Here is a 56,179-nt window from a genome sequence, read left to right on the forward strand (position 1 = left end):
GCGTCAAATCGATGAATGACGTCCGAGCGCGGGGTCAGGTGAATACGATCCCCGTGCCGGAACCCGACCTCGCCATCTGCGCGGACGGTGATCGTTTCGGCCAGCCCGGTTTCGTGGATATGGAAGAACGTGTCCGATCCAAGATGTTCGGATACGCCCACAACACCAGACCATGTACCGCCGCTCTCGGACACAGTGATATGCTCGGGCCGGATACCAATCGTCTGCGCATCATGTTTTGCGGCCTCTTCGCCTTCGATAAAGTTCATCTTTGGCGAGCCGATGAAGCCTGCCACAAACAAGTTTCGCGGGGTACGATAGAGCTCCAGAGGCGAGCCCACCTGTTCGATCACACCGGCCTGAAGGACAACGATCTTGTCTGCCATGGTCATGGCTTCGACCTGATCGTGGGTCACGTAGATCATGGTGGTCGCCAGACGTTCGTGCAGCTCACTGATCTCTAGCCGCATACCGACGCGCAGTGCCGCGTCAAGGTTCGATAGAGGTTCGTCGAACAAGAACGCCGCCGGCTCGCGCACGATAGCGCGCCCAATGGCAACACGCTGGCGTTGTCCGCCGGAGAGCTGTCCGGGACGGCGGTCCAGATAATCGGTCAGGTTCAGGACGCTGGCGGCGCCTTCGACTCGCTTGTCGATCTCGGCCTGATCCAACTTGGCCATACGCAACGGGAACGCGATGTTCTTGCGCACTGTCATATGCGGATAAAGCGCATAGGACTGGAACACCATCGCCAGCCCTCGCTTCGCAGGCGGAACATCTGTTGCGTCAGATCCGTCAATGTCGATAGAGCCCGAGGTGATATCCTCCAACCCCGCGATCAGACGCAGCAGGGTAGATTTACCGCAACCCGAGGGGCCGACAAAGACGGTGAACTCGCCATCTTCGATGGTCAGGTCCAACGGGGGAATGACCTCAACGTCGCCGAAGCTTTTGGTCACGGACTTGAGTTGAATGCGTCCCATGTGTCGTGTTCCTTATTTCACAGCGCCAAAGGTCAGGCCGCGGACGAGTTGTTTCTGGCTGAACCAGCCAAGGATCAGGATTGGCGCAATCGCCATGGTCGAGGCCGCGCTGAGCTTGGCAAAGAACAGACCTTCAGGGCTGGAATAGCTGGCGATGAACGCCGTCAGAGGCGCCGCATCGACGGCGGTTAGGTTGAGGGTCCAGAACGCCTCGTTCCAAGCCAGGATGAAGTTCAGCAAAACAGTTGAGGCGATACCCGGGATGGCCATGGGGGTCAGGACGTAGAGGATTTCCTCTTTCAACGTCGCCCCGTCCATCCGCGCAGCTTCCAGAATCTCACCGGGGATTTCGCGGAAATAGGTGTAGAGCATCCAGACGATGATCGGCAAATTGATGAGCATCAGGACGACGACCAAACCTCCGCGCGTATCCAGCAGGCCCAGCCGAATGAACAGCAGGTAGATCGGGTAGAGAACACCGACCGCTGGCAGCATCTTGGTGGACAGCATCCACAGCAGGATGTCCTTGGTGCGCTTAGACGGCACAAAGGCCATCGCCCAAGCGGCAGGCACCGCGATAATCACACCCAGAATGGTCGAGCCACCCGCGATGATCACCGAATTCCACAGGAACCGCATATAATCCGAGCGTTCCTGCACGATGGCGTAGTTCTCCAGCGTCCAGTTGAAGTTCAGGAACAGCGGCGGGCTGGCGATCGCCTGCGCCTCGGTCTTGAAGCTGGTCAGAATGGTCCAGAGGATCGGGAAAAAGATCAACAATCCAACGGCCCAAGCGAGGGCGGTATTCAGCGATTTGCGGCGGGTTGTGACAGCGCGGGCCATGATCTTACCTCCTCACGCGTCCAGGTTCTTGCCGACGATGCGCATCAGGAAGATCGCAACGATATTGGCTAAGATGATTGCGTAGACACCTCCGGCTGATCCGAGGCCAACATTCTGGCTTTCCAGCACGCGCTGGAAGATCAGGTAGGTGAGTGTACGGGTGCCGAATGCGCCGCCGGTGGTCACGAAGATCTCGGCGAAGATCGACAACAAAAAGATTGTTTGGATCAGGATCACGATCGTAATCGCGCGGCTGAGATGCGGCAAGATGATGTGGTAGAAGCGCTTTAGGACTGGCGCGCCATCCATCTCAGCCGCTTCCAACTGCTCACTATCTAGCGACTGGATTGCGGTCAGCAGGATCAGCGTCGCAAAGGGCAACCACTGCCAAGATACGATCATGATGATCGAGGTCATCGACGCCTCAGACAGCCAAGAGATCGGTTCAGCCCCAAAAAAGCGCCACAGATGGGCAAGCAGGCCGTTGACCGGATCCATGAACATGTTCTTCCAGACCAGTGCAGACACGGTGGGCATAACAAAGAAGGGCGCGATCACGAGGATGCGGACAACCCCTTGGCCCCACATCGGTTGATCCAGAAGCATCGCCAGAAGGATGCCTAGGACAACGGTGATGACCAGAACCCCTCCGACGATCATCAGCGTTGCCTGAACCGCGGGCCAGAAGGAGCTAGATGATACGAACCGAACGTAGTTGTCGAAGCCGACCCAGCCCAGATCACCACCGCGCAGGGGCAGATATTTCTTGAAGGAAAAATACAGCGTCATCGTCAAGGGTACGAGCATCCAGCCAAGCAGCAGGACCACTGCGGGTGCCATCATCAGCCGGGCAACGGATCGGGAATGTTGGGTCGCCATGATGCAAGACCTCTCTGTTCAGGCACTCGGTTAGCCTGCGAGAAAAACACAAATTGAGAAAGAGGGGAGCGGGGGACAGATCGCCTGTCCCCCACGGGAGGGAAGCCTTAGTAGCCTGCAGCTTCCATTTCTTCGGCTGTGAAGGCCTGCGCTTTGGCAAGCGCCTCGTCCACCGATTGTTGTCCGGCATATACCGCCGAGAATTCCTGGCTGACTTGCGTGGCGATGCCCGCAAACTCAGGAATGGCGACAAACTGAATGCCGGTATAAGGCGTCGGCTGGGCGCAGCAGTTCTGCGGATCAGCGGCAAGGATCGACTTTAGCGTCATCTGCGCAAAAGGGATGTCCTTGTAGTTGTCGTTTTCATACAATGAGGTTCGCGCACCGGGCGGGACATTGGCCCAGCCTTCGTTCTCGGCCACAAGCTCAATGTAGTCTTTCGAGGTCGCCCATTCGATGAACTGCTTTGCGGCATCCTCTTGTTGAGTACCGGCAGGGATGGCCAGCGCCCAGGCCCAGAGCCAATTGGCGCGCTTGTCCACGCCTTCCGCATTTGGTGCCAGTGCAAAGCCGACCTTATCCGCCACAGTTGAATCGTTGGGGTTGGTGACAAATGACGCCGCAACTGTCGCGTCGATCCACATGCCGCACTTGCCTTGCTGGAACAGCGACAGGTTTTCGTTGAACCCGTTGGTCGCATAACCCGCTGGGCCCGATTCATTCATCATATCGACAAAGAAAGTCAGCGCCTCTTTCCATTCAGGCTGATCGAACTGGGGTTTCCAGTCTTCATCAAACCAGCGTGCGCCGAACGAGTTTGCGGTCACGGTGATGAAAGCGCCGCCTTCACCCCAACCGGCTTTGCCACGCAGGCAGATGCCGTTGATGTCGTTTTCACGATCCGTCATGGCCGCCGCCGCTTCGCGGATGAACTGCCATGTGGGCCCCTCGGGCATTTCCAATCCGGCCTTTTCCATCAGGTCGGTGCGGTACATGATCATCGAGCTTTCGCCGTAAAACGGCGCCGCATAGAGCGTGCCGTCATTGCTCAGGCCACCGGCCATCGCGGGAAGCAGGTCCCCAACATCATAGTCAGCGGACATTCCGTCCAGCGGCACCAACCAACCATTGGCACCCCAGATCGGGGTTTCGTACATGCCGATGGTCATGATGTCGAACTGACCGCCCTTGGTGGTGATATCGGTAGTCACGCGCTGACGCAGCACGTTTTCTTCCAGCGTCACCCATTCCACATCAATGCCGGTCGCTTCGGTGAAATTGTCGGTATAGCCCTGCATCCGGATCATGTCGCCGTTGTTGACGGTGGCGATCGTTATGGTTTGTGCATGGGCCGCTGCCGTAGCGACGAATGTCAGTGCAGTCGCCGCACGAAGTGCGTTCTTCAGATACATCCCTGTCCTCCCTGAGCTTGGATGTCGTACAGAGAGGGTAGTTCCAAAATTGTCGCGGCGTCAATAAAAACTTTACGCGCGTTAAGTTTATTGACTCACGCAGATTCTCTTAGCACCAGCCGCGCAGGGAACAAAGTTTCGGTCCTCTTGCCAGAATTTCCCGCATTTTCAATGAGTTCAAACAAGGCCTCGACGCTGCGCGCAGCCACGTTGTCATAGTCATGTGCAGCAGTTGTCAGGGACGGACAGGTAAACTTGGCAAAGGGATGATCGTCATTTGATGCAACGCGAAGCGCGCAATCCGGACGCCGCCCAACGCGAATCCCCTGCTCGTAACATGCCGCCAGAAAGCCAATGGCAAGGCGGTCATTGCTGCACAGGACTGAGTCCGTGTGCAGCAGACCTTGATCCAGAACCTTCAAAGCCCCCTGATGGCCGATCTCTTCGAAAGCCCAGCCTTCACCATCGATCTTGATGACATGGGGCTCGAACCCCAAACGATCCATCACCTCGACATACGCCTTACGGCGTTTGTTGGCGTTTGGGTTGGCAGGGGTCCGCATCTCGAAGAATGACGGCGGCTCACCCGTTCGTGTCATGTATTCCACCGTCTGAGAGACAAAGCTGAAATTGTCCGAACCAATAAATGCAGCACCCAAACCTTCGAGATTACTGTCAAACAGCACGGTCGGGACATTGGCGCAGAACTTTTCGATCTGAGACCGATCCGATGCGCGTCCCAAGGGGGCCAGCAGCACGCCCGCCGGCTTCAGCGACCGCAAACTGTCGAGAATCTCATTCTCCAATTTCTGTTCGCCATGCGAGCTGAACAAGGACGGTCGATACCCCGCAGCGATACAGCTTTGTTCCAGATACCTCGCGATCTCGGCAAAAAACGGGTCAGCGAGATAAGGCACCACGATGCCGATATTCTTGGTCAGCTTACGGTTCTGGTTCACCGCATAGATGTTGGGACGATAATCAAACTGCTCCAGCGCTTCTTCGATCCGTGCCCGCGTCGAGGGCCGAACGCTCTCGGGGTCGTGGAAGTATTTCGAAACCGTCGGCCTTGAGATACCGCTCAGCGCCGCGAATTCTTCCATGTTCTTGATTTTCGTCATGCCTACCGCTTGCGGACCCTTGCTGCCTGTATCTTGTCACAGCTTTTCATTTTCTTTACGCGCGGTAAAAAATCAATAGCGGCGCGTGCCGCTATTTCTGTCCTGTTGGCTAAACGGTGTTGAGTGCTGTTTATTGCTCGCGTCAGGAAGCCCCCTGCTCGGACACGATCTCGCCAAACCGTGTGAAGAATTTTCCTGACAGTTTCTTGGCTGTTCCGGCGATCAAACGGCTGCCCAGCTGTGCGATTTTGCCGCCGATATCCACCTTCGCGGTATAGGCAAGCACTGTCTCATCTCCGTCCTGGGTCAGGGTCACGTCGGCCCCGCCCTTGGCAAACCCGGCAGCCCCGCCTTTGCCTTCGCCAGTAAGCGAAAATCCATCCGGCGCCTTGGCCGTATCTAGCGTCACTTGACCAGCAAACTTGGCTTTGACCGGACCAATCTTCAGAACCACCTTAGCTTCAAGCTCCTCGGGTGCGGTTTGTGTCAACTCTTCACAGCCAGGGATACATTCCCGCAAAATCTCCGGATTGTTCAGGGCCTTGTACACCACGTCACGCGGGGCCGAGATACGTATTTCGTCGCTCAATTCCATTCAGATCTTTCCTTTTTCAACAGCATCTCGGGAAGACGATCAGCGCCAGCTCTTCTTTTTCCTTCAGGCTAAGATCAGGGCGCTTCGGCCACGTCGCGCGGCACAGCTTAAGCAAGCCTTTCATCATGCGAAACCTCCTGTGCGGTATCACTGTTCCGCCAAAGCACGATCTCAGCCAGGATCGACAGGGCGATCTCGTGCGGGTCAATTGCATGAATATCCAACCCTGCTGGGGATTTAAGGCGCGCGGCGCGCACTGGGTCCATGCCCTGACCAATGAGTTTCGCCAACAGCGTATCAGCCTTGCGGCGGCTGGCGACCATCGAAACACGATCGGCAGAACTATTCAGCGCAGCCCGAAGTGCAGCACCATCATTGCGACCTTGAGAGGCGACAACCACAAAGTCGCGCCCCTCAATCCCCAAATCTTCGACCTGATCGAGTGAGAACCGGTCATAGTCGTCTGAGGCAACAGCGCCATCCTCAAGATAAATACGCAGCCCTGCCAATGCGCCATGGGCGGCCAAGGCCGAAGCAATGGGCGAGTCACCGAAGATCACCAATCGCGGGGCCTGCTGGTAGGGTTCGACCAAAAGATCAACGGTGCCGCCAGATGGGCACCCGCTTTTGAAGGTTTGCACATCATCCGGGTCCGTCATGCTCACCACCTTTTCCGCAGGTTTCACGCGAATCATCTGCGGTACACCACTTGCCAGCGCTTCTTGCGCCGATGTGCGAACAGCCCGCTGTACACAGGCACCGCCCAGATGGCCCAATATCTCTCCATCGCAATTGATCACTGCCTTGCCCCCCGCCTTGGCCGAAGTCGCATCCGCCGTTCGCAGAACTGTCGCTACGCAGAAAGGCTGACCGCTCTGTCGCAACTGCTCAATTCTGTCAAAGATGTCGAAATTCGCCATATTAGAGCCTTTCAAAGCTTGCGGAACTCGGGTTCAAGTGCCGCCAAAGCGTCGAGCGTATTGGCGGGTAGATGCGCATCCAGATGAGGTTCTGCCGCCTGCATAGCAGTCGCGATAGGCTGATAGTCTTTCCATCCTTTGAGAGGGTTTAGCCAAACAATGCGCCGCGCTTTGTGTCGGATACGTGCAAGGGCATGGCCCAGCGCCTCGGAATCTCGGCTGCAATAGCCATCTGACAGGATCAGCACGATCGTCCGCCCATTTAGGGCACGCGCGCCATACCCGTTCAGAAAGGTTTCGAGGCTGCCAGAGATATCGGTGCCGCCACCAAATCCCTCGGCCATAAGCGATAACCGCCCAGCGGCCCGCAGCGTGTCATGATCCCGCAAAGCGTCGGTGACTCGCATCAGCCGTGTGTGAAACAGATACGCGTCGGCTTCAGTCCCGCTACCGATTAGGCCTTTTAGAAAGGCAAGGAACACGCGAGAGTACACGGTCATCGAACCGCTCACATCACACAACGCAACGATCCGCATCGGGCGCGGTGGCCGGGCGCGGCGATACAGGTCCAATGGCTCTCCACCCCGCGCAAGGCTTGCCCGCTGAATACGTCGCATGTCTAGCGCAGGTCCTCTCAGCGCCTGTTTTCGCCTGCGAGAGCGTCGATCCCGTATGGCACGCGCAAGCCTCAAAGCAGCTGTTTCCGCCTGTTTTAGGCTCTCTTCATCCATCAACTCACGCAGATCGCGGCGGGATAGGTTTGTCGTCTGGGTTGCAATCAGCTGCCCATCGATCCCTTCAGCCTCACCCGCGCCCGTTTCCGGTACAGCAGCTTCTGCATCCGCTTCAGCCTGAGGCTCTTCTGCCCCTGTGTTTTGGCTTTGCCAGATCATGGGCTTCGCCGATTGTACCCTGACATGTGTGGTTTTGGACAAACCCGAGCGCTGTTTGCCGGCGTTGAACCAGTAGGCGTCAAACAGGTCGTCGAACCGAAGCCAATCTTCTGCATCTCCCGCCAAAAGTGCGCACAAAGCCTGACGTGCCTGTTCGGAATCTGTTGCCTCAACGGCGGACAAAGCTGCGATCGCATCACCAGTTTCCCGCGGCCCCACATGAAGGCCGTTCATGCGCAGATGTGCAATGAAGCCCGACATTCGGTCTGCAAGCCCTGCGGCGCGCGAGGGGAACCGAGTGACTTGCATCACGCCACCTTCCCAATCAGCCGGTCCATCACCTCTGGCGGGGCAGCATCATAGTCAGCAGCTGTCTTGAGCAAACACACCAATGTTGCCTGCACCTCATCCCGGGATTTCGCCAGATCATTGACCCCAAGACCGGACAAGGCCGCCGCCCAATCCAGCATCTCGGCAATACCTGGTGTTTTTTCCAGTTCTTCTTTGCGCAACGCTTGCACGACCCCGATGATCTGCCGTGCCAGGATCCCTTCGATCTCTGGCATTCGTGCGCGCAGGATCGCCATTTCAGTTTCCTTCGACGGGTAGCTGAGGAAACTGTACAAACACCGTCTTCGCAACGCGTCAGACAAGTCTCGCGTTCCGTTGGCCGTCAAGATCACGGTTGGCCGTGATCGGGCTGTAATGGTCCCTAACTCCGGAATCGTGATCTGAAAATCCGACAGTATCTCCAGCAGATACGCCTCAAACTCCTCGTCCGCCCGATCAATCTCATCAATCAACAAGACCGGCGGCGTTTCTTCAGATATAGCCTCTAACAAGGGTCTTTTTAGCAGGTATGCATCCGAAAACAGCTCTGCCTCACCCACCCCACCTTTTGCTTCACTCGCTCGGATAGCTAAAAGTTGACGCTGATAGTTCCACTCATAGATGGCGTGGCTCGCATCCAACCCTTCATAGCATTGCAAGCGGATCAAACGCGCCGCACGCCACGCAGCCATTGCCTTAGCCACCTCGGTCTTCCCGACGCCAGCAGGACCTTCCAGCAACAAAGGCCGTCCCAAGGCTTGCGCCAGATGCAGCGCCATCGCCAACCGATCATCGGCGACGTAGCCCTGCGCGGCCAACCCGTTCTGCACATCCGCTAAAGTCAAAACCAGGATCCATTCTTCATCTGGCTAAAAATATCCCGGGGGTCCAAGGGGGCAGAGCCTCCTTGCCTCGGTCGGATCGGTCAAGCCGATCCGAACCCAATCACCCGTGCATCCCCAACCCGTTGGCAATCTTCCAGATCCGCCAATGGTCATGTGGCATATGGCTCTGGACAAGGCCAAAAGGCCGGAAGGCATCATGAACCGCGTTCGAAAACGCGGGTACACCGCCAACATTCGGGCTTTCTCCCACACCCTTTGCACCAATGGGATGGTGCGGAGAGGGCGTGACAGTATGATCGGTCGTATAGTTCGGTGTCTCCCACGCGGTCGGCAGGAAAAAGTCCATTAACGTACCGGTCTTCACATTACCCATCTCATCATAGGCAATTTCCTGCCCCATCGCGATGGCCAGCGCTTCGGTCACACCACCATGAACCTGCCCCTCGATGATCATCGGGTTGATCCGGGTGCCGCAATCATCCAGCGCATAGAACTGCCGAACGTCCCATTCGCCGGTATCCACGTCGATCTCCATGACACAGATATATGCCCCGAACGGATAGGTCATGTTCGGCGGGTCGTAATAGCTGACAGCTTCTAGGCCAGGTTCAAGCCCTGGGATAGCCTGATTATAGGCAGCGAAGGCGATTTCTTTCATCGTCTTGAACCGCTCGGGCGCACCTTTCACAGCGAACCGATCCACATCCCATTCGACATCATCGTCATGGACCTCAAGCAGATAAGCCGCGATCATCTGCGCCTTGGCGCGAATTTTGCGGGCAGCCATTGCCGTTGCCGCACCCGCCACAGGCGTTGACCGGGACCCATATGTCCCCAGCCCGTAAGGCGCTGTGTCGGTGTCGCCTTCCTCCAGCGTGATGTCATCGGCGGGCAGACCGATCTCACTGGCGATAATCTGAGCAAAAGTCGTGGCATGGCCCTGACCCTGAGAGATCGTCCCCAACCGCGCGATGGCTGAACCCGTAGGGTGGATGCGGATTTCGCAGCTATCGAACATGCCAAGCCCGAGGATGTCACAGTTCTTCACCGGTCCAGCCCCGACAATTTCGGTGAAATGCGTCAGACCAATACCCAGCAGTTTGCGGGTCTTTCCGGCCTTGAAATCCTCAACCCGCTGCGCCTGTTCCGCCCGCAAACCATCATAGTCCACGGCTTTTAGCGCCTTGTCCCAAGCGGTGTGATAATCGCCCGAGTCATACTCCCAGCCCAGCGCGGACTGATACGGGAACTGATCGGCCTTGATAAAGTTGATCCGGCGTAGTTCAGCCGCGTCCATGTTCAGCTTGATGGCCAAAACCTCGATCATGCGTTCGATGAAATACGCCGCCTCGGTCACACGGAACGAACAGCGATAGGCCACCCCGCCCGGAGCCTTATTTGTATAGACCCCATCCACAGCCAGATAGGCAGTCGGGATGTCATAGGACCCGGTGCAGATATTCATGAACCCAGCCGGGAATTTAGTCGGGTCCGCACAGGCGTCAAAGCCACCATGATCCGCCGTCGTATGACACCATAGGCCGGTGATTTTACCGTCTTTAGTGGCGGCGATCTTGCCCTGCATCCAGTAGTCGCGGGCAAACGCGGTGGACATCAGGTTCTCCATCCGGTTTTCGACCCATTTCACTGGCTGGCCGGTGACAATGGAGGCCACGACCGAGCAGACATAGCCCGCGTAAGCGCCCACCTTGTTGCCAAATCCACCGCCAATATCGGGGCTGATCACGCGAATGTTGTGCTCGGCCAGACCAGAAATCAGCGACACGACGGTGCGGATCGCGTGCGGAGCCTGGAAGGTACCGTATAGCGTCAGCTTGCCGGTCACTTTGTCCATTGAGGCAACACAACCGCAGGTCTCCAGCGGACAAGGATGGGTGCGGTGGTAGTAAACCATTTCTTCGGCGACCACATCGGCCTCACCAAGAACGGCCTCAGTCGCGTCTTTGTCGCCCTGTTCCCAGGTGAATATATGATTGTGATGCTTGCGCGGCCCATGGGCACCCTCGGTCTGACCTTCCAGGTCTTCACGTAGGACCACATCTGATTTCAACGCCTCGAACGGGTCGGTCAGGACGGGTAGTTCTTCGTACTCAACCTCGACCAGCTCTGCCGCATCTGCTGCGATATACCGGTTTTCAGCAACGACATAGGCAACCTCCTGGCCCTGGAACAGCACTTTGCCATCTGCCAGAACCATCTGCTTGTCACCCGCCAGTGTCGGCATCCAATGCAGGCCCAAAGGCGCGAGATCTTCGGCGGTCAACACGGCAACAACACCAGGCACGGCCAGTGCGGCCTCTTTGTTCACACTGACTACGCGGGCGTGAGCATAGGGCGAGCGGACGAATGCGCCGAACAGCATCCCGTCCAGCTTGATGTCATCGACATAGTTGCCCTTGCCTTGAGTAAAGCGCACATCCTCGACGCGCTTACGGGCGCAGCCCATGCCTTTGAGGTTGGCGGCGCGTTCTTCGGGGGTCAGGGTCTGGTCGTTCATTCCGCAGCCTCCTTCTGTGCATTGAGCAAATCAGCCGAGGCTGAGATCGCCTTGACGATGTTCTGATAGCCGGTGCAGCGGCAGAGGTTACCGGCCATGCCAAAACGGATATCCTCTTCGGTCGGGTTCGGGTTTTCCTGCAGTAACCTATGCGCACGGGTGATCATGCCCGGCGTGCAGAAACCGCATTGCAGCCCGTGATGTTCGCGGAACATCTCCTGCAATACGCCTAGGCTGCCATCGTCATTGGTGAGGCCTTCGACGGTGGTGACATCGGCCCCGTTCACTTGCGCCACAAAGGTGGTGCAGGATTTGACGGATTTGCCATCGATATCCACGGTGCAGGCCCCGCAATGGCTGGTTTCGCAACCGATATGAGGGCCGGTGATTTTCAAATCTTCCCGCAAGAAGTGGATCAGCAGCGTGCGCGGCTCGGCCAGTCCTTCGACCTCTTTGCCGTTCACAGTGAGTTTTACGTGCATTTTCGACATGGTTTCCTCCCTTCAACCCGCGCGATTCTGCGCACGGTCGATGGCGCGGCGCAGCATCACGGCGGCCACATGTTTCTTGAATTCGACGGGGCCGCGGTTGTCGGCCACCGGGTCGATCGCATCGAGCATTGCCGTAACGCAGCCATTTACATCGCCATCGGCCAACGCATTGCTTGCGCTTTCTGACCAGATGGGCGTATCGGCCAGATTGGTCATTGCGACCGAGGCTGTGCCATTGCCAACCATCACCGCTGCAGCCGCAGTCGCATAATCGCCGATCTTGCGCTTTTGCTTCTCGTAGGCCTGACCGACACCCGCACCCGGCACGGGAATGGAGATGCGGGTCAGAATTTCCTCATCTTCGCGCGCTGTGAAATAGGCCGCCTCGTAAAATTCACGCGCAGCGACGTCGCGCGCTCCGTCCGGACCCGATAGATGAAAGGTCGCGTTAAGGCATTGCATCAGACCCGGCATGTCATTGCCCGGATCGCCATTGGCCACATTGCCGCCAACAGTGCCCATGTAACGCACTTGCGGATCAGCGATCTGCAACGCCGCTTCGCGGATCAGAGGGATCGCCGAGGCCAGGCCCTCATGCGTGATCAGCTCATGCTGTGTGACCATGGCACCCAAAGCCACGGTATCGGACCCGACCTCGATACCCTTCAGCTCATCAATCGCCTGAAGATCGATCAGATGGCCCATCTCTGCCATGCGCAGCTTCATCATTGGGATCAGGCTGTGCCCGCCCGCGATCACGCGCGCCTCGTCTCCATGTTCTTGCAGAATGCCAATGGCCGAGGCGATATCGCCTGGCCGGTGATACTCAAAACCGGCTGGTATCATATTTTCCTCCCTGGGTCCGAGCGGTATGCCTTGGGGGACCTGAGGAAAGAAAAGAGGACCCGGCGCTATCGCCGCCAGTGGCGTAAAACAGGGCGCGCCGGATGTTTCACGAATTGCGAATAAGCTGCACGAGTTGCGATCATAGGCCCAGCGCGTCGCGGATTGCCGTCAGTCGAGATCGACTGACCGGAACCTTAGGCAAGGCATCAACACCGTCGAAATAGCAGGTGCCGTTGTCCTTGTGTCGTTCAAAACTCGACACATGTTTCGGGTTCACCAGATAGCTGCGATGCGCCCGCAAGAACCCGTCGGGTTTCAGGCGCGTTTCGGCCTCGGTAATGGACCAGGGACAAAAGAGTTTCTCGCCCCCCATGTAAAGCACCGTATAATGCCCTTCGGCCCGGATTGCTGCCACGCTGCCGGCGTCTGTAAAGAAGGTCTGTCCTTCGCGCTCGAACGGAACACCTGCGCGCAACGCCGTTGGCTGAGGTTCAGGCGCGAGGTCTGGCATCGGAGTTACATCAGCGGGCTGAGGCCCGATGAAGGTGATTCCGGTCAACAGGAAAGCCCCACAAATCAGGAAAACCGAGACGGTCACACCCATCGCCAGCACCTGATTGTTCAGCGCAGGCCCTGCTCCGCCCGTATTGTCGCTGGCAACAAAATCGGTCAGACCAGTGGCCACGAAATGCATCGTGAAGACGGCGAGACCAAAACACACAGTGCCCAGCAAAATGTTGCGCTGGGTACGGTTGTCATAGGCCACCCAGATCGCGAGCACCGACAGAACCACCGAAGCCACGGTCGAAATCGCAATGTCCCAGAAGGTATAGACGGGGCGGCATAGCTCCATCCCGGCCATGCCGACATAATGCATCACCACAATGCCAAGGCCGACGATCACACCTGCCGTCACCATAGTCTGCATCGTGCGAGGTCGGAAATGCAGTAGCAGCAACGCAAGTCCCACCATCAGGATCGCCACAAGGGCTGAGATCAATGTGATCAACGCGTCATAATAAAACAGGATCGGCAGTTGCAGGCCCAGCATCGCAACAAAATGCATCGACCAAATACCGCCGCCCAAAATAACCGCGGCCAGCGCGACCACGAATTTGCGCTTTTGATCATCCAGTTTCGATGCGCCATGCGTCAGGTACAGCCCGGTAAACCCGGCCATCAACGCCACAGCCAGTGACGCAGCCACCAGCCAGGGGTTATGCGAATAGTCCAACATTCAGATTTGGGTGCCCTCCCCGACACGAGGGCGACGTTAGCAAACGGAATTGGCTGGGACAATCATCTGCCCACCAGGAGTGTCAGGCCTGTTTCTCGACCTTCTCGTCGACCGTTTCGACATCCAATTCGATCACATCCGCTGTTTCTGCTTCGCCAGCGTTGGTCTCGTCCTCGTTCTTAGAGTTTTCTTCCAGCGCGCCGACGATCAGCGGCAACATGTGAACACCGGTTGCGCTGGTGATCTCGGGTGTTTGCGGAACCTTCCAACTAAGCGTGTCAAAGCTGCCGCAATTATCACAGACCGGGGTCCACTCCGCCTGAATATGCTGACAATTGTCGCAGACCCATTGCGGCCCTCGTGGTGCGGTCAGGGCCTTTGCAAGCCAGCCCTGTACCACAGAGTCCGACGCACCTTCGCCCCGTTCAATCGCCGCCATCAAAGTGTAGCCACGCGCATCCGCCTGCTGTTTAACCACGTCCCCCAGCGCGCGGCGCGCCTCGGGGAAGTCTTCGGCAACGATGTTCAACTCGGCCAGGATCAGGCGAGTTTCAGGATGTTCAGGATGAATGCGGGTCAACGCCGCAAAGCGTTTGATCCGGTCCTGAGCAGACTCATCCGGAGCGATCTCGGCAAACGCATGGGCGAGGTCTGGATGCGGCTGAGCCTCCCAGGCTTTTTTGATGATCTTCGTCGCAGCACGGGGTTTACCCTTTTCGATATAGGCCCGCGCGGCCATTGCAGCGGCAGGCACCAGATCGGGCGACATACGATTGGCCTCGATCGCGCGTTCCTGCTGTTCCACACTGGCGTCTTCGTTCAGGATATCCTTGGCCTCGGACAGGGCCAGAACCGCATCGCGCCGCTTAAACACATCGCGCGGCAGATACCCGGCCTTGAGCTTTGAGTTCAAAGTGGACCGCGCACCAGCCCAATCCTGCGCCTTGGTCTGAAGGTTCAACAATACGTCCTGCGTTTCCTCGTGGCGCGGTTTGATCGCCAGGGCTTTCTCAGCCAGCTTCCGCGCGGTGTCCTGATCCCCTTCGGCCAGCTTCTGCTTCATGATGCCCCGCACGCCAACAAACCGGGTCGCGCTGTTGGTCACCAGTTTCTTGTAGGTCTCGGACGCTTTCTTGGTGTCGCCGGTCATTTCAGCCGCTTGGGCAACCAGCAGGTTGGTCAGCTCCGGCTTGTTCAGCAATCTCTCGGCCTTGTTCGCCTTGGTCATCGCCACGCGCCCCTCGCCCGAAGCCAACGCCATCAGACCGTCAGACAGCGCCTGATAGCCGCGCTGTTCGCGGCTGCGGTCGAAATAACGCGACAAGGCGGTTTCATCGCCGTTGAGGAATTTCAGTGTCGCAATCAGAAGGCTGAGCAGTTTGAAGAACAGCCACACCGCAAAAACCAGCACGCCCAGCGCGATGACCGATTGCAGCGGGCCCAGCGTATATTCAGTTCCCGCGACGGTGATCTGCACGCCTCCGCTGGTCTGCATCAAGAACTGGGCACCTAGGGCTAACAGTCCGATAATCGCAACGAATACAAGGATTTTAAACAATGACCACAGCATGGCAGGTCCCTCAGTTCGAATTCAGGCTGGACGCGAGCGTATTCGCGGCCTCTACGGCAGAGACCCGCGTCTGTGCCGCCTGCTCCCACTCGGCCACTGCGGTCTGCGCCGCTTCGGGCAGTGATTTCAATTCCGTCAACGCCCCGTTCAGATCGCCCGAGGCCAGGGCGGCTTGCGCACGCGACAGAATGGCATCCGGGTCGTCCCCATCCTGAGGCGTCACCGACCGCGCACCGGTCTGGCGCTGCAGGAAGGCGACGAAGCCTGTGCCTTTATCCGCGCCCCGGGCATCGGCCAACGCTGTTCGCGCAACCGGATCAAAAGACGCCCGCAATGACGAAAGTGTTTCAACACCGCTTTCTGCCGGGCCAGCCAAGGCATCCGGAATATCCACACCACCTGCTTTCAGTTCAGTCACAAGGTCTTGATACGGCTCGCCCGCCTGCATCTGACCACGCAGGCGCGACAGGATCGCGGCATTGGTCGCCGCGCGCGCCTCAGCCGAGGCTTTGGCCTCAAGCGCTTGCGCATCTGCAACCATCTTTTCAACCTCAGCCCGCTGCGCTGCCAATGAGTCTTGCAGCTTGGACAATTCGGCCTCAAATGCGGCGGTTGCTTCGGGCGACGCGTTTGAGGTGACCGGGTTCGCTTCGAGCGCATTCAACCGATCCGATAACGGTCCGACTTGTGCACTCAGCGCTTCAACGCTGGATTTCACTGCGCCCAAGTCGGTTTCGACCGGGCTTAGCTTGTCGGACAAGGCTTTGATTTGATCCGTAAGGCCCGAGGTTTCAGAAGTCTGGGCAAGTTTCGCAATCTGATCGGATTGATCTGCCAATTTGGCTTCCAGCGCCGCAATGGCCTGGGCCGGGTCGGCTTCGCCCGACGGGATCAGGTCGGCACGTCCCGCGATGAACCCGATGGCTGCGGCAACGATGCCTCCGATCAGCGCGGGCACAAACCCGCCGCGCTTTTCAACCACGCGTTCGTCAGTTTTTTCCGGCGCAGAATGTGTTTCCTCCACCGGCGCTTCGGCTTCGGCTTCGGCTTCGGCTTCGGCTTCGGCTTCGGCTTCGGCTTCGGCTTCGGCTTCGGCTTCGGCTTCGGCTTCGGCTTCGGCTTCGGAAGTCAGGTCTTCGCCAGGGGCGTCTTGGTCAAGCGGTACATCATCCAAAGGCTCAGCCATTTCGATGACACCTTCGTCCACCAGATCGTCCGATTTCGGGGTTTCCGCCGGTTTCTGATCGGTTTTCTTTTTGCCCGCCACCGTCACATTCCCCTTATCGATTCTAAGATCACCAGAACTACAGACTGGTCCAAGTTAATCTGCACCCGGCTCGCCCTCAACCCGCATCGCGTGTTTCACAAGCTTTTTAACGGCTTTACGCATGTGCTTGGGTGTGGGTTCTTTGGCAATCTTCAATCGCTGGAACCCCAAGGTTTTAAGGGGCTCTGCGGTCGCCTCGCTGATTGCGGCCAGCCACAAAGGGGCAGTTCCGGCCCAAATATCGGCAAATTGTCGCGCGGTCCGAGGCGAAAACAAGGGCGCGATGACCGGCCTTTCACCGATTGAGGCTGCTGCGGCCTCGTCGCTCAGCGGCAACAAAAGCTGCTGATAGACGGGCTGTTCTCGGGTGGTCAGACCCAGCGCTGTCAACCGATCGGCCACGTTGCCCCGGCTATGTTCTCCTCGCAGATGCAACAATGGGCTTGTTGGCCGGACACGCAACAGCGTCGCCACTAGCTCCTCGGCGGTGGCCCCCATCATCTGGGCGTCCCATCCGGCACCCTTTGCTGTGCCGGTGGTCGTCGGACCCACGCAGAAGGCCGGCAGATCGCGCCTGACCCCCAACGAAGCCGCCGCGTTCACCGCATTCGCGGAGGAAAAAACCAACCCCTGGATATCGTCGGTCTGCACCTGAGCGGGCAGCGGCTTAATTTCAAGAATAGGGGAATAAATGACCTCGACCCGTGATCTGGTGCGGGTTGGTAGCTGCGCCACAAACCTCTCCGAGGCAGCACGCGGGCGGGTCATCAACAAATACAACGATCTGCGCCTTTGGCCATGGGATTGTTTGCATCCGCGCAGGGTGATACCCCGCATGCCAATCATGATGCAACGGAACGGGCCAATGGTGCAAACACTAACCATCCTTGGGTTAGAAAGCAGCTGTGATGACACAGCCGCAGCCGTGGTGCGGCAAACTGACGGTACACCGGCTGAAGTCCTGTCGTCGGTTGTGCATGGTCAAACCGATTTGCACAGCGCGTATGGCGGTATCGTGCCCGAGATTGCGGCGCGCGCTCATGCTGAGAAGCTGGATATCTGCGTGATGCAGGCGCTGGAAGCCGCTGGTTTGAGCCTGAGCAACATGGACGCCATCGCAGTGACCGCCGGGCCGGGTCTGATCGGCGGTGTCATGTCGGGCGTGATGTGCGCCAAAGGGATCAGCGCCGCGACCGGGCTGCCTTTGATCGGCGTCAACCATCTGGCAGGTCACGCCCTGACACCGCGCCTGACCGATGGAATCGCGTTTCCCTATCTGATGCTGCTCGTCTCGGGCGGTCACTGCCAATACCTGATTGCCCATGGTTCCGATACCTTCACCCGCCTTGGCGGCACAATCGATGACGCGCCGGGCGAGGCCTTTGACAAAACCGCCCGTTTGCTGGGCCTGCCCCAACCCGGCGGGCCTTCGGTTGAGGCCGAGGCTCGGTCAGGCGATCCCAAGCGGTTCCGGTTTCCCCGTCCGTTGCTGGATCGACCCGGCTGCGATCTGTCCTTCTCCGGTTTGAAAACAGCCCTGATGCGCATGCGGGATCAAATCGTAGCCGAAAACGGCGGGCTGACCCGCCAGGACCGCGCCGACCTTTGCGCCGGATTTCAACAAGCGGTCGTAGACACGCTGGCTGCAAAAACACGCCGCGCCATTGGCCTGTACCTTGAACAAACCCCTGCAGAGCCGGTGATCGCCGTGGCGGGCGGTGTTGCTGCAAACTCGGCCATTCGTGCTTCATTAGAGTCTGTTTCCGATGAAATGGGTGCCAGGTTTATTGCCCCTCCCCTGGCCCTTTGCACTGACAACGCGGCCATGATTGCCTATGCCGGATTGGAACGCTTTCGCGCCGGTGCGCGGGACGGTCTGGACCTGACGGCCCGCCCTCGCTGGCCTTTGGATCAAACTAGCCCTGCTATGTTGGGCAGCGGCAAGAAAGGGGCCAAGGCATGAGTGTTTCTGTTCTGGGTTCCGGCGCATTTGGAACCGCCTTGGCCATATCACTGGCCGGTAACGGGCCGGTGACCCTTTGGTCCCGCGATGCGGCGAAGGCGAGAGCGATGCAAGAAACGGCCGAAAACGCGCAGCGCCTGCCCGGCGTGGCGTTGCCGCCCCAGATTAGCGTGACAGCGCAAATCGATCGGGCGTGTCAAACCGATGTGCTGCTGGTCTCGGTGCCCATGCAACAGCTGCGCACGGCTTTGGAGCAGCACAAATCGGCCTTGGCAGGCAAAACCCTTGTCGCCTGCTGCAAAGGGATTGAGCTGTCCAACGGCCTTGGCCCCGTGGCGGTGATCCGCGAAACTATCCCGGACGCGCAACCTGCGCTGCTAACCGGGCCCAGCTTTGCGGACGACATCGCACGCGGTCTGCCGACTGCGCTGACCCTGGCCTGCGCCGAAGCGGCTTTGGGCAAAGACCTGCAGGCGAGACTAACCACCGCCAACCTGCGCCTTTATCGCACAACCGATACCACCGGCGCCGAACTGGGCGGTGCGTTGAAAAACGTGATGGCGATTGGATGCGGGGCCGCCATCGGCGCGGGTTTGGGTGACAGCGCACGGGCTGCCCTGATTACGCGCGGCTTTGCCGAAATGCAGCGTTTTGCCACCCAGCGCGGTGCGCAGGCAGAGACCTTGATGGGCTTGTCCGGGCTGGGGGATCTGGTCCTGACCTGCTCGTCTGATCTGTCCCGAAACTATCGTTTTGGACAAAGTTTGGGTCTAGATCGGCCTTTTGACACAGGCACCACAGTCGAAGGTGTCGCTACTGCACGCGCTGTGGCGAAGATTGCCAAAGCCGAAGGGCTGGAGATGCCCATTAGCACAACGGTGGCAGAACTCAGCGACGGTGCCTACAGTGTGGCACAAGCGATTCAGTCATTGCTGGGTCGACCCCTGAAGGAGGAATAGAATGCTCATCGCCCTGATCGCCAAAGACAAAGACGGCGCCTTGCAAACGCGGTTGGACAATCGATCAGCCCATCTGGCCTATATCGAGGAAACAGGCGTCGTCTCACAGGCCGGTCCCCTTTTGGACGGGGACGCCATGATTGGATCACTGGTCATTCTGGATGTCGAAGATGTCACCGCCGCGCAGGCTTGGGCGGACAATGACCCTTATACCAAAGCCGGGCTGTTTGCTACGGTCGAGTTGATCCCCTGGAAACGGGTGATTGGCTGATGGCATATTGGCTGTTCAAATCGGAACCTTCGACCTGGAGTTGGGATCAGCAAGTCGCCAAGGGCGACGCAGGCGAAGAATGGGATGGCGTGCGTAACTATCAGGCCCGGAATTTCATGCGGCAGATGGCCATCGGCGATCGCGGCTTTTTCTATCACTCACAAAAAGACAAAGCGATTGTCGGGATTGTCGAGGTCTGCGCCGAGGCCCATCCAGACAGCACCACCAATGACGCGCGCTGGGAATGCGTAGACATCAAAGCAGTGCGCCCGTTTTCGCAGGCGGTTACATTAGATCAGATCAAAGCTGATGAGCGATTGGCAGAGATGGTGTTGGTACGAAACTCGCGCCTGTCCGTTCAACCCGTCAGCGATGCCGAATGGGATTTGATCTGCGCATTGGGGAATACGCAGGCCGATTAGGAACAAATAAAAGGGAAGGCCCTGAACGATGCAGAACCTTCCCTACCCCACGTGCTCCCTACTCACCACACGCATCTGGAAATATCTGGTTCTGACCGTCCTGGTCACTGAACTATCTATAGACCGGTCAAGACCCCGGTTTCAAACGGCAAGTCCTTAAACTCTGTCTCAAATGCAAAACGCCCGCCATGAGGACAGGCGGGCGCTTGTATCTTTGGCTGGATCGGATCAGCCGTAAACGGATTCTTTTCCGAAATGCTTGGTCAGCATGTAATACACGACAGCGCGGTATTTGTTACGCTCGGACATGCCATAGGTTTCCAGGGCTTTGTTGATCGCTTCCATCAGTTCCGGACCATCGGACAGGCCCAGCTTTTTGATCAGGAAGTTGTTTTTGACAGTCTCAATTTCACCGTCCTGGCTGGCGGCAACAGTCGATGCATCCGCATCATAAATCGCAGGGCCACAACCGATTGTGACCTTGGTCAGCAGGTCCATATCCGGATCCATGCCACATTTGTTCTTTAGGTCATCGGCATATTTGGCGATCAAGTCGTCGCGTTTTCCCATTAAACAGTCTCCCTATCAGCAGTCCTGGCTGCGGTTACTCAAATCCTTGAAACAGGTGCGGGAAGGTTAATCACAAGTGTTTTCAACACAAAGGGAAAAATTCCAAGCTTTCCCCCTAAGCGGAGAGACGCTTTCGCGAAGCCGCACGAAACGCTTGATCCGCTAAGTCAGAGAAAGCCCGAACCTTGCGGCCGGGCGTGTTACTGCCTGCGTGAACGAATGAAATCGGAGCTGCGGGAGATTTCAGTAGTCCTGGCAGCGCTTCAACCAGCGCACCCTCTTCCAATTCCCGCTGAACGGCCAACCGTGATTTGACCGCAAGACCCAAGCCCTGCACAGCGGCATCGGTCAGCATATCTGAATTCGACACCGCAATGCGCCGGGCTACAGATAGCTGTCCCTCATAGGTGTCGAAACGGGTTTGCCAAGGCAAACAAGCCCAGCGCGTTTGACGTAAATCCTCGACAGATGTCGGGGTGCCATGACGGACAAAAAATTCTGGGGAAGCGCAGATTATTCGGTCATTTTCGCATAGCTTGCGCGCCCTCAGGTTACTGTCGGACAGTTTTCCGACACGAATGGCGCAATCTATGCCTTCATCCACCAATGATACATAGCGGTCCACTGCCAGAAACTCGATCGTCAGGTCGGGATGCTCGGTCTGGAACTCGTCTAACAAAGGCATGATAAAGCGGGATAAAATCCACGGGGATAGGGTGACACGCAGGTGCCCGCGAAGGGCACCTTTGCCGCTCCCGGCCTCCAGCTCGGCCTCGCGCAGATCCGACAGGAGGGGTTCGATCCGGTCCAGAAAGATCAACCCCTCATTGGTTAACTGAACCCGGCGGCTGTTGCGGTGAAAGAGTTTAAGGTTCAGAACCTCCTCCAGCTTCGCAATTCTGTGGCTGACAGTCGCCGCTGAGATACCCAGCGCCTGCGCCGCTGACCCAACGCCACCGGTTTTGGCGACCGAGACGAAAGTCAGCAGATCATTCACATGGTACATTCGAAATTTCCAAACGCTGGTTTCATAATTCAGTCAGTTATCGAAGAAAAAATCAAATGATATCTGCTCTGTCACAATCAGAGGAGGTCCCGATGAAATCACTTTATGCAGCGGTCTGCGCGATGACGCTGGCAACTCCGACCCTGTCGAACGGGTTGGAGACGTATCTGGAATTCGACAAATCGATCCCACCCGGAAATCTGGCCATCGGGCCGGATGGGCGGATGTTCATGTCGGTGCATGAATTCTACGGGCCTGAACTGCGTATTGTCGAAGTGATGCCCGATGGGTCGACCAAACCCTACCCGACAGAAACATGGGCCCGCGCACCGCAGGATGATGCGGACGGGCTGAACGGCGTTCTGGGTCTGCGGGCAGATCGGGAGGGCATTCTTTGGATGCTGGATGGTCAGGGCGAGAACCAGACCGGTCGAATCGTGGGATGGGATACCAAAACCGAAACCTTGCATGCGATCCATTACATCGGTGCGCCAGTGGCGCGGCCAACCTCGTTCCTGAACGATCTGGCCGTGGATCGAGATCATGAGGCGATCTATATCTCAGACACGGGCGACGGCCAGAACTCGGCCATTATCGTGGTCGATCTGGAAACCGGTCGAGCGCGGCGCGTGCTTGAAGGATCGAAATACACGATCCCCGAAGATACGCCGATGGTGATCGACGGGCGTGAGATCACGCTGGGCGGCAACCCTGCGAAAATCGGCATCAACCCGATCACGGTCGATCCGACCAACACCTGGGTCTATTTCGCTCCGATGACTGCCAGTGCGATGTATCGCATCCGCACCACCGACCTGCTGGACGAAAGCCTGTCCGATGCTGATCTGGAAGCGCGGGTGGAACGCTATGGGGACAAGCCGATCTCGGATGGATCCACTGTGGACACAGGCGGCAATGTCTACATCACGGCAATGACCGACAACGCGTTGGGTGTGACGAAACCCGACGGCAGCTATGAGGTGCTATACCAGTCGGATGACGAATTGCCCTGGCCCGACGGGTTCTCGATCGGAACGGATGGCTATGTCTATGCCACCATCAACGAACTGCACCGCTCGCCCGTTTTGAACGGGGGCGAGGATGCCTCGCAAGGTATCTACAAGATCGTTCGGTTCAAAGCGTTGGCTGACGCTGTCAGTGGGCGCTGATCGCGCTCTAACCCAACAAGGCCTCGGCAAGCTATCGACAAAATCCCCAGCCGGGGCCCTGCAGATGAAAATGATCCGCATGCAGGCGGTTGTATTCTGGGCCCAGAACCACGCGGAACCAATCACAGGCCCCCTGCCCGATCTGTCTTAGAAACGCGGCCTCTGGTCCCGCAACACTCCAATCTGACAACAGCGAAAGCGTCCGCCCATCGGCCAGCTCGACCCCCACGATATCAATCGAGTCGGCGGTGGCATGGCTGCTCCATCGGCTGGATTGACCTTGCGCAGTGCGCATACGGCGGCAGTTGTAGCTGCCTGCATGGCGTAGCTTTTCTACACCCGTTCCCAGAAAATCACGCGCCGCTGGCTGCACGACATGGTGATCCCACATCGCCAATCGCAGGGTTGTCCGACAACTGGTCTCGACCGCGTCGATCCGAGAGGTCACTAGCTGTGACAACAGCCCCCGCCCGGTGATCCCGCAGTTCTGATCGACGACCAGATCATCCATCGCCTCAAATCGGGCGCCTGCATCCGACAGCGCGGACCTGCACTGCATCTCATTCGCAAGGGCGCGGTTCAGTTGGTATTTGGTAACTGGTGTGACCGGAGCCTTCACCCTGAGATCGCGCAAAGGGTTCCAATGCGACGGCACGGGCGTTTTGGGATGCGCCAACAGGGCCCAGCCACCGCCACCCAGAAGGATTGCAACGACGGCTATTCTAAAAACGAAAGACGCCGCCAGATACAAGTATCGGCGGCGTCCAGAATTCTGTGTCATCGTCAGACGACAATCAGTAGCGGTAGTGTTCCGGCTTGTAGGGGCCTTCCGGCTTCACGCCGATATAGGCCGCTTGCTCATTGTCCATCTTGGTCAGCTTCACGCCGATGCGATCCAGATGCAGGCGGGCGACTTTCTCGTCCAGATGCTTGGGCAGGATGTAGACATCGTTTTCATACTCATCACCCTTGGTGAACAGTTCGATCTGCGCCAAGACCTGGTTGGTGAAGGAGGCCGACATCACAAACGAAGGGTGACCGGTGGCGTTACCAAGGTTCAGCAGGCGACCTTCGGACAGCAAGATGATGCGGTTGCCCGAAGGCATTTCGATCATGTCCACCTGTTCCTTAATGTTGGTCCATTTGTGGTTCTTAAGGCTGGCCACCTGAATTTCGTTGTCGAAGTGACCAATGTTGCCAACGATGGCCATGTCCTTCATCGCACGCATATGCTCGATGCGGATCACGTCCTTGTTGCCGGTGGTGGTAATGAACACATCTGCGGTTTCGACTTCGTCTTCCAGCAGAGTCACCTCGTAACCGTCCATTGCAGCCTGCAGGGCGCAAATCGGGTCAACTTCGGTGACTTTAACGCGGGCACCCGCGCCGGACAGTGACGCAGCCGAGCCTTTGCCCACGTCGCCATACCCGCAAACCACGGCAACCTTACCGGCCAGCATGGTGTCGGTGGCGCGGCGGATACCGTCGACAAGCGATTCCTTACAGCCGTATTTGTTGTCAAACTTCGATTTGGTGACCGAGTCATTCACGTTAATCGCCGGGAACGGCAGGTGGCCGTCTTTCACCAGCTGATACAAACGGTTCACACCAGTGGTGGTTTCCTCGGAGACACCCTGGATCTGATCGCGCATCTTGGTGAACCAACCGGGTGAGGCCGCCATGCGCTTGGCGATCTGCTTCTTGATCACCTCTTCCTCTTCCGAACCCGGAACGGGGATGATGTCTTCGCCCGCCTCTGCCCGTGCGCCCAGCAGGATATAGAGCGTCGCGTCGCCGCCATCGTCGAGGATCATGTTTGGGCCGTCTTCGAACAAGAAGGATTTGTCCAGATAATCCCAATGCTCTTCCAGCGTCTGGCCTTTGATGGCGAAGACAGGGATACCCGCTTCGGCAATCGCAGCGGCTGCATGATCCTGAGTCGAGAAGATGTTGCACGACGCCCAACGCACATCTGCACCCAGGGCAACCAGCGTTTCGATCAGAACAGCCGTCTGGATTGTCATGTGCAGCGAACCAACAATGCGCGCGCCTGACAAAGGCTTGCTTTCACCGTATTCCGAACGCAGCGCCATCAGGCCTGGCATTTCAGTTTCGGCGATATCCAGCTCCTTGCGGCCAAACCCGGCCAGCGAAATGTCTTTAACGATATAGTCCCCGGCCATCTGGCGCTCCATTTTTCCGGTCAATCACACTGTGGCTGCCCCTAGCATCCCTTGGGGCAGGTGGCAATGTAGATGTCCGAAAACGGGATGTTGCGCCACTGATACTAGCTTGGCGTGCCGTCAACTTTGACTTTCGGGATCGCTTCGAAAAAATCGGTGCCAACGGCGACAATACAGGAAATGCCGTTCGCCTGGGTCACCAAAACGGTATAACTGCCCGTTTCTTTTGAGGTCCAAACCTCCATGACCGACTGCGCGCCGCGTGTTTTCTGCAAACCGCCAAAAGCCAGCTCTTCCGAGTAGCTTTTCTGCAGCTTGGCAATCACATGCGCGCGCTCTGCACAGGTTTGGGCAAAGGCGGGCGGGGCTGTAGCGGCCATGCCAAAGGTCAGGGTAAGGGCGAATAAACGCTTGAACATAGCAAACTCCTTTCGTTTCGCGTTTCGCTGTGTGAGAGGAGCACACCGGGAGAAGCATGCGCCCCCTCGGTTTTTATGTCGGGATCGCATCGTTTCATTTCAAAGCACGAATGCTCAAGAAAACGTTGGCAGCTGGTGATCCTGACAGGTACATCATAGCAGAAAATCGTGATTTTAATGTGTCCCACTTCACAAGGCATTGCAGAATGACAACACAACCACGCGCTTGGCAAAGGATGCTATCGGGTCGCAGGCTGGACCTGCTGGACCCGACCCCTGTGGATATCGAGATTGAGGATATCGCCCATGGTCTGGCCTTTGTGGCGCGCTGGAATGGGCAGACAAACGGCGATTTTGCCTATTCCGTGGCCGAGCATTCATTGCTGGTAGAAGAAATCTATGGCCGGATCGCACCCAATGCCCCGGTGAAATGGCAGCTGGCCGCGCTGCTGCACGATGCGCCGGAATATGTGATCGGTGACATGATCTCGCCCGTCAAATCCGCCGTCGGCCCGGGCTATGGCGCGCTGGATGATCGCCTGATGGCAGCGATCCACATCCGGTTCGGGCTACCTGCCGAGGTGCCGAAGGCGGTGAAACGGCAGATCAAGAAGGCCGACAAGATCAGCGCCTGGATGGAGGCAACCCAGATCGCAGGGTTTTCCGAAACTGAGGCGACGAAGTTCTTCGGGAGGCCGGATAAGGCCATTATGGACGGTTTAAAGATCACACTGCGCCCCCCGGTTGAGGTGCGACTGGCTTACACCCGGCGGCATCAACAGCTGCTGGGCAATCTTTGAACGCAGCGTTCAAACTAATCCGCCTGCTGTTCAACCTTCTGAATGATGCGTCCTTCAGACTCGTGGGCCGACCATCGGACAGGCGTGGCGGTCACGCTTTTGATCGTCGTTTTACCTTCGGATTTTTGAACTTCCGCCTGCAATATCACGCTGCTTGCGATATCTTCATGGGCAAATCCCCAAAGCAAGCTACCCAGCGAATAGGCTATAGGCACCGTTTTGTCGGCGTCAGATTTTAGCCGATAAAGCTGAACCGGCTGGGGCACATGCGGGTGGTGGCACACGATGATATCTGCGCCAAATTCAGCCAATTCCTCAGCTGCTTTCTGCTGTGCACGGCGTGGAAACAGCTCGAATTCGTGACCCCAATGAAGGATCGCAATGACCAAATCGCATTCGACGGCCTTTGCATTTGATATCTGCGTCTTCAGAAGCTCGATATCCGGCGGCTGGTGCTTTGAGGTCAGCTTGGCCAGATTGATATTGTACCCATGTCCGTCGGGCAGCGTTTGACCGTTGGTTCCAAACGCGCAGGAGGCAAAACCGATCTTGATTCCATTCCGTTCAATCACATTGACTGCGCCGGGATCAGCCGGGGCTTTGCTTATCCCAGTCGCCATGATGTTTCGTTTGGCCAGTGTGGCCAATGTCGTTTCGACGCCTTCAACGCCCATGTCGAAGATATGATTATTTGCCAAATTCAAGACGTCTATCGCCCGCCCCTTATGGCTGGTCAATGCATCGAACTGATCCTCTGACGCACATTCAACAGGAGGGCCCGCATCGCCGATTACTTCATCCACCAGAGGTTGGGTTGTAACAGGCGATTCATAGTTGGCGATGACGATATCGTTCTTGAACAAAAGGTCTTCGATCTGTGCATAAACCTGATCCTGCGCGGGCTCAGCCCGATGCGTGCGCAGGATATCCCCGGAAAAACTCAGCGTGAGTGTGTCGACACTTTCACCCTCCGCGCGCGGCGCAAGCTGAGCATGCTTTGCTTGCATGAATTCGGACGTTTGTAGACCGGGTTCGGGCAACTGCACCGGGTTTTTGCTTTTGTAGACCCAATAGAGATTGTCCAACAAATTCATCTCCGAGACTTCGCCCGCCGCGCCTTTACGCGGGCGCGCCCAGAACCCAAATGTTTCTGCGGATTTTGTCACCAGCGCGACAATCCCTTTCAAAACGGGATTGGAAATTTTCAGCGCCTCATACGGCGTGTTGGGCAATAGGGACACTGGGGCTTCTCACTTATCGTTTCCAAACCTAGGTGCGCATGCAGATCACCAACATGCACAGGTTCTCGCGGTAGCATAAATAGGGTTAACAAAACGATACTCAGAATAATATGACGCTGTAAATCCGCTGCACGCCCAGACAAAAAAACGCGACCAAAACGGTCGCGCTGATTATTTTCACCGGTTGGCAGGGCAGGTCGACCAGACACCAGCCTGGCCATGCGAACCCGTCAGCGCGGACTGCGTTTGGCCAAAATGCGCTGCAACGTCCGACGATGCATGTTCAAACGCCGCGCGGTTTCTGACACGTTGCGATCACACAGCTCGTAAACACGTTGGATATGTTCCCAGCGCACGCGATCCGCGCTCATTGGGTTTTCCGGCGGCGGTGGCATCTCATCACCTTTGGCCAATAGGGCATTTGTGATGTCTGTGGCATCCGCTGGTTTCGACAAATAATCCGTCGCCCCGATCTTGACCGCAGCAACTGCGGTGGCAATCGCGCCATACCCGGTCAGAACCACAACCCGGCTGTCAGGGCGTTTTTCACGCAGCACTTCGACCACGTCGAGCCCATTGCCATCCTCAAGCCTGAGATCGACAACCGCATAGGCGGGCGGACGGGCGGTGGAGATGGCGCGACCAGCGGCAACGGAACCGGCGGTTTCAACCTCGAACCCGCGTTTCTCCATGGCCTTTGCCAGACGCCTTAGAAATGGCTCATCATCATCCACCAGAAGCAAGGTTTTGTCCGGGCCGATATCAAGCTGAGAAGGGTCTGCCATTCTTGGGTCTTTCGGTTATTTCATGCCTTTGGCTTAAACATGAGTAATAGCAGCGCCGCACTAAAGGTCAAACCGGCTTGTCCTCAGGATGCCTGATCGAGAAAGCAACCAATCTTGTCGGCCATTTGTTCGGCCGTGTCGTCGCGTTTGAAAAACTCCAGAAATCCATCCTCGGGTGTGACCAGATAAGTAAAGGTCGAATGGTCAACAAGATAATATTCGTCGCTTTTGTCGTGGGCCTTGTAGTAAGTTTTATAGGCCTGGCCGGCCGCTTTGACCTGTTCGGGTGATCCGGTCAGGGCAATCAACCGCTCGTGCAGGTTGAACGCATAGTCAGCCACCACTTCGGGCGTATCCCGATCCGGGTCAATGGAGATGAAAACGGGCGTCACTGATTGCCCGCGCTCGGCCAGAATATCCACCGCATCGGCATTGCGGGACATGTCAAACGGGCAAACATCGGGGCAGAAGGTGTAGCCAAAATAGACCAGCGTCGGTTCGGTGATCACATCTGTGTCAGTGACCGTCTCGCCCTTGCCATTGACCAGCTCGAACGGTCCGCCAATCGCAGCGGTCCCGCCTGCGATCTGGCTGGACCGGCATTGGGCGTATTTGTCATCCGACCCCGATCCTTGTGTCAAAAGCCACATCGCCCCAAGGCCAACAGCCAGGACAACAGTTGCGAGAATTGCATAGAGGCGAGTCATGACGAATATCCATACGCAAGGGATTGTTGATCGTTTCGGCCGGGACACCTATCAAGATGAACAGCTGATGCAACAGGACATAATCGACCCATGGCAGATTCCAATCAGACGTTTTGGCGCGGCCAGGAGCGCAGCAGCTGGATCCGGCTACGCACACTAATCCTGCTGCGCTGGGTGGCCATCGTGGGTCAAATCACCGCCATCACGGTTGCCCAGCAAACCTATCATGTGCAGCTTGAGCTCGGACTTTGCTATCTGGCCGTTGGAGTTTCGGTCCTCGGCAACCTGACGGCGATCTTCCTGTTTCCGCAGAACAAACGCCTGTCCGAGTTCGAGAATTTCCTGATGGTGCTGTTTGACCTGCTGCAATTGGCGTTTCTGCTATATCTGACCGGCGGCCTGAACAACCCGTTCGCTCTGCTCTTGCTGGGTCCGGTCACAATCTCGGCCAATGTTATGAGCACGCGCTCTACCCTGATCGTGGGCGGTGTCGCCATCATCCTTGCCACCTTACTGGCTGAATTTCACCTGCCCTTGCGCACCGATATCGGGTTCATTCTGCGCATCCCAGATATTCTTCTGTTCGGCAACTGGGCGGCTATCATCATTGCGATCGTCTTCATCGGGGCCTATTCGCATCGTGTCAGTTCCGAAGTGCAATCCATGTCTGAGGCGCTGTCGGCCGCGCATATGGCGCTGGCGCGTGAACAAAAGCTGACTGATCTGGGCGGCGTTGTCGCCGCCGCCGCGCATGAGCTGGGGACGCCGCTGGCGACAATCAAACTGACCAGCTCGGAACTGATCGAAGAGCTTGAGGATCGCCCCGATCTGAAAGATGACGCCGCCCTGATCCGTGAACAGGCTGATCGCTGCCGCGATATTCTGCGTGATATGGGGCGGGCAGGTAAGGACGATTTGCATTTGCGCCAGGCCCCGATCTCGACTGTTATCCACGAGGCCGCGGAACCGCATATTGAACGCGGTAAGCTGGTGCATTTCATCGAAGGCCCAGCGCTGGATGGGGATGTGCAGCAGCCCTCGATCCTGCGTAAGCCCGAAATCATTCACGGGCTGCGCAACCTGATCCAGAACGCGGTGGATTTTTCACGCGCCAATGTCTGGGTCGAGGCGCATTGGACCGCGGATCAGATCACCGTCAGCATTATGGATGATGGGCGTGGATATCCCTCGCACCTGATTGGCCGGATCGGCGATCCGTTCATGCGCCGAAGGCGGGCCGAGTCAGACCAACGCGCGCGCCCCGAATACGAGGGGATGGGGTTGGGCCTGTTTATCGCCAAAACCCTACTGGAACGCAGTGGAGCCGAGCTTGAGTTTGCCAATGGCGCAGACCCCTATCAGCATTTGTCAGATAATCCGGCACATCGGGGGGCTATCGTGCGCGTTTCATGGCCGCGCAAAATGATTGACGCGCAAAAAGGTGACACGCCAGTGCCATCCGGTAGCAACCAGCGCATTCGGGCGTGAGTTAATAGTGCGTTAACCAATCGGAGCAATAGTCTGATCCCAGCACGTAATCTGGCATGGGGTTTCCTATGGCTGACTGGATCATCCTGGCCTCAATCAGTTTGGTTTCATGTTGTCTGGCCGTTCAATGGCTATTGCCGCGGCGCCCGCGGCGGGATGACAGCTATGGACTGTTTTCAAACGCGTCCTTGTTTGACGCCGTCTTTCTGTTCGACGGGGCTCGGTTGATCAGCCATTCGGACATCGCTCTGGCCGGATTTGACGATGTCAAAAACTGGAGCGGTCTGCACCGCCTGTTGCAAAGGGATTTTCCCACCTTTCCTGAAACGCCTGAACTGGTGCGCGATCAAGGCAATCTGGTTGTCTCGGCCATCGACTGCACTGTCGAACGCGAGGTTTTGTGCGAATGGATCGACGGAATCGTCCGGGTGCAACTACACGAACCTACCCGACCAACCGAAACACATATGCGCGACCCCAATGACCCGATCCGGAACGCGATGGATCAGGCGCCCTATCCGGTTTGGCTGCTGGATCACAACGGACAGGTCAGATGGTGCAACACCGCCTATATTGCTGTCGCGCGCAAGGCGCGTGGCCCGGACGTGGACCTGACCGCGCCCCTGTTTTCCAATGCGGATGACAAACCGGGGCCCAGTGGCAAAGCGCGTGTCGCGGTCAAGGTTGATGATTGCGACAGCCAGCTTTGGTTCGATTTGACTCAAGTTGATGACGAACAAGGGTGTCTGTGCTACGCAGTCGACATCAACGCCATTGTCCAGGCAGAAACCGCCCAGCGCAAATTCGTGCAGACGATGACAAAAACCTTTGCGCAGCTGTCAATTGGTCTGGCCATTTTCGACCGCAACCGCCAACTGGCCCTGTTCAATCCGGCACTGATTGATCTGACGACATTGCCGCCTGACTTTCTCAGCTGTCGCCCCAGCCTCTCCAGCTTCTTTGACATGCTGCGCGAACAACACATGATGCCAGAGCCAAAGAACTACCGCTCGTGGCGCAATCAGATGAACGATCTGCTCGAAGCGGCAGAGGACGGAAACTATCAGGAAACTTGGTCTTTGCCCTCAGGGTCGGTCTATTCGGTCAGCGGACGGCCACATCCCGATGGCGCTGTGGCCTTTTTGTTCGAAGACATCACCGCCGAGATCACGTTGACCCGCCGTTTCCGGTCAGAAATGGACCTGATGCAATCCATCTTTGACAAGCTGGCAGATGCGATCGCGGTGTTTGCCGATGACGGCACGCTGGCCTTTACAAACTACGCTTATCAACAGCTATGGGGCGATCCGGCGGATGCGGGGTTTCAGGCGGAAACAGCCATGGATGTCACCCGGAAATGGCAGGAGCACTGTGTCGCAACACCTGTTTTGGGTGAGATTCGCGATTTCATCGAAATGCGCGATAACCGGGCCGAATGGACGGCCGAGATTGGCATGCGCGACGGCACGAAATTGGATTGTACCGTAACCCCAATGCAGAACGGTGCGACCATTGTCCGATTTGGTCATGAGGCTCTGATCAGCAGGCAGCCTACAATCGAACAAATCAGCGCCTGAACCGGGTTGCAGCCGCCCGGACGTGGGGCCATTGTGGCGGCATGACGATGCCGCCCCATTCCATGACCCTGGTTTCACCCGAAGACACGCTCGCATTGGCGGCCCGATTGGGGACGGAATTGGCCGTTGGCGATGTTCTGCTACTGGAAGGTTCGATTGGCAGCGGCAAGACCCATTTCGCACGCAGCCTGATCCAATCTCTGATGCAGGTGCCCGAGGACGTGCCTTCACCTACATTCACGCTGGTGCAGGCCTATAACACCACGGTAGGTGAAATCTGGCACTGCGATCTCTACCGGTTCAGCTCGGTCGATGAGGTTGAGGAACTGGGCCTGATCGATGCCTTTGAAACTGCAATCTGTCTTGTCGAATGGCCCGAGAAGCTAGGTCCATTAGCTCCACAATCCGCGCTGACCATGTCCTTTGCGATAGATCCGAATGAAACCGAAACACGGCATCTGACACTTACGTGGTCTGACCCGAAATGGACGCATAAGCTAGAGGCGATCACATGACAAACCGTGCCGTATTGGCCGAGGCCCTGATCGCGCAGACACCATGGGCTGGCGCCCAGCGCGCGCACCTGGCAGGGGATGCCTCGAACCGACGATATGAACGGCTGACCGACCCGGCGACCGGTCGGACTGCCGTTCTCATGGATGCACCACCAGAAAAGGGTGAGGATGTCGACGCTTTTGTGCGTGTCGCCGAATATCTGCGCTCGGTCGGGCTGAATGCGCCGGAAATCTACGCGGAAGATTCCGAGTTCGGCTTTCTGCTGCTAGAGGATTTTGGCGACGATCTGTTTGCGCGTGTTCTGGATCATGATCCGGGTAAAGAGCGACTGCTTTATGGGGCCGCAACCGATGTTCTGGTGCACCTGCATCAGGCGCCACTGCTGTCACTGCCATCATACGACCCTGCCCTGATGACTGACCTTTCGGCCCTGTCGTTCACCAAATACGCCCAAGGCATTCAGGGCGGTTATGACCACGCAGCGATGGACCGATTTCAAACCCGGTTTTCGGACCTGCTGCATCAGGAAACTTCGGGTCAGAAAGTTGTCATCCAGCGGGATTATCATGCCGAGAATCTGATCTGGTTACCGGACCGGGACGGCGTGCAACGTGTCGGATTGCTGGACTTTCAACTCGCGATGCTGGGGCACCCAGCCTATGATCTGGTGTCGCTGTTGCAAGATGTGCGCCGCTCGGTTTCCGCAGGAACCGAAATGCAGATGATCAATCGCTACATCACGGCCTCTGGTGCAAACGATCACGACTTCAGAGCTGCCTATGCGGTGCTTGGAGCACAGCGGAATCTGCGCATTTTGGGCGGTTTCTCTCGTCTGGCCATGGAGTACGGCAAGCCGAAATACATCGATCTGATTCCGGCCACCTGGTCTCATTTGATGCGCGATCTGGAACACCCTGCCCTGATCCCGGTGGCCCAATTGCTGCGAGACGCTTTGCCCGAACCCACGCCCGACAATCTGGCCAAGCTGAGGGCCGCATGACCGACACTCCAACCGCTGTCATGATGTTTGCTGCCGGGTTTGGCACCCGGATGGGAGGGTTGACGAAGGATCGCCCCAAACCGCTGATCGAAGTGGCTGGCCGCGCCTTGATTGATCACGCGCTGGATCATGTTGAGACGCTGGGGCCGGAACGTGTTGTGGCCAATCTGCACTACCGCGCCGATCAACTGGCGGCGCATCTGATACCCAAGGGTGTGCTCCTGTCGCGGGAAGAGCCTGAGATATTGGAGACCGGCGGGGGGTTGCGTGCTGCCTTGCCCCTGCTGTGCTCGAACCCGGTTTTCACGATGAACACAGATGCCATCTGGGCCGGTCCGAACCCTTTGACATTGCTGCAACAAGCGTGGGATCCCGAGCGCATGGATGCGCTACTGATGTGTATCCCGATTGGGCGCACGATTGGTCACGGCGGTGACGGGGATTTCACCGCCGATGCAGACGGTCGGATCACACGCGGGCCAGGGCTGGTCTATGGCGGGGCGCAGATCATCAAGACCGACGGGTTGCAGGATTTCGCTGAACCGGCCTTTTCGCTGAACCTGCTTTGGAACCGGATGCACGCGCAAAGTCGCCTGTTTGCGGTCGAGTATCCCGGCCGCTGGTGCGACGTTGGGCGACCCGAAGGGATCGCGCTGGCCGAGGGGCTGCTGGCCGATGTTTGACGCCAGCCCCCTGCCCCGTGTCTTTGCCGTTCCACCCGGCGCGGATTTTCCCAAAGCGCTGGTTGACGGGCTACGCCAGCGCAGCGCTGGCCCGCCCGAAGCACTGGCCCGCGTGCAACTGGTGGTCAATACCCGCCGGATGGCGCGCCGCGTACGGGACCTGTTCGATGAGGGGCCGCCTTGTCTGCTGCCACGGCTGTCTTTGGTCACAGATCTGGGCGAAAGCGCTGATCTGGCACAAATTCCACCCGCCATCCCGCCGCTGCGACGGCGCTTGGAGCTGACACAGCTGGTCGCCAAACTGCTGGATCAACAACCGGATTTGGCAGCGCGGGCTTCGCTGTTCGATTTGTCCGACAGCCTGGCCGCATTGATTGATGAGATGCAGGGCGAAGGTGTACATCCCGATGCGATCCGTCAGCTGGATGTCAGTGATTTGTCCGGGCATTGGGCACGCGCACAGGCTTTCATCGGGATCGCAGATCATTTCGTCGATGCGGGCGATCAAACAATGGATGCACAGACCCGGCAACGCCGGGTGGTTGAGGCCCTGATCGCGCGGTGGGCAGAGTCCCCTCCTCAGCACCCGGTCATTCTGGCGGGCTCAACTGGATCGCGGGGCACCACTTTGATGCTGATGCAGGCCATCGCGCGACTGCCGCAGGGGGCACTGATCCTGCCGGGGTTTGATTTCGACCAGCCGCGGGCGGTCTGGGATCGGTTGGATGAGGCGCTGATTTCGGAAGACCATCCGCAGTTCCGGTTCCGAAAACTGATGCGAGAGCTGGGCTTGACCCCAGATCAAATCCAGTCTTGGACAGGGGGTGAGCCCCCCTCTCGCGCACGTAACCGTTTGGTATCATTAGCCTTACGCCCAGCACCCATCACCGATGCGTGGATGTCCGAAGGGCCGCAGCTGACAGATCTGGATCAGGCAACAAAAGACCTGACACTGGTCGAGGCGGATTCACCCCGATCCGAAGCGCTGGCCATCGCCTTGCGCCTGCGTGAGGCCGCAGAAACTGGCCAGACAGCCGCGCTGATCACCCCTGACAGGATGCTGACCCGGCAAGTCAGCGCAGCGCTGGACCGGTGGAACATTTTGCCCGATGACAGCGCGGGTCTGCCCTTGCAGCTGTCACCTCCGGGCCGCTTCCTGCGCCATGTTGCGGGCCTGTTTGCCCGGCGTCTGGACGGTGAGGCGCTGTTGACCCTTCTGAAACACCCCCTCTGCCATGATGGTGGAGAGCGTGGCACCCATCTGCTACAGACCCGCGATCTGGAACTGGACCTGCGTCGCCATGGCCCCCCGTTTCCGGATCGTGTCAGCCTAACGGCGTCGGCTATCCGAACCGAAGCATCCACAGACTGGATTGGCTGGGTTGGTCAGTATTTCTGCGATCAGCAGGTTTCGGGCACGCATCCGCTTTCCGATTGGGTCAGGCGGTTATGGGATCTGGCCGAGGCGATCTCGGCTGGATCTGCCGGAGAACAGGGTACTCTCTGGGACAAAAACGCAGGCCAAAAAGCGCTGGGCGTCCTGACTGCCCTGCAAGATGAGGCGCAGCATGGCGGCCCAATGACCGCACATGACTTTACAGACCTTCTGGGGGCATTGCTGGCCGGGGAAGAGGTGCGCGACCGCGACGCACCGCATCCCCATATCATGATCTGGGGCACGCTTGAGGCACGGGTGCAAGGGGCTGATTTGCTGATTCTGGGCGGCCTGAAGGAAGGCAGCTGGCCCGAGGCCCCGGCTCCAGACCCCTGGCTGAACCGTCAGATGCGCGATAAGGCAGGCCTGTTGCTGCCTGAACGCCGGATCGGCCTTTCGGCGCATGATTTTCAACAGGCCATCGGCGCGCCCGAAGTCTGGCTGACCCGCGCAACCCGCTCGGACGACGCGGAAACCGTTCCATCCCGCTGGCTGAACCGGCTGACCAATCTGCTGCATGGCCTGCCAGATCAGGGGGGCCGGGCGGCGTTGTCTGACATGAAAGCGCGGGGGAAAACCTACCTGAGTTGGGCCAAGACATTGGAACAGGCGCCTCGGGTCGACCCTGCACACCGGCCATCGCCGCGCCCTCCGGTTGCTGCGCGACCGACCCGTTTGTCGGTGACCGAGATCAAGCGGCTGATCCGCGACCCTTACGCGATCTACGCCAAACATGTACTGCGACTAAGACCGCTTGATCCACTGGTGCAAGCCCCGGATGCGCTGCTGCGGGGGATCGTGGTTCATGAAATTCTCGAACATTTCGTCAAGGAAAGCGTGTTGGATGCCGCCTTGCTGACGCGCGAGAATTTCTTGAAACGCGCCCATGATTTGCTGGAAAAGCACGTCGCATGGCCCACCGCGCGCAAGCTTTGGCTGGCGCGGTTAGACCGAATTGCCGAAGATTTTCTGCGCGCCGAGACCGCCCGACGCGGTGATGGCGGACCGGTGGCCTTTGAAGCGGCAATGAAACTGGCGCTGACTCCACTAGATTTCACCATTGCCGGGCGCGCCGATCGGATTGACCGCAACAGCCGGGGTGTGTTGCGGATCATCGACTACAAAACCGGTGTGCCGCCGAGCGAAAGCCAGCAGGCCAAGTTTGACAAACAATTGCTGATCGAGGCGGCGATGGCCGAACAAGGGGCCATTGAAGGGATCGATCCAACAGACGTGGCCGAGGCGATCTTTATCGGGATGGGTGGCAGCTACAAAGAGGTCGCAGCCCCCCTAGTCAAAGAACCGACCGAGAAGGTCCTGACCGAGCTGAAACAGCTCATTTCCGCCTATTTAGAGCCTGATCAAGGGTTTTCATCCCGCCGGATGCTGCACAAGGACACCGATATTGGCGACTATGATCATCTGGCGCGGTTCGGTGAATGGGACCGTTCTGCCGAAACCCGACCAGAGGATCTGACATGACCGCGCGCAACGATGCAACCGAGCGGCAAGTACAGGCCGCGCGCCCCGACGCCTCGACCTGGCTCGCTGCCAATGCGGGCTCGGGCAAGACACGGGTTCTGACCGACCGCGTGGCACGACTTTTGTTGGATGGGGTGCAGCCGCAGCACATCCTGTGCCTGACCTACACTAAGGCTGCGGCCAGCGAGATGCAAAACCGGTTGTTCAAGCGCCTGGGTGAATGGGCAATGCTGGCTAACCACAGACTTGAAGGCGAATTGGTCGATTTGGGAGTAACAGGGGCGATTGACCCAGATCGGTTGGCGCAGGCGCGGACCTTGTTTGCCCGTGCGATCGAAACGCCGGGGGGGCTGAAAATTCAGACGATCCACTCGTTCTGCGCTTCACTCCTACGTCGTTTTCCGTTGGAAGCGGGCGTCAGTCCGCAATTTGCAGAAATGGAAGATCGCGCCGCAGCCTTGTTGCGTGAAGAGATCATCGAAGATTTCGCCGAGGGCCCTCAGGCGCCTCTGATCGAAGACGTCGCGCGGTTCATCACCGATACCGGATTTGACAGGCTGACAGCGGCAGTGACCCAAAGGCGGAGCTTGTTTGATCAGCCTTTGCAGTGGTCTGACCTTTTGGATCGCTTTGGTCTGCCGAATGAGTTTGATGAAAACAGTCTGCTGTCCCAGGTATTTATGGGCGGTGAGGTTGAGTTGATTCAATCGCTCCTGCCTGCGCTTATGGAAAGCGGCGGCAACAATGCCAAGGCAGCAATAAAACTGGCCGGATTCACCGAGGCGCGATTGACGCAACTGCCGCTGCTCGAAGGGGTTTTGCTGACAGGCAAGGCTGCAAAGGACCCGTTCTCTGCTAAAATCGGCAGCTTCCCCACGAAAACCGCGCGCGAAGGCGCTCTAGCCGACCACATGCCCCAGCTTGAGGCGCTGATGTTGCGGGTCGAAGCCGCTCGGGAACAGCGCCTGGCGCTGGTCGCTGCCCAGAAAACCGCCGTTTTGCACCGATTTGCAACCGCCTTCCTGCCGGAATATGAGCGCCGCAAACAGCTGCGCGGTTGGCTGGATTTCGACGATCTGATCCTGCGCGCGCGGCAAGTGCTGAACGACCCGGCAGTCGCGGAATGGGTGCTGTATCGTCTGGATGGTGGCATCGACCACATTCTGGTGGACGAGGCACAAGACACCAGCCCGGACCAATGGGACGTGATCGAGAAACTCGCGCAGGAATTCACCAGCGGGGAAGGGGCCCGGTCGGGAGTCGAGCGCACGATTTTCGTGGTCGGGGATAAAAAACAATCGATCTATTCGTTCCAAGGCGCAGACCCGCAAGCCTTTGATCGGATGCAGGCAGAGTTTGGGCAGAAACTGGCGGAATCAGGCTCTAAGTTGGAGAAATCCGAACTTGCTTATTCCTTTCGTTCCTCAAGCGCGATCCTTTCTTTGGTCAATATTCTGTTTGAAGAGCATGCTGAAGCGGGTTTTCAGGACGAGGCGCTTCACATTGCTTTCAAGGAAGGCCTGCCAGGGCGTGTCGATCTTTGGCCGGCTATCGAGAAGGTCGAGGATGATGAAGACGGCGACTGGACCGACCCCGTAGACCGGCCCGGATCGCGCCACCACACGGTTCTTCTCGCCGACCAGATTGCATCATCGATCCAGGAAATGATCGATGGCGATGTAACGATCCCCGAAGACGGTCAGGAGCCCGGCACATTTGTGCGCCGCAAAATACAGCCGGGTGATTTTCTGATCCTTGTTCAGCGCCGCTCGGATCTGTTTGCCGAGATTATACGCGCATGCAAGGCCAAAAAGCTGCCCATAGCAGGGGCGGATCGGTTGAAAGTGGGTGCAGAACTGGCGGTCAAAGACCTGGCAGCGTTGCTGAGCTTTCTCGCGACGCCTGAGGATAGCCTGTCGCTGGCCACCGTTCTGAAATCCCCATTGTTCGGCTGGACCGAACAGGCGTTGTTTGATCTGGCCCATCGACGGCAGGAAACCTACCTTTGGGCCGCATTGCGCAACCGGGCAGAAGAATTCCCCGAAACGCTCGCCATGCTCAACGATTTGCGCAGCCAAATCGACTTTCTGCGCCCTTATGACCTGATCGAGCGCATTTTGACCCGACACGATGGGCGGCGAAAGCTGCTCGGGCGACTCGGGGCCGAAGCGGAGGATGGGATCAATGCCCTGCTATCGCAGGCCTTGGCCTATGAACGGACCGATATTCCCAGCCTCACAGGCTTTCTGGTCTGGATGCAGACCGATGATCTGGAAATCAAACGGCAGATGAGCGGTGTGGGCAACATGATCCGCGTCATGACGGTGCATGGCTCAAAAGGGTTGGAGGCGCCCATTGTGATCCTGCCCGACACCGGAAAACGCCAGGCCCCGCGCGATGCCGAGATCATGGTCGCAGATGGGGTGCCGCTTTGGAAAGTTCCGGCGGATGCCTCACCCAAACTGATCACTCGGGCGCGGGAGGAGGCACGTAGTCGGGAAGAAAATGAGCGGTTACGATTGCTCTATGTGGCTCTAACTCGGGCCGAAAAGTGGTTGATCATGGCAGCGGCTGGTGATGTCGGCAAGGACGGGTCTAGCTGGTATCAAATGGTTGAGGCCGCGATGGCGCGGGCAGGGGCGACACAGCTGGAGGCAACAGATACACGCAGGTTGGCACATGGCGATTGGGATGCTTTGCCTCTGGTCGCGCATTCAGAGCCGTCGGAAACATCCCCCAATCTGCCCGATTTCTACGCGCTCCCGATGCAAGATGCGCCTGAGACCCTTGAAACCGTCAGCCCATCCGATCTGGGCGGGGCCAAGGCGCTTCCTGGTGACGCGGGCCAGGATGAAGAGGCCGCAAAGCTGCGCGGCACCCGACTGCACTTGCTGCTGGAGTATTTGCCCGGCACGGCGCACGATAGCTGGCCCGAGCTTTGCGCCCGCGTTCTGCCCGATATGCATAACGGGGAACGAAATGAGCTGCTGGCCGAAGCCGCAGCAGTTCTGACAGCCGCACACCTGCAACCAATATTCGCCCCCGATACTCTGGCCGAAGTTCCCGTGTCTGCCGACCTGAACGGGCAGCGCATGCGTGGGGTTATCGATCGGTTGATCGTGACCGACACCGAAGTGCATGTGATTGATTTCAAATCAAATGCTACGCTTCCCACAAACGCCGAAGCCTGCCCCGAAGGCCTGCTGCGTCAGATGGGGGCTTATGCGCGGGCGCTGACACAGATCTATCCTGATAAGACCATCCGCACCGCGATCCTTTGGACGCGCAGTGCTGAACTGATGTGGCTGCCACACGATCTTGTGACGGACGCGCTGGCCCGCACCCAGATATCTTGACCTTCCCTACGGCGGCACCTACGTTCTGATCCCAAGTTTACCCCATTCAGGAGACAGAATATGTCGACCGTTGCCGTTACCGACGACACCTTTGACGCCGAGGTCAAGAATTCGGCCGTTCCCGTAGTTGTGGACTTCTGGGCCGAATGGTGCGGCCCCTGTAAACAGATCGGCCCCGCGTTGGAAGAACTGGCCGCCGAGTATGGCGACAAGGTGAAAATCGCCAAAGTCGATGTGGATAGCAACCCGAACGCCGCCGCCGCCATGGGCGTGCGGGGCATCCCGGCGCTATTCATCTTCAAGGACGGCCAGGTGGTCTCGAACCGGGCAGGCGCGGCGCCGAAGGCCGCTTTGCAAAGCTGGATCGACGAATCCATCTGATCCGATTGAGATCAGAGAAAGACCAAAGGCGCCTGAACCCGGGCGCCTTTTTTGTTGAAAAACCGGAGGGGGCAGATGGCCAAAACACGGGTCTTGGTGGAATTCGGTATGGGAACCTCCCTGCGCCGGGAGGATTACACCGAAGCCGCGCGACGGGCGATCAAGGACGCGCTGTGGCATAACTCGATCAACATGGCCGAGCTGTTCGGCTTTCCCAAAGAGGCGATGATCATCGATGTCGAAATCGGTGTGCAGCAGCCCGAACGGGTGGATACTGACAAGCTGTTGGCTGTATTTCCCTATGGTACCCCCAGCATCTCGGTCGCTAAGGGTGGGCTTGATATCAAAAAGCCCGACGGGCAGGGCCGAACGGTGATCGCCAATGCAGCATTGGCGGTTTCGTTTGATATGGAGGCCGCGCAATGAGTGAACAGCGTATCATCCTTGAGATGGGGATGGGGAACGACCTGTATGGTCAGGATTACACCAAGGCTGCACGACGGGCGGTGCAGGATGCACTGCATCATTCCTCGATCACATTGTTTTCGAACCTGGGAATCAATCACACCGAGATGCGGGTCCAAGTGACGATTGGTGTGCAAAGCCCCGATCAGGTCGATTGTGATCTGGTCGCAGCTGATCTTCCACGCGGCAAAGCCGAAGTGCGCGCGGTTCTGGGTGGACAGGATGTAGTGGATAAGGCCGTTGGCACGCGACATGTGGTTGCCACTGCCGCGATTGAGGCCTTTGTGCCATCTCAGCTAGGGAAATACGTCCAAAGCTGACAATGAAAAAGCCGCTCGGGTATCCGGGCGGCTGTTCCGATTTGGCGATCCGGTCGAAGAATCAGAGCTTCGCGATATCCGCGCGAACCAAGCCAATGTCTTCAAGCTGGGTATCGCTCAGCTGAGACAGCAGTTTGCGGGTTTTGCGGCTCTCGTTCCATTCAACAACGGTTTCAAAAGCGTTCGAGAACGCGTCCACTACGTGCAGGATGGTAGCTGCTCCGAGCGGCGCATGAATATTTGCAGTGGTTGCCATTTGCGCAGTCCTTGGATTTGAAACAGCCGACCCGTTGTCGGTTGTAAGCCTCATGTAGGATGCGCGACCCGGACTCACAATTGCTCGTTCGACAGTCCCGATCTGCGTCTATTGCATATCTTTTACGCAGTTTTAGAACGGGTTGCGCCGATCCAGCACCCGGCCCATATATAGCGACAAGCAGAACGGAGGCTTTCATGGCAGACAGCGATTTCCCCGGTTGGCACGGCACGACCATCATTGGCGTCAAGAAAGGCGGGCAGGTTGTCATTGCCGGGGACGGGCAGGTCAGCCTGGGCCAGACCGTGATCAAGGGCACCGCCCGCAAGGTACGCCGTTTGTCGCCGGGCGGGTTCGAGGTGGTTGCTGGTTTTGCCGGATCAACAGCAGACGCCTTCACACTGCTGGAGCGGCTGGAAGCCAAGCTTGAAGCCACGCCCGGCCAACTGGCCCGCGCCTCTGTGGAACTGGCCAAAGATTGGCGCACCGACAAATACCTGCAAAAGCTTGAGGCGATGCTGATTGTCACCGATGGCAAGGACCTGTTAGTGATCACCGGGGCAGGGGATGTGCTGGAACCCGAGCACAACGTGGCTGCCATCGGATCGGGCGGGAACTTCGCGCTCGCCGCAGCCCGCGCGATGATGGACAGCGACAAAGAGGCCGAGCAGGTGGCGCGCGAAGCGATGGCGATTGCCGCGGATATCTGCGTTTATACCAACGGCAATCTGACTATCGAGACAATCTCAGGCTAACAGCGCCTTAATCTCTTTCCCTTTCCAGCGGCGGTGCATCCCGATCAGACCAAAGATCGCGGCCACAACGACGATGTAGTAGGGCACGCGGATATCGATGCTCATCAACCCGCCGCCGATTAAGGACATGATGCCACCCGCCAGGCAGAATACTGCGGTGGTCACGCCCATAACCCAGCCCTGATCCGTCTCGCTGACGGATGATGAAAACAGGCCCAGCAGGGTCGGGTAGGCGACGCCGAACAGGAAGTAGAAGAAGAACACCGGCACAAAGCTAAGTACCCCGCTGGGGCTGAAGGCGAATGCCAGCCCGCAGATCACCATGACGATCAGCGCAGTGTAAATGATCTGATGCTTGCTGAACCTCTCTTGTGCAGGTTTGACAAGGAACGTGCTGGAAAATGCCAGCGCAAAGCCAATGACCACCATCGCCATGCTGCCACCTATCACGCCATAGCCGAAACGGCTGGTCAGGAAGTTGTCAACAAACACGTAGAAGGTCACGTTGGCGATCATGAAGAAGGAATAGACTGGCAGGATTTTCAGAACCATCGGGTGGCCGCGCACGGCGATCAGGCTGTCAGTGATGTCGCGCGGGCGAAAGACAAAAGGCTCGCGTTCGGTGCGGGTGTCCTTGAAGTATGTCATCACAAGGAAGATGGCGATCAGCACGAGGACAAACGCGCCATAAAACGGGGTTTTCAGCGTCGCGTAGCTGCCCAGCAGGGCGGCATCTGACAGAACGGCTCCGATAATCGGGCCGCCCACAAGGCCAAAGCTGACGCCCGTCACGATATACCCCATGTTTCGGTCACGGTCCGCAGCATCTGTGCTGCCGTCGATCATTGCTGCCTGCGCGATGGGCTGGTTGCCTGCCGTGAACCCTGTGATCGACCGCCCGACAATTAGCATGATCAGACTGTTCATATAGAGCGCCGCGATGGTCAGAGCATAGCCTACCAGCGCCCCACCCAGACAAACCAGCAAAGCATTCTTTCGCCCGATGGAATCTGAGACTTTCGAGACATAGACCACACCAAGAAACCAGGACAGGAAGAAGCACCCAATCACGAGGCCATAGTAGAAATGCCGCTGTCCTTCGGGTGTGCTGTCAGGCAGGAAGCCCGATTTCGTTTCCATGATCAGCGAGTTGATTATCGGAAAAACAAGGCCTTGTCCGATCAGGTCCACAAACACCACAAATAGCAGGGTGATCTTGGCGATTTTCGTCATCTCTGCGCTCCTGACCCGCAAGGCATTGAAATCACTGTAACAGAGTGGGCGCGCTTCACCTATAGAAAGCATTGCAAACCGGGTGGTGCATTGCTAACCAACGCTGCCAATACAGCCACTTGGTTGTTTTCATGCCGCACATGATTACCTAAGCCCAAGTTTGACCTGCCGACTGAAAGGACTGCGCCTTGACCGACCTGACCCCGCGCGAGATTGTCTCGGAACTGGACCGTTTCATCATTGGTCAGAAAGACGCCAAGCGCGCCGTTGCCGTGGCGTTGCGCAACCGCTGGCGGCGCAAGCAGCTGTCTGATGACATCCGCGATGAGGTCTATCCAAAAAACATCCTGATGATTGGCCCCACCGGTGTGGGCAAAACCGAGATCAGCCGCCGCCTGGCCAAGCTGGCGCGCGCACCTTTTATCAAGATCGAGGCCACCAAGTTTACCGAGGTCGGTTACGTGGGCCGTGATGTTGAGCAGATCGTCCGCGACCTAGCCGACGCCGCCATCGTTCAAACCCGCGAATACATGCGCGAGGATGTCAAAGCGCGCGCGCATCAGGCCGCCGAGGATCGTGTAATCACCGCCATTGCAGGCGAAGACGCCCGTGAGGGCACGCGTGAGATGTTCCGCAAAAAGCTGAAAGCGGGTGATCTGGATGATACGGAGATCGAGCTGGAGCTATCGGAAACCGCAAACCCGATGCCGATGTTCGATATTCCCGGCCAACCGGGTGGCCAGATGGGGATGATGAATCTGGGCGATATCTTCGGCAAAGCCTTCGGCGGGCGTACCGTCAAGAAACGGATGACCGTCGCCGAAAGCTACGACGCCCTGATCGGCGAAGAGGCCGACAAGCTGCTGGATGATGAAACCGTCAACCGCATCGCGCTGGAATCCGTCGAACAAAACGGCATCGTCTTTCTGGATGAAATCGATAAGGTCTGCGCCCGCTCGGACGCACGCGGTGGCGATGTAAGCCGCGAAGGGGTACAGCGCGACCTGCTGCCCCTGATCGAAGGCACGACGGTCAGCACCAAACATGGCCCGGTGAAAACCGACCATATCCTGTTCATCGCTTCCGGGGCCTTCCACATCGCCAAGCCGTCGGACCTGTTACCTGAGCTTCAAGGACGCTTGCCCATTCGGGTCGAATTGCGTGCGCTGACCGAAGAAGATTTCGTGCGCATCCTGACCGAAACTGACAACGCCCTGACCCGCCAATATACCGCCCTGATGGGTACCGAAGAGGTCACGGTCAGCTTTACCGAAGACGGCATTGCGGCGCTGGCGCGGATCGCGGCGGATGTGAACCAGAGCGTCGAAAACATCGGCGCGCGGCGGCTCTACACCGTGATGGAGCGTGTGTTTGAGGAACTGTCCTTTACCGCACCCGACAAGGCCGGGACCGAGATCACCGTCAATGCCGCCTTCGTCGAAGAAAACCTGGGCGAGCTGACCAAATCCACCGACCTGAGCCGTTACGTTCTGTAACAGATTCAGCTGGATTTTGCCGCCGCAGATTCCCCGTGTCACTGGACGCGAGGGCAGAAATCGATAGCTTAGCGCAAAGCATTTCCGAAGGTCTTGTGCATTGCGCTATGTGGTCATTCTGTTTCTGATTTTCTCGGTTGGGGCCTGTGTCGACAGAACCGTCACAGAAACAGTGCCCTCGGCACTGTCTATTGGTACACCCAAGACGGTGTTCGCCAGCACCTCGCGCGCAAAAGAACCGGATGGATCCTATGGGTTCCGGCGCGGCGACAGCCTTCGCTTTCTTGAAACCACTGTTTCAATCCCCCCGACCCATACACCCGGGACGCTTAAGTTTTCATACGCCAATGCAAACCCGAAGAAAGAGTTTGTGCTGGCCAATGTGACTGAATTGGATGGCCCGAACGGGTTAAAAGAACATCTGCAGGGTCAGGATGACGTGACGATTTTCGTCCATGGCTACAATTCGACCCAGACCGAAACCCTGTTCCGGGCGGCGCAGCTGTCGAATGATATCGGAATACCCGGCTCGATCCTGGTTTATTCATGGCCCAGCCGCGCAACGGGGTTTGGCTATGCCTATGATCTGGACAGCATGCTGTTCGCGCGCGATGGGCTGGAACAAACGGTTCGCAGTTTGAAATCCATGGGCGTGAAACGCGTTGTTCTGGTCGCGCATTCCATGGGTGGCGCGCTGTCGATGGAGATGATGCGACAGGCCGAGTTGAAAGAACCTGGCTGGGCCAAAAGAAATCTGGAGGGTGTTGTTCTGATCTCACCCGATCTGGATGTTGATCTTTTTCGATCTCAGATGACCCGGATTGCAAACCCGCCCGACCCGTTCATCGTGATGGTGTCGCAGAAGGACAAGATACTCAATATCTCGGCTCGCCTGCGCGGGACCGCAGAAGGTGAGCGTTTGGGGAACATCAGTTCGATCGATGCGCTGGAAGAGTTTCCAATCAACGTGATCGACACAACTGCGTTCAACAGCGATGCGCAATCCTCGCATTTCGTGGCAGCCACTTCGCCAGCGCTTTTGGCGATTCTCGGCTCGGTCCGGCGCGTCAGCGGCACGTTCGGGCCAGACGACAGGCGCAGTCGGGGCATCAACAATCTGGTGCCTGAAGATCAACGCAACCCCGATGGCGCAACCGAAATTGTGCTGACCGAAACCGGACAGGCAGAGGTGACAACGCCGTGACGCGGTTCAACCTGCGTCAATTCCTTCATGACAATGCAACCTGGCTTGGCGCTGGTGTCCTGTTGACCTTCCTGTCCAGCTTTGGGCAGACATTCTTCATCTCGGTCTTTGCTGGAGAAATCCGCGCAGCCTACGGGCTGAGCCATGGGGCCTGGGGCGGGCTTTACTCACTGGGCACCTTGGTGGCGGCAGGGGTGATGATCTGGGCCGGTGGCCTGACAGATGTGTTCCGCGTCCGCGTTCTGGGGCCTGTTGTCCTTGCGGGGCTTGCCCTAGCAGCACTTGCGCTGGCTTGGAACACTTGGATCGCGCTTTTGCCGGTGGTCATCTTTCTGCTGCGGCTGTTCGGGCAGGGGATGAGCACACATCTGGCACAAGTCGCCATGGCACGCTGGTTTACCGCATCACGTGGCAAGGCCCTGTCAATCGCCTCGCTGGGCTATTCCATCGGTGAGGCTCTGCTGCCCCTCAGCTTTGTTGCTGCAATGGCTTTTGTGGATTGGCGCTGGATTTGGGTTTTGGTGGCAGGTCTGATCCTGCTGGGTATTCCGGTTCTGATCCGTCTACTGCGTCAGGAGCGAACACCCCAAAGCCTTGCGGATGAATATGCGTCAACGGGAATGCAGGGCCGTCACTGGACCCGCCGTGAGGCGCTTTTGCATCCGCTGTTTTGGTGCATGGCGCCAGCTATTCTGGGGCCCTCGGCGTTCATCACGGCCTTTTTCTTCCATCAGGTCCATTTGGCCGAGGTCAAAGACTGGGCTCATATCCAATTGGTGGCCTTGTTCCCGATCTTTACCGTCGTTTCGATCGTCTCAATGTTTGCGGCGGGATGGGCATTGGACAAATGGGGCGCCGCCCGGATCATGCCATTCTATCAGATACCAATGGCGATGGGCTTTGGCGTCATGGCCTTTGCAGACACCATCGGCATCGCTTTGATTGGCTTGATCTTCATGGGCATCACCGGCGGGGCCCATAACACATTGCCCAGCGCGTTTTGGGCCGAGTTTTACGGCACCCGACATATCGGGGCCATCAAAGCCTTGGCAACCGCGCTGATGGTATTAGGCTCTGCGATAGGTCCGGTTTTGACCGGTGTTTTGATCGACCTTGGTGTCCCGCTCAGCCTACAATTCCTGTGGATCGCAGCGTTTTTCCTGCTGGTTTGCGCATTAATCGGTTTGGGTATCCGGCGCGCGAGAACTGATTTCTAACGTGTGCGTCTTAGGTAGACGTAGTAAGCCCCGTCTCCACCATGGCTGATATGGGCCGGGGTCACCTGCATCACCGCCTGTGCCAGCGGCGGGATGGACAACCAGTGCGGCACCTGATTGCGCAGCACGCCGCGCGGGGTCGGGATAGGGCCGGGTTCGTCCCGATCCTTACCCTTGCCGGTAATCACCAGCACCAGCCGCTTGCCTTGCGCCTGCGCCGTCAGAACAAAGCGCACCAGTGCCGGATGTGCTGTTTCAATCCGCATCCCATGCAGGTCCAGCTTGCCCTCGGGCTTCAGCTTGCCGCGCTTCATCCGACCGAACGCCTTGGTGTCCATCTGAACTGGCGCAGCGCGCAACGTTTCCGTTATCGACGGCTTCAAACTGTTTCCGGATGGTCTGTCTTGATGGGTCTGGCCCAGTTCAAAAGTTTCGAGCCGAGGTTTCGGCAGCTTCTTAGGTGTCGGCTTGGGCAGGGTTGTCGGGTGCACGGTCTGAGGCATCTCGGGATGCAACCGTTCAGCCTGTTTAGTGACCTTACGCCAAAGCTCGATCTCGTCACTTGTCAGCTTGCGCCGGGTCATCAGAATTCATCCGGCAACAGGGCGTAAGCACGTTGAATGGGTAACAACAGGATCATCCGGCCCGGATCTTTCAACCTACCCGCAGCTTGTCCGGCCTCGTCACCAGTTCCAAAAAAGATATCAGCCCGCTGCGCACCTTTGATGGCAGATCCGGTATCCTGTGCAATCATCAATCGGCGCAGAGGGTTTGCACCATCTTTCTCGACCCAGACCGGTGCACCCAGCGGTGTATACACCGGATCGGCGGCAATACTGCGCATGGTGGTCACAGACCGGTTCATGGCGCCCAACGGCCCCAATTCGGGCGCAACGCGGCTCACTTCGCGGAAGAACACATAGGAAGGGTTGTGAAACAGCAGCTCGGCCCCAGCCTGTGGGTTCTTGCGCACCCAAGCGCGGATCATCTGGGCGCTGACTTCGTGCGATCCCAGAATCCCGCGCCGGATCAGTTCAACGCCTATCGACCGATAAGGGTGCCCATTGGCACCACCATAGCCAACGCGCAATGCGCCACCATCGGGCAGCTTTACCCGGCCCGAGCCCTGAATCTGCAGAAAGAAAAGTTCGACCGGATCATCAACCCAAGCAATTTCCAGGCCACGGCCTTGCATCACATCACTGGTCAGGATTTCCCGACGGCTCAACCATGGCCCATCACTTCGGGCTTCGGGCGGCATTTTGTAGATCGGATATTTGAAGCGTTCGGTGCGGACCCTCGAACCATCGAGTTCAGGCTCGAAATACCCGGTGAACAACGCGTCCTCGCCATCCTCAACCAGAACCGGGCGAAAGAACAGCTCGAAGAAGGCGCGTGCGGCATCCGCATCATAGCTGCGCGCAACACCGCAAAGCGAGCGCCAATCCGGATGTCCCAGATCACCGCAGGTATTCAGAAAAACGGAAAGGGCCGCGCCGTGATCATCCTCGGCCCAGCCCTGTAAATCATCAAATGACAGAATGGATCGCGTCACCTCTGCTCCGGTGGCGCTGGCGGTGGTCATTGCACCCACCAGAAAAAGCGACCGGAGCGTTGCAATCATGCGTCCGTGGCAACAAGCAGCCAGTTCGGATCGTCCTTGCCCATCACGCGGGCAAAGGTCCAGCTGTCCTTTTGGCGTTTCACGGTGTTCGGGTTGCCCTCAATGATATCGCCGCCACGATCCCGCACCACCGAAGTCAGCTCACCCACGAACTTCATGGTGATCTCGGCCTCGTTGGTGTCCTTGTCGAACTTCACATCCGTCAGGGTGGTTTCACGCACGCCGATGAATTCCGCCTCGATCGTCAGGCCCTTGTCTTCGCGGTCGGCAACAACCGAAACAAACGTGTCAAACACCTCTTCCGACAGGAAGGGTTGGATTTCATCCAGGTTGCCCTTTTCAAAGCCCATCACGATCATCTCATAGGCACCGCGTGCGCCCTGAACAAACTCGCTGACGGAAAAGCTGGGCTCAATCCGCTTCATCGCGGCCAGAGTTTGCGCCTGATCGCTGTCTTCGGGAACATGGTCGGTGATGTCATGATCGGGGCCACCCTCGATCACCTCAAAATCACGGCGCGACGCGTTTGTATCGGGTTGATGCGGGACAGGAGGCTTTTCAAAGCCCTCACGCGAACCCAATACGCTTTTCAAGCGCAGGATCAGGAAAACGGCAATTCCGGCCAGGACCAGCAACTGGATCATGGGTTCGTTCATTTCATCCTCTTCTCAGAGCCAAGACTTTGTGTACACGGCCTCTTGCCACTATGTAGGTGACAGGGCGAGGCAAGTCCACAGCCTGGCCATATGGAAAGGATAGCGCAAATGTACCTGTTCTTGGCATTTTTGTTGGTACCCATCATCGAAATCGCCCTGTTCATACAGGTTGGCGGCCTGATTGGCCTTTGGCCAACGCTGGGAATTGTGGTTCTGACAGCGATTTTGGGCACCATTTTGGTGCGGACACAAGGTCGCATGGCGCTGGGACAGCTGCAGCAATCCTTTGCCACACTGGATGACCCGACCGAACCGCTGGCCCATGGCGCGATGATCCTGCTGTCGGGCGCGTTGCTTCTGACGCCCGGCTTTTTCACGGATGCTGTTGGGTTTGCACTGCTTATCCCCGGTGTCCGGGTCGCGGTGTTCCGCTATCTAAAGTCCAAAGTCAAAGTCACGCAATTCCAGATGGGGTCAGGGGCAGGCTTTCAGACCCAGCGTGACCCTTTTGATCAGGGTGATGTGATTGACGGAGAATTTACCGAAGTGCGCCCCCGGAAAGACCCCTCAAAACCATCGAAATGGGTCGAAGGCCCCCACGAGCATTGAGGTGCCGCGCCCAAGTTGATAAGCAGTGGCGAATTTCATTTTTGGAGTAGATCCATGGCCGAAGAAAACGCTGCAGAAAACACCGCGGCACAAACTGCCCCTCAGGTGCAAATGCGCGTTCTGGGACAGTTCATCCGCGATATGTCCTTTGAAAACGTGATGGCGCAAAAAGGCGTGTCGGGTGACGTGCAGCCCGAAATTCAGGTTCAGGTGAACCTGGATGCCAAGAAACGCCCGAACGAACATCAGTTCGAGGTGTCGATCAAACTGAACCTGACATCCAAAGCCAAGGGCATGGATGATGTTCTGTTCATGTGCGAGCTGGACTATTGCGGCCTGTTCCACGTGGAAGGTGTGCCCGAAGACCAGATGCACCCGTTCCTGATGATCGAATGCCCGCGCATGCTGTTCCCGTTCCTGCGCCGCATTGTCAGCGATGTAACCCGTGACGGTGGCTTCCCGCCGGTGAACCTGGACAACATCGATTTTGTTGCGCTGTATCGCAACGAGTTGATGCGCCGTCAGGCAGCTCAGTCGGAAAAGACCGACGCCTAGGGTTTTGACCCGTGCCTGACGGGATCAGGCGCGGGTCCAAAGGGCGCTTTCGCCCAATTTCTCAACAAATGCCTCATGCGCAGCGCGTTCCTCATCGGTGATCCGTGAGGGCAGAGATGTCGTGCGTGGGCTTGGCCGCCAGTCATCTGCTCCACCCGGACCCGAGACAGCAGAGGTGGACAGGCCAAAATCGGGCTGACGACCACCGATCAATTCCAGATAGACCTCGGCCAAGATCTCCGAGTCCAACAACGCCCCGTGTAGCACCCGGTTCGAATTGTCGATGTTGAACCGTCGGCATAGCGCATCCAAAGACGCGGGCGAACCGGGAAAGCGTTTCCGCGCGATGGCCAGCGTATCAATTGCTTGATCCATCGGCAGCGGGGCCATACCCATCCATTTCAGTTCTGCGTTCAGGAATTTCATGTCGAACGAAGCGTTGTGGATCACCAGCTTTGCGTCGCCCACAAAATCGCGAAACCCCTGACCGACCTTTGAAAAAACCGGTTTGTCTTTCAGCGTGACTTCACCTTTTTCTGCCGGGCGCGGGGATTCCAACAGGTCAGGGCCGATGCCGTGTACACCAAACGCTTCTTCGGGCATGGATCGTTCGGGGTTGATATAGACGTGATAAGTCTCACCCGTGGCGACATGATTCCACAGCTCAACTGCGCCGATTTCCACGATCCGGTCCCCACTTTCGGGATCGAACCCTGTGGTTTCGGTATCAAGTACAATCTCTCGCATCTGCCATCCCCGCCCGTATCTGCCTGACCACATCCTGCACCTGTGCGCGGGCGTGGTCCAGAGTGTCAGTCTCGATCACATAATCCGACCGCGCACATTTTTCATCATTTGGCATCTGCTTGGCGCGGATCTGTTTGAACTGAGCCTCAGTCATCGTACCGCGCGCCATGACCCGGCGTTTTTGTTCCTCAGCAGGAATAGAAACGCAGGCTACCGCGTCCATGGCTTCGTTGCCGCCGGTTTCAAATAGCAGCGGGATGTCGAAGACCAGAATGTCCGCCGTTGCGTTTTCGCGGAATGCCGCACGGTCCGCCGCAACCAAGGGGTGGACAATGACCTCGATGGCTTTAAGCGCAGAGCCGTCCTGAGAAATGATCTGTTTCAAAGCATCCCGACTGACCGCTCCGTCGATGATGGCGTCAGGAAAGGTGGTGCTCATCGGCTCAACCGCTGCTCCGCCGGGCGCATAAAGCCGATGCACGGCTGCATCCGCATCCCAAAGCGCGCAGCCTTCGTTGACAAACATCTGCGCCGTGGTGCTTTTCCCCATGCCAATCGAGCCGGTCAGGCCAAGCGCGAAACTCATGCCAAAGCCGCCGCGCGGGTGTCGGCGTCAACCTCTGGCCGGACGCCGAACCAACGTTCAAACCCGGGAACCGCCTGATGCAGCAACATACCAAGACCGTCGACTGTGGTGCACCCGGCCTCTTCCGCTGTTTTCAGAAGATTAGTCTTCAAAGGTGCGTAGACCAGATCAGTGACTACCGCACCAGGCTGCAACCCATCCAATGGCACTCGCAGTTCCGGTTGGCCCTGCATGCCCAGAGACGTTGTGTTCACCACAAGTTCTGCATTTTCAACGACATTTCCGGCCTGAACCCAATCGACCACGGTAATGCGCTGACCGAATTCTTCTTTCAGATGGTCCGCCCGCGCACGGGTGCGGTTGGTCAGCAGAATCTCGGGCACACCTGCATCGGCCAACGCCTGCAACACCGCGCGCGCCGCTCCGCCTGCGCCAAACACGACAGCTGGCCCATCCTGAGCATTCCAGTCTGGCGCACCGCTACGCAAATTCTCCATAAACCCATACCCATCGGTGTTGTCAGCGTGGATCGAACCATCCTCGCGAAACACCAATGTATTCGCGGCCCCGATCATCGTTGCCCGGTCAGAAACATGATCGGCAATCCGTAAAGCGGCTTCTTTATGGGGCACGGTCACGTTCGCGCCCACGAACCCGGCCTTGGGCAGGGTCTCCAACACGGTCTCAAGATCCGCAGGGGCCACATCCATTGGAATATAGTGCCCCGGCAGCCCATAAGTCTTCAGCCAATGCCCATGCAGCTTGGGCGACCGAGAATGCCCGATCGGATGCCCAATCACCCCGGCCAGAGGAACACGATAGTCTGTCATTGATCGATCACCCCTTTGACAGCCAGATAGTTGAGCAGTTCCAACAGGGGCATACCCAAAACGTTAAAATAGTCGCCGTCAATGGTCGCAAATAGGCGTGCACCTTCTTCTTCCAGTTTATAGGCCCCAACCGCATGGCGAATACTATCCCAGTTCCGGTCAACGTAGTCGCGCAGATAGGCATCCGAGCTCATCCGCATCTGCAGACGGACCTGACCGACGTGTCGCCAGATCGGCTCTCCATTCTGATAGATCACCGCTGCAGATAACAGTATATGCCGCTTGCCCCGCATTGCCTTGAGCTGTGCCAACGCGTCCTCGGGTGTTTTCGGTTTCGACAGCAGCCGCCCCTCAAAATCCAGCACCTGATCACACCCCAGCACCATCGCGCCCGGAGATTTGTCGCTGACCTTGCGCGCCTTCATCTCGGCGAGCGCATCGGCAATATCGCGGGGCGAGGCCTCTTCAGCCAGCAACGCGCGCTTTAAAGTATCCTCATCCACGCGCGCCAGCTGCACGGTGAAAGGCACGCCCGCGTTCTCCAGCAACTGCGCGCGAATGGTTGAGCCTGAGGCTAGGATGATGGGGACAGACATGTGGAAAACCCCGTGTGCAAATCATTGAGCGGTCTTGAACGCTTTGTATGGTTTTAAGATTGACACGCAAGCCCGGGAAAAACCCGCGAAACTTCCCTGAGTCGCCCGAACGCTATCCAACCGGGACAAGGATAAGTCGAAACCGAAGGATAACTGAAACTTTAATAGATATGCAGGCAGTTATCCCCACAGCACGCTACTTAGATTCCATATAAGTATATGTATTATATATGTTATTTTATATAATCACAGAATCACATTGATTTCCTGTAAAACTGTCCACCTGGGGAAAATCAAAGGGTAAAAAAGTAATCCACGGAATTTACGCACCCTACAAAACCATCATCCTTTCTTCTTTCTTATTTTTTTATTAGGGAGAGTTCCGAGCAACGCGCGGAGCCAGGATGACTGATCTTCTTTTCACGATCTACCCGTGGGTGAAAGCGCTCCATATTATGGCCGTGATCTCATGGATGGCCGGCTTGTTCTATTTACCCCGGCTGTTCGTCTATCACGTAGAAAAAGCGCAAACAGTCGATGGTGCAAAAGAAATTTTCTTTGAAATGGAAGAAAAGCTTTTGCGGGTAATCATGGGACCAGCCAGTATCGTGGCTTGGGTCTGTGGGCTGATCATGGTGTTCACACCAGGCATCGTCAGTTGGGATTTTGTCTGGCCTTGGACCAAAGGGGCGGCTGTGATCGGGATGACTTGGTTTCATCATTGGCTCATGGCGCGCCGAAAGGACTTCGTTGCAGGTCGAAACACGCTCACAGGGCGCCAGTACCGCATGATGAATGAGGTTCCGACCTTCTTGATGGTGATCATCGTCCTGTCAGTTGTTTTGAAGTTCTGACGGCTTGTTTGACTCTTTCCAACTAAGCGCTTATCTACACCGCAACACGCCCGTCCGGGCGGCGTATTTTCCGTACTGAAATTCCACTTCGTGCCGCACTATCAGCGGTGAAGGTATGTACCATGACAACTGAATCCCTGAATCTGGCCGATCTGAAAGCCAAAAGCCCCAAAGACCTTCTGGCGATGGCCGAAGAGCTGGAGATCGAAAACGCCTCGACCATGCGTAAAGGCGAAATGATGTTCCAGATCCTGCGCGAACGCGCGGATGAGGGCTGGACCGTTGGTGGCGACGGTGTGCTGGAAGTCCTGCAAGACGGCTTCGGCTTTCTCCGCTCGCCCGAGGCGAACTATCTGCCGGGTCCGGATGATATCTATGTCTCGCCTGACATGATCCGTCAGCATTCGTTGCGGACCGGGGACACCGTCGAAGGTGAGATTAAAGCGCCCGATGATAATGAGCGTTACTTTGCGCTGACTAAGGTCACCAAGATCAACTTTGAAGATCCTGAGAAGGCCAAGCACAAGATCCTGTTCGACAACCTGACGCCTCTGTATCCCGATGAGCGCTTGAAGATGGAGATCGAGGATCCGACCATCAAGGACAAGTCGGCCCGTGTGATCGACCTTGTGTCACCCATCGGTAAAGGCCAGCGGTCCTTGATCGTGGCACCGCCGCGGACCGGTAAAACCGTGATCCTGCAGAACATCGCGCATTCGATCGAGCAGAACCACCCGGAGTGTTATCTGATCGTCCTGCTGATCGATGAACGGCCCGAAGAAGTGACCGATATGCAGCGTTCGGTGAAGGGTGAGGTTGTGTCTTCGACCTTCGACGAACCGGCTACCCGCCACGTTGCCGTTTCCGAGATGGTGATCGAAAAAGCCAAGCGTTTAGTCGAGCATAAACGAGATGTTGTTATTCTTCTTGACTCAATCACAAGACTTGGTAGGGCATTTAACACCGTGGTCCCATCTTCGGGTAAAGTTCTGACCGGTGGTGTGGACGCAAAT

The 56,179-nt window shown here is 57.5% G+C and carries 57 protein-coding genes (2 of these 57 only partly in view); 24 read left to right on the top strand and 33 right to left on the bottom strand.

Features of this window, described 5'->3' with window-relative positions:
• The 16 genes from ACR0DH_RS15145 to ACR0DH_RS15220 all read right to left on the bottom strand — a co-directional run.
• Positions 1-983, bottom strand: partial view of an ABC transporter ATP-binding protein gene (locus ACR0DH_RS15145; RefSeq protein ID WP_480550361.1) — the 5' portion only. Its footprint begins 22 nt before the window's first position; the window shows 983 of its 1,005 coding nt (coding positions 1-983); the start codon lies at positions 981-983; its stop codon lies off the left edge, out of view.
• A 12-nt stretch (positions 984-995) separates the two neighbouring features.
• Positions 996-1,826, bottom strand: coding sequence for a carbohydrate ABC transporter permease (locus ACR0DH_RS15150; protein WP_068333782.1), 831 nt, complete (start codon positions 1,824-1,826; stop codon positions 996-998).
• A 12-nt stretch (positions 1,827-1,838) separates the two neighbouring features.
• Entirely contained in the window at positions 1,839-2,705 is an 867-nt protein-coding gene (locus ACR0DH_RS15155; RefSeq protein ID WP_170534370.1) for a carbohydrate ABC transporter permease, read from the bottom strand.
• A 107-nt stretch (positions 2,706-2,812) separates the two neighbouring features.
• Positions 2,813-4,117 (bottom strand): ABC transporter substrate-binding protein, encoded by a 1,305-nt coding sequence (locus ACR0DH_RS15160; RefSeq protein ID WP_170435928.1) that lies wholly within the window; start codon positions 4,115-4,117, stop codon positions 2,813-2,815.
• 95 nt (positions 4,118-4,212) lie between these two features.
• Positions 4,213-5,238 carry a LacI family DNA-binding transcriptional regulator gene (locus ACR0DH_RS15165; protein WP_480550363.1) on the bottom strand — a complete coding sequence of 342 codons (1,026 nt, stop codon included), beginning with the start codon at positions 5,236-5,238 and terminating at the stop codon, positions 4,213-4,215.
• Between the two features lie 142 nt (positions 5,239-5,380).
• Entirely contained in the window at positions 5,381-5,833 is a 453-nt protein-coding gene (locus tag ACR0DH_RS15170; RefSeq protein WP_480545270.1) for an SRPBCC family protein, read from the bottom strand.
• A 107-nt stretch (positions 5,834-5,940) separates the two neighbouring features.
• Positions 5,941-6,753 carry an XdhC family protein gene (locus ACR0DH_RS15175; RefSeq protein WP_480550365.1) on the bottom strand — a complete coding sequence of 271 codons (813 nt, stop codon included), beginning with the start codon at positions 6,751-6,753 and terminating at the stop codon, positions 5,941-5,943.
• An 11-nt stretch (positions 6,754-6,764) separates the two neighbouring features.
• Positions 6,765-7,955, bottom strand: a complete 1,191-nt coding sequence (locus ACR0DH_RS15180) for a vWA domain-containing protein (protein WP_480550568.1) — start codon at positions 7,953-7,955, stop codon at positions 6,765-6,767.
• The gene (locus tag ACR0DH_RS15185) at positions 7,955-8,821 is read right to left on the bottom strand and encodes an AAA family ATPase (protein ID WP_480550367.1); all 867 of its coding nucleotides are present in this window, start codon (positions 8,819-8,821) and stop codon (positions 7,955-7,957) included. The genes ACR0DH_RS15180 and ACR0DH_RS15185 overlap by 1 nt, the downstream gene beginning before the upstream one ends.
• Positions 8,822-8,921: 100 nt before the next feature.
• Positions 8,922-11,339 (bottom strand): aerobic carbon-monoxide dehydrogenase large subunit, encoded by a 2,418-nt coding sequence (locus ACR0DH_RS15190; RefSeq protein ID WP_480550369.1) that lies wholly within the window; start codon positions 11,337-11,339, stop codon positions 8,922-8,924.
• The gene (locus tag ACR0DH_RS15195) at positions 11,336-11,830 is read right to left on the bottom strand and encodes a (2Fe-2S)-binding protein (RefSeq protein WP_480545266.1); all 495 of its coding nucleotides are present in this window, start codon (positions 11,828-11,830) and stop codon (positions 11,336-11,338) included. The genes ACR0DH_RS15190 and ACR0DH_RS15195 overlap by 4 nt, the downstream gene beginning before the upstream one ends.
• A gap of 12 nt (positions 11,831-11,842) precedes the next feature.
• The gene (locus ACR0DH_RS15200; RefSeq protein WP_480545265.1) at positions 11,843-12,676 is read right to left on the bottom strand and encodes an FAD binding domain-containing protein; all 834 of its coding nucleotides are present in this window, start codon (positions 12,674-12,676) and stop codon (positions 11,843-11,845) included.
• 139 nt (positions 12,677-12,815) lie between these two features.
• Positions 12,816-13,913: an MHYT domain-containing protein gene (locus ACR0DH_RS15205; RefSeq protein ID WP_480550371.1), complete on the bottom strand. Its 1,098-nt coding sequence runs from the start codon at positions 13,911-13,913 to the stop codon at positions 12,816-12,818.
• 82 nt (positions 13,914-13,995) lie between these two features.
• Positions 13,996-15,483, bottom strand: coding sequence for a heme biosynthesis HemY N-terminal domain-containing protein (locus tag ACR0DH_RS15210; RefSeq protein ID WP_480550373.1), 1,488 nt, complete (start codon positions 15,481-15,483; stop codon positions 13,996-13,998).
• A 10-nt stretch (positions 15,484-15,493) separates the two neighbouring features.
• Positions 15,494-16,750, bottom strand: a complete 1,257-nt coding sequence (locus tag ACR0DH_RS15215; RefSeq protein WP_480550375.1) for a COG4223 family protein — start codon at positions 16,748-16,750, stop codon at positions 15,494-15,496.
• A 54-nt stretch (positions 16,751-16,804) separates the two neighbouring features.
• Positions 16,805-17,485, bottom strand: a complete 681-nt coding sequence (locus ACR0DH_RS15220; RefSeq protein ID WP_480550377.1) for a uroporphyrinogen-III synthase — start codon at positions 17,483-17,485, stop codon at positions 16,805-16,807.
• Positions 17,486-17,615: 130 nt separating this feature from the next.
• On the opposite strand from ACR0DH_RS15220, the gene tsaD reads away from it, so the two are divergent.
• The 4 genes from tsaD to ACR0DH_RS15240 are packed head-to-tail and all read left to right on the top strand — an operon-like array spanning position 17,616 to position 20,365.
• A complete protein-coding gene (gene tsaD / locus ACR0DH_RS15225; protein ID WP_480550570.1) occupies positions 17,616-18,713 on the top strand; it encodes a tRNA (adenosine(37)-N6)-threonylcarbamoyltransferase complex transferase subunit TsaD in 1,098 nt (365 codons plus the stop codon).
• Positions 18,710-19,672: an NAD(P)H-dependent glycerol-3-phosphate dehydrogenase gene (locus ACR0DH_RS15230; protein WP_480550379.1), complete on the top strand. Its 963-nt coding sequence runs from the start codon at positions 18,710-18,712 to the stop codon at positions 19,670-19,672. Before tsaD ends, ACR0DH_RS15230 begins: the two co-directional genes overlap by 4 nt.
• 1 nt (position 19,673) lies before the next feature.
• Positions 19,674-19,943 carry a YciI family protein gene (locus ACR0DH_RS15235; protein WP_480543744.1) on the top strand — a complete coding sequence of 90 codons (270 nt, stop codon included), beginning with the start codon at positions 19,674-19,676 and terminating at the stop codon, positions 19,941-19,943.
• Positions 19,943-20,365, top strand: a complete 423-nt coding sequence (locus tag ACR0DH_RS15240) for an EVE domain-containing protein (RefSeq protein ID WP_480550381.1) — start codon at positions 19,943-19,945, stop codon at positions 20,363-20,365. The genes ACR0DH_RS15235 and ACR0DH_RS15240 overlap by 1 nt, the downstream gene beginning before the upstream one ends.
• Positions 20,366-20,593: 228 nt before the next feature.
• Here ACR0DH_RS15240 and ACR0DH_RS15245 read toward each other — a convergent pair whose 3' ends face one another.
• On the bottom strand, positions 20,594-20,935 hold the full coding sequence (locus ACR0DH_RS15245; RefSeq protein ID WP_170534337.1) for a DUF2853 family protein: 342 nt from the start codon (positions 20,933-20,935) through the stop codon (positions 20,594-20,596).
• 115 nt (positions 20,936-21,050) lie between these two features.
• Positions 21,051-21,941 carry a LysR family transcriptional regulator gene (locus ACR0DH_RS15250; RefSeq protein ID WP_480550383.1) on the bottom strand — a complete coding sequence of 297 codons (891 nt, stop codon included), beginning with the start codon at positions 21,939-21,941 and terminating at the stop codon, positions 21,051-21,053.
• 92 nt (positions 21,942-22,033) lie between these two features.
• On the opposite strand from ACR0DH_RS15250, the gene ACR0DH_RS15255 reads away from it, so the two are divergent.
• Positions 22,034-23,110, top strand: coding sequence for an L-dopachrome tautomerase-related protein (locus ACR0DH_RS15255; RefSeq protein ID WP_480550385.1), 1,077 nt, complete (start codon positions 22,034-22,036; stop codon positions 23,108-23,110).
• A 31-nt stretch (positions 23,111-23,141) separates the two neighbouring features.
• On the opposite strand, the gene ACR0DH_RS15260 is transcribed toward ACR0DH_RS15255, so the two are convergent.
• From ACR0DH_RS15260 to ACR0DH_RS15270, 3 genes are all read right to left on the bottom strand, one after another.
• Complete coding sequence (locus ACR0DH_RS15260) at positions 23,142-23,891, bottom strand: extensin-like domain-containing protein (RefSeq protein ID WP_480550387.1); 750 nt, start codon at positions 23,889-23,891, stop codon at positions 23,142-23,144.
• Between the two features lie 13 nt (positions 23,892-23,904).
• Entirely contained in the window at positions 23,905-25,293 is a 1,389-nt protein-coding gene (ahcY, locus tag ACR0DH_RS15265) for an adenosylhomocysteinase (RefSeq protein ID WP_480550388.1), read from the bottom strand.
• Between the two features lie 104 nt (positions 25,294-25,397).
• Positions 25,398-25,712: a hypothetical protein gene (locus tag ACR0DH_RS15270; RefSeq protein WP_480500812.1), complete on the bottom strand. Its 315-nt coding sequence runs from the start codon at positions 25,710-25,712 to the stop codon at positions 25,398-25,400.
• A 206-nt stretch (positions 25,713-25,918) separates the two neighbouring features.
• Between ACR0DH_RS15270 and ACR0DH_RS15275 the strand changes: the two genes are divergently transcribed.
• Positions 25,919-26,512, top strand: coding sequence for an HD domain-containing protein (locus ACR0DH_RS15275; protein ID WP_480550390.1), 594 nt, complete (start codon positions 25,919-25,921; stop codon positions 26,510-26,512).
• Positions 26,513-26,526: 14 nt separating this feature from the next.
• On the opposite strand, the gene ACR0DH_RS15280 is transcribed toward ACR0DH_RS15275, so the two are convergent.
• The 3 genes from ACR0DH_RS15280 to ACR0DH_RS15290 all read right to left on the bottom strand — a co-directional run bounded on the left by ACR0DH_RS15280 (position 26,527) and on the right by ACR0DH_RS15290 (position 29,245).
• Entirely contained in the window at positions 26,527-27,753 is a 1,227-nt protein-coding gene (locus ACR0DH_RS15280) for a CapA family protein (protein ID WP_480550392.1), read from the bottom strand.
• Between the two features lie 230 nt (positions 27,754-27,983).
• Positions 27,984-28,538, bottom strand: coding sequence for an ActR/PrrA/RegA family redox response regulator transcription factor (locus ACR0DH_RS15285; protein WP_480550394.1), 555 nt, complete (start codon positions 28,536-28,538; stop codon positions 27,984-27,986).
• An 83-nt stretch (positions 28,539-28,621) separates the two neighbouring features.
• Positions 28,622-29,245 (bottom strand): SCO family protein, encoded by a 624-nt coding sequence (locus ACR0DH_RS15290; protein WP_480852546.1) that lies wholly within the window; start codon positions 29,243-29,245, stop codon positions 28,622-28,624.
• 90 nt (positions 29,246-29,335) lie between these two features.
• On the opposite strand from ACR0DH_RS15290, the gene regB reads away from it, so the two are divergent.
• The 10 genes from regB (at position 29,336) to ACR0DH_RS15340 (ending at position 41,948) form a co-directional block, all read left to right on the top strand.
• A complete protein-coding gene (gene regB / locus ACR0DH_RS15295) occupies positions 29,336-30,733 on the top strand; it encodes a sensor histidine kinase RegB (RefSeq protein WP_480550398.1) in 1,398 nt (465 codons plus the stop codon).
• A gap of 68 nt (positions 30,734-30,801) precedes the next feature.
• Positions 30,802-32,310: a PAS-domain containing protein gene (locus tag ACR0DH_RS15300; protein WP_480550400.1), complete on the top strand. Its 1,509-nt coding sequence runs from the start codon at positions 30,802-30,804 to the stop codon at positions 32,308-32,310.
• A 41-nt stretch (positions 32,311-32,351) separates the two neighbouring features.
• Positions 32,352-32,825, top strand: coding sequence for a tRNA (adenosine(37)-N6)-threonylcarbamoyltransferase complex ATPase subunit type 1 TsaE (tsaE, locus tag ACR0DH_RS15305; RefSeq protein ID WP_480550402.1), 474 nt, complete (start codon positions 32,352-32,354; stop codon positions 32,823-32,825).
• Complete coding sequence (locus ACR0DH_RS15310; protein ID WP_480543731.1) at positions 32,822-33,826, top strand: aminoglycoside phosphotransferase family protein; 1,005 nt, start codon at positions 32,822-32,824, stop codon at positions 33,824-33,826. The genes tsaE and ACR0DH_RS15310 overlap by 4 nt, the downstream gene beginning before the upstream one ends.
• Positions 33,823-34,509 (top strand): nucleotidyltransferase family protein, encoded by a 687-nt coding sequence (locus ACR0DH_RS15315; protein WP_480543730.1) that lies wholly within the window; start codon positions 33,823-33,825, stop codon positions 34,507-34,509. The genes ACR0DH_RS15310 and ACR0DH_RS15315 overlap by 4 nt, the downstream gene beginning before the upstream one ends.
• Positions 34,502-37,426, top strand: a complete 2,925-nt coding sequence (gene addB / locus ACR0DH_RS15320) for a double-strand break repair protein AddB (protein ID WP_480550404.1) — start codon at positions 34,502-34,504, stop codon at positions 37,424-37,426. Before ACR0DH_RS15315 ends, addB begins: the two co-directional genes overlap by 8 nt.
• Entirely contained in the window at positions 37,423-40,782 is a 3,360-nt protein-coding gene (gene addA / locus ACR0DH_RS15325) for a double-strand break repair helicase AddA (RefSeq protein ID WP_480550406.1), read from the top strand. Before addB ends, addA begins: the two co-directional genes overlap by 4 nt.
• 60 nt (positions 40,783-40,842) lie before the next feature.
• A complete protein-coding gene (gene trxA, locus ACR0DH_RS15330; RefSeq protein WP_170534304.1) occupies positions 40,843-41,163 on the top strand; it encodes a thioredoxin in 321 nt (106 codons plus the stop codon).
• A gap of 75 nt (positions 41,164-41,238) precedes the next feature.
• Positions 41,239-41,589, top strand: a complete 351-nt coding sequence (locus ACR0DH_RS15335) for a Lin0512 family protein (protein ID WP_480550408.1) — start codon at positions 41,239-41,241, stop codon at positions 41,587-41,589.
• Complete coding sequence (locus ACR0DH_RS15340) at positions 41,586-41,948, top strand: Lin0512 family protein (RefSeq protein WP_480550409.1); 363 nt, start codon at positions 41,586-41,588, stop codon at positions 41,946-41,948. The genes ACR0DH_RS15335 and ACR0DH_RS15340 overlap by 4 nt, the downstream gene beginning before the upstream one ends.
• Before the next feature lie 61 nt (positions 41,949-42,009).
• Here ACR0DH_RS15340 and ACR0DH_RS15345 read toward each other — a convergent pair whose 3' ends face one another.
• Positions 42,010-42,204 carry a DUF1127 domain-containing protein gene (locus tag ACR0DH_RS15345; RefSeq protein WP_480550411.1) on the bottom strand — a complete coding sequence of 65 codons (195 nt, stop codon included), beginning with the start codon at positions 42,202-42,204 and terminating at the stop codon, positions 42,010-42,012.
• Between the two features lie 197 nt (positions 42,205-42,401).
• Here ACR0DH_RS15345 and hslV point away from each other — a divergent pair, with 197 nt between their 5' ends.
• Positions 42,402-42,959, top strand: coding sequence for an ATP-dependent protease subunit HslV (gene hslV, locus ACR0DH_RS15350; RefSeq protein ID WP_480550413.1), 558 nt, complete (start codon positions 42,402-42,404; stop codon positions 42,957-42,959).
• Here hslV and ACR0DH_RS15355 read toward each other — a convergent pair.
• Positions 42,951-44,192, bottom strand: a complete 1,242-nt coding sequence (locus ACR0DH_RS15355; RefSeq protein WP_480550415.1) for an MFS transporter — start codon at positions 44,190-44,192, stop codon at positions 42,951-42,953. The two genes, hslV and ACR0DH_RS15355, sit on opposite strands and share 9 nt — an antisense overlap.
• A 188-nt stretch (positions 44,193-44,380) precedes the next feature.
• Between ACR0DH_RS15355 and hslU the strand changes: the two genes are divergently transcribed.
• The 3 genes from hslU to ACR0DH_RS15370 all read left to right on the top strand — a co-directional run bounded on the left by hslU (position 44,381) and on the right by ACR0DH_RS15370 (position 48,109).
• Positions 44,381-45,688 (top strand): ATP-dependent protease ATPase subunit HslU, encoded by a 1,308-nt coding sequence (gene hslU / locus ACR0DH_RS15360; protein WP_480550417.1) that lies wholly within the window; start codon positions 44,381-44,383, stop codon positions 45,686-45,688.
• A gap of 100 nt (positions 45,689-45,788) precedes the next feature.
• Positions 45,789-46,892, top strand: a complete 1,104-nt coding sequence (locus ACR0DH_RS15365) for an alpha/beta hydrolase (protein WP_480550419.1) — start codon at positions 45,789-45,791, stop codon at positions 46,890-46,892.
• A complete protein-coding gene (locus tag ACR0DH_RS15370) occupies positions 46,889-48,109 on the top strand; it encodes an MFS transporter (RefSeq protein ID WP_480550421.1) in 1,221 nt (406 codons plus the stop codon). The genes ACR0DH_RS15365 and ACR0DH_RS15370 overlap by 4 nt, the downstream gene beginning before the upstream one ends.
• On the opposite strand, the gene ACR0DH_RS15375 is transcribed toward ACR0DH_RS15370, so the two are convergent.
• The 3 genes from ACR0DH_RS15375 to ACR0DH_RS15385 are packed head-to-tail and all read right to left on the bottom strand — an operon-like array spanning position 48,106 to position 50,389.
• Positions 48,106-48,693, bottom strand: a complete 588-nt coding sequence (locus ACR0DH_RS15375; protein WP_480550423.1) for a Smr/MutS family protein — start codon at positions 48,691-48,693, stop codon at positions 48,106-48,108. The two genes, ACR0DH_RS15370 and ACR0DH_RS15375, sit on opposite strands and share 4 nt — an antisense overlap.
• A complete protein-coding gene (mltA, locus tag ACR0DH_RS15380; RefSeq protein ID WP_480543719.1) occupies positions 48,693-49,733 on the bottom strand; it encodes a murein transglycosylase A in 1,041 nt (346 codons plus the stop codon). Before mltA ends, ACR0DH_RS15375 begins: the two co-directional genes overlap by 1 nt.
• Entirely contained in the window at positions 49,730-50,389 is a 660-nt protein-coding gene (locus ACR0DH_RS15385; protein WP_480550425.1) for a Tim44/TimA family putative adaptor protein, read from the bottom strand. The genes mltA and ACR0DH_RS15385 overlap by 4 nt, the downstream gene beginning before the upstream one ends.
• 108 nt (positions 50,390-50,497) lie before the next feature.
• Here ACR0DH_RS15385 and ACR0DH_RS15390 point away from each other — a divergent pair, with 108 nt between their 5' ends.
• Both ACR0DH_RS15390 and secB read left to right on the top strand, forming a co-directional pair.
• Entirely contained in the window at positions 50,498-50,998 is a 501-nt protein-coding gene (locus tag ACR0DH_RS15390; RefSeq protein WP_480550427.1) for an FxsA family protein, read from the top strand.
• Between the two features lie 54 nt (positions 50,999-51,052).
• The gene (secB, locus tag ACR0DH_RS15395) at positions 51,053-51,553 is read left to right on the top strand and encodes a protein-export chaperone SecB (protein ID WP_480550429.1); all 501 of its coding nucleotides are present in this window, start codon (positions 51,053-51,055) and stop codon (positions 51,551-51,553) included.
• Between the two features lie 24 nt (positions 51,554-51,577).
• Here secB and dnaQ read toward each other — a convergent pair whose 3' ends face one another.
• The 4 genes from dnaQ to ACR0DH_RS15415 are packed head-to-tail and all read right to left on the bottom strand — an operon-like array spanning position 51,578 to position 54,312.
• The gene (gene dnaQ, locus ACR0DH_RS15400) at positions 51,578-52,300 is read right to left on the bottom strand and encodes a DNA polymerase III subunit epsilon (RefSeq protein ID WP_480550431.1); all 723 of its coding nucleotides are present in this window, start codon (positions 52,298-52,300) and stop codon (positions 51,578-51,580) included.
• The gene (gene coaE, locus ACR0DH_RS15405; protein WP_480550433.1) at positions 52,281-52,886 is read right to left on the bottom strand and encodes a dephospho-CoA kinase; all 606 of its coding nucleotides are present in this window, start codon (positions 52,884-52,886) and stop codon (positions 52,281-52,283) included. Before coaE ends, dnaQ begins: the two co-directional genes overlap by 20 nt.
• The gene (locus ACR0DH_RS15410; RefSeq protein WP_480550435.1) at positions 52,883-53,716 is read right to left on the bottom strand and encodes a shikimate dehydrogenase; all 834 of its coding nucleotides are present in this window, start codon (positions 53,714-53,716) and stop codon (positions 52,883-52,885) included. The genes coaE and ACR0DH_RS15410 overlap by 4 nt, the downstream gene beginning before the upstream one ends.
• Complete coding sequence (locus ACR0DH_RS15415) at positions 53,713-54,312, bottom strand: Maf family protein (protein WP_480550437.1); 600 nt, start codon at positions 54,310-54,312, stop codon at positions 53,713-53,715. The genes ACR0DH_RS15410 and ACR0DH_RS15415 overlap by 4 nt, the downstream gene beginning before the upstream one ends.
• A 404-nt stretch (positions 54,313-54,716) precedes the next feature.
• Between ACR0DH_RS15415 and ACR0DH_RS15420 the strand changes: the two genes are divergently transcribed.
• Together ACR0DH_RS15420 and rho are read left to right on the top strand one after the other, a co-directional pair.
• Entirely contained in the window at positions 54,717-55,166 is a 450-nt protein-coding gene (locus tag ACR0DH_RS15420) for a CopD family protein (protein WP_480550439.1), read from the top strand.
• Positions 55,167-55,288: 122 nt separating this feature from the next.
• Positions 55,289-56,179 carry the 5' portion of a transcription termination factor Rho gene (gene rho, locus ACR0DH_RS15425; RefSeq protein ID WP_480550441.1) on the top strand. It continues 381 nt past the right edge of the window, so only the first 891 of its 1,272 coding nucleotides appear in the window; it begins with the start codon at positions 55,289-55,291; its stop codon lies off the right edge, out of view.

It is taken from the genome of Ruegeria sp. I1 (genome assembly GCF_056532675.1).

Excerpts from the sequence above, each read along its gene's own strand:
- ACR0DH_RS15195 (WP_480545266.1), bottom strand. The coding sequence starts at position 11,830 with ATGTCGAAAATGCACGTAAAACTCACTGTGAACGGCAAAGAGGTCGAA.
- ACR0DH_RS15260 (WP_480550387.1), bottom strand. The coding sequence starts at position 23,891 with ATGACACAGAATTCTGGACGCCGCCGATACTTGTATCTGGCGGCGTCT.
- ACR0DH_RS15200 (WP_480545265.1), bottom strand. The coding sequence starts at position 12,676 with ATGATACCAGCCGGTTTTGAGTATCACCGGCCAGGCGATATCGCCTCG.
- ACR0DH_RS15375 (WP_480550423.1), bottom strand. The coding sequence starts at position 48,693 with ATGACCCGGCGCAAGCTGACAAGTGACGAGATCGAGCTTTGGCGTAAG.
- ACR0DH_RS15290 (WP_480852546.1), bottom strand. The coding sequence starts at position 29,245 with ATGACTCGCCTCTATGCAATTCTCGCAACTGTTGTCCTGGCTGTTGGC.
- ACR0DH_RS15285 (WP_480550394.1), bottom strand. The coding sequence starts at position 28,538 with ATGGCAGACCCTTCTCAGCTTGATATCGGCCCGGACAAAACCTTGCTT.
- ACR0DH_RS15335 (WP_480550408.1), top strand. The coding sequence starts at position 41,239 with ATGGCCAAAACACGGGTCTTGGTGGAATTCGGTATGGGAACCTCCCTG.
- addA (WP_480550406.1), top strand. The coding sequence starts at position 37,423 with ATGACCGCGCGCAACGATGCAACCGAGCGGCAAGTACAGGCCGCGCGC.
- ACR0DH_RS15270 (WP_480500812.1), bottom strand. The coding sequence starts at position 25,712 with ATGTTCAAGCGTTTATTCGCCCTTACCCTGACCTTTGGCATGGCCGCT.
- tsaD (WP_480550570.1), top strand. The coding sequence starts at position 17,616 with ATGGTGCAAACACTAACCATCCTTGGGTTAGAAAGCAGCTGTGATGAC.
- secB (WP_480550429.1), top strand. The coding sequence starts at position 51,053 with ATGGCCGAAGAAAACGCTGCAGAAAACACCGCGGCACAAACTGCCCCT.
- ACR0DH_RS15420 (WP_480550439.1), top strand. The coding sequence starts at position 54,717 with ATGACTGATCTTCTTTTCACGATCTACCCGTGGGTGAAAGCGCTCCAT.
- ACR0DH_RS15180 (WP_480550568.1), bottom strand. The coding sequence starts at position 7,955 with ATGCAAGTCACTCGGTTCCCCTCGCGCGCCGCAGGGCTTGCAGACCGA.
- ACR0DH_RS15390 (WP_480550427.1), top strand. The coding sequence starts at position 50,498 with ATGTACCTGTTCTTGGCATTTTTGTTGGTACCCATCATCGAAATCGCC.
- ACR0DH_RS15385 (WP_480550425.1), bottom strand. The coding sequence starts at position 50,389 with ATGAACGAACCCATGATCCAGTTGCTGGTCCTGGCCGGAATTGCCGTT.
- ahcY (WP_480550388.1), bottom strand. The coding sequence starts at position 25,293 with ATGGCCGGGGACTATATCGTTAAAGACATTTCGCTGGCCGGGTTTGGC.
- ACR0DH_RS15245 (WP_170534337.1), bottom strand. The coding sequence starts at position 20,935 with ATGGGAAAACGCGACGACTTGATCGCCAAATATGCCGATGACCTAAAG.
- ACR0DH_RS15190 (WP_480550369.1), bottom strand. The coding sequence starts at position 11,339 with ATGAACGACCAGACCCTGACCCCCGAAGAACGCGCCGCCAACCTCAAA.
- dnaQ (WP_480550431.1), bottom strand. The coding sequence starts at position 52,300 with ATGCGAGAGATTGTACTTGATACCGAAACCACAGGGTTCGATCCCGAA.
- ACR0DH_RS15255 (WP_480550385.1), top strand. The coding sequence starts at position 22,034 with ATGAAATCACTTTATGCAGCGGTCTGCGCGATGACGCTGGCAACTCCG.
- ACR0DH_RS15415 (WP_480550437.1), bottom strand. The coding sequence starts at position 54,312 with ATGTCTGTCCCCATCATCCTAGCCTCAGGCTCAACCATTCGCGCGCAG.
- ACR0DH_RS15205 (WP_480550371.1), bottom strand. The coding sequence starts at position 13,913 with ATGTTGGACTATTCGCATAACCCCTGGCTGGTGGCTGCGTCACTGGCT.
- hslV (WP_480550413.1), top strand. The coding sequence starts at position 42,402 with ATGGCAGACAGCGATTTCCCCGGTTGGCACGGCACGACCATCATTGGC.
- ACR0DH_RS15170 (WP_480545270.1), bottom strand. The coding sequence starts at position 5,833 with ATGGAATTGAGCGACGAAATACGTATCTCGGCCCCGCGTGACGTGGTG.
- ACR0DH_RS15235 (WP_480543744.1), top strand. The coding sequence starts at position 19,674 with ATGCTCATCGCCCTGATCGCCAAAGACAAAGACGGCGCCTTGCAAACG.
- mltA (WP_480543719.1), bottom strand. The coding sequence starts at position 49,733 with ATGATTGCAACGCTCCGGTCGCTTTTTCTGGTGGGTGCAATGACCACC.
- coaE (WP_480550433.1), bottom strand. The coding sequence starts at position 52,886 with ATGAGTTTCGCGCTTGGCCTGACCGGCTCGATTGGCATGGGGAAAAGC.
- ACR0DH_RS15160 (WP_170435928.1), bottom strand. The coding sequence starts at position 4,117 with ATGTATCTGAAGAACGCACTTCGTGCGGCGACTGCACTGACATTCGTC.
- ACR0DH_RS15315 (WP_480543730.1), top strand. The coding sequence starts at position 33,823 with ATGACCGACACTCCAACCGCTGTCATGATGTTTGCTGCCGGGTTTGGC.
- ACR0DH_RS15165 (WP_480550363.1), bottom strand. The coding sequence starts at position 5,238 with ATGACGAAAATCAAGAACATGGAAGAATTCGCGGCGCTGAGCGGTATC.
- ACR0DH_RS15210 (WP_480550373.1), bottom strand. The coding sequence starts at position 15,483 with ATGCTGTGGTCATTGTTTAAAATCCTTGTATTCGTTGCGATTATCGGA.
- ACR0DH_RS15340 (WP_480550409.1), top strand. The coding sequence starts at position 41,586 with ATGAGTGAACAGCGTATCATCCTTGAGATGGGGATGGGGAACGACCTG.
- ACR0DH_RS15300 (WP_480550400.1), top strand. The coding sequence starts at position 30,802 with ATGGCTGACTGGATCATCCTGGCCTCAATCAGTTTGGTTTCATGTTGT.
- ACR0DH_RS15240 (WP_480550381.1), top strand. The coding sequence starts at position 19,943 with ATGGCATATTGGCTGTTCAAATCGGAACCTTCGACCTGGAGTTGGGAT.
- ACR0DH_RS15355 (WP_480550415.1), bottom strand. The coding sequence starts at position 44,192 with ATGACGAAAATCGCCAAGATCACCCTGCTATTTGTGGTGTTTGTGGAC.
- ACR0DH_RS15345 (WP_480550411.1), bottom strand. The coding sequence starts at position 42,204 with ATGGCAACCACTGCAAATATTCATGCGCCGCTCGGAGCAGCTACCATC.
- ACR0DH_RS15410 (WP_480550435.1), bottom strand. The coding sequence starts at position 53,716 with ATGACAGACTATCGTGTTCCTCTGGCCGGGGTGATTGGGCATCCGATC.
- tsaE (WP_480550402.1), top strand. The coding sequence starts at position 32,352 with ATGACGATGCCGCCCCATTCCATGACCCTGGTTTCACCCGAAGACACG.
- ACR0DH_RS15175 (WP_480550365.1), bottom strand. The coding sequence starts at position 6,753 with ATGGCGAATTTCGACATCTTTGACAGAATTGAGCAGTTGCGACAGAGC.
- ACR0DH_RS15155 (WP_170534370.1), bottom strand. The coding sequence starts at position 2,705 with ATGGCGACCCAACATTCCCGATCCGTTGCCCGGCTGATGATGGCACCC.
- addB (WP_480550404.1), top strand. The coding sequence starts at position 34,502 with ATGTTTGACGCCAGCCCCCTGCCCCGTGTCTTTGCCGTTCCACCCGGC.
- ACR0DH_RS15230 (WP_480550379.1), top strand. The coding sequence starts at position 18,710 with ATGAGTGTTTCTGTTCTGGGTTCCGGCGCATTTGGAACCGCCTTGGCC.
- ACR0DH_RS15275 (WP_480550390.1), top strand. The coding sequence starts at position 25,919 with ATGACAACACAACCACGCGCTTGGCAAAGGATGCTATCGGGTCGCAGG.
- ACR0DH_RS15150 (WP_068333782.1), bottom strand. The coding sequence starts at position 1,826 with ATGGCCCGCGCTGTCACAACCCGCCGCAAATCGCTGAATACCGCCCTC.
- regB (WP_480550398.1), top strand. The coding sequence starts at position 29,336 with ATGGCAGATTCCAATCAGACGTTTTGGCGCGGCCAGGAGCGCAGCAGC.
- trxA (WP_170534304.1), top strand. The coding sequence starts at position 40,843 with ATGTCGACCGTTGCCGTTACCGACGACACCTTTGACGCCGAGGTCAAG.
- ACR0DH_RS15310 (WP_480543731.1), top strand. The coding sequence starts at position 32,822 with ATGACAAACCGTGCCGTATTGGCCGAGGCCCTGATCGCGCAGACACCA.
- ACR0DH_RS15250 (WP_480550383.1), bottom strand. The coding sequence starts at position 21,941 with ATGTACCATGTGAATGATCTGCTGACTTTCGTCTCGGTCGCCAAAACC.